At 48.1% G+C, this 57671-nt stretch carries 44 protein-coding genes (2 of these 44 cut by a window edge); 9 read left to right on the forward strand and 35 right to left on the reverse strand.

The window, feature by feature from the left end; translation table 11 throughout:
* Window positions 1–1583, reverse strand: the 5' portion of a protein-coding gene (gene bshC, locus FHW36_RS17440) for a bacillithiol biosynthesis cysteine-adding enzyme BshC (RefSeq protein WP_145670857.1). It extends 4 nt beyond the left edge of the window; 1583 of the gene's 1587 nt are visible here — the first part of the coding sequence; the start codon lies at window positions 1581–1583; its stop codon lies beyond the left edge, outside the window.
* Window positions 1584–1771: 188 nt separating this feature from the next.
* Between bshC and FHW36_RS17445 the strand changes: the two genes are divergently transcribed.
* On the forward strand, window positions 1772–2011 hold the full coding sequence (locus tag FHW36_RS17445) for a GlsB/YeaQ/YmgE family stress response membrane protein (RefSeq protein ID WP_145670858.1): 240 nt from the start codon (window positions 1772–1774) through the stop codon (window positions 2009–2011).
* Between the two features lie 133 nt (window positions 2012–2144).
* On the forward strand, window positions 2145–3146 hold the full coding sequence (locus FHW36_RS17450; protein ID WP_145670859.1) for a glycosyltransferase family 4 protein: 1002 nt from the start codon (window positions 2145–2147) through the stop codon (window positions 3144–3146).
* A 15-nt stretch (window positions 3147–3161) separates the two neighbouring features.
* Here the strand turns inward: FHW36_RS17450 and FHW36_RS17455 are convergent, their stop codons facing one another.
* Genes FHW36_RS17455 through FHW36_RS17465 form a run of 3 tightly spaced genes read right to left on the reverse strand, consistent with a single transcriptional unit; the run spans window position 3162 to window position 7386 of the window.
* Window positions 3162–4631, reverse strand: a complete 1470-nt coding sequence (locus FHW36_RS17455; RefSeq protein WP_145670860.1) for a glycoside hydrolase family 130 protein — start codon at window positions 4629–4631, stop codon at window positions 3162–3164.
* A 13-nt stretch (window positions 4632–4644) separates the two neighbouring features.
* Window positions 4645–5916 carry a glucose-1-phosphate adenylyltransferase gene (locus FHW36_RS17460; RefSeq protein WP_145670861.1) on the reverse strand — a complete coding sequence of 424 codons (1272 nt, stop codon included), beginning with the start codon at window positions 5914–5916 and terminating at the stop codon, window positions 4645–4647.
* A gap of 54 nt (window positions 5917–5970) precedes the next feature.
* The gene (locus tag FHW36_RS17465; RefSeq protein ID WP_145670862.1) at window positions 5971–7386 is read right to left on the reverse strand and encodes a glycogen synthase; all 1416 of its coding nucleotides are present in this window, start codon (window positions 7384–7386) and stop codon (window positions 5971–5973) included.
* Window positions 7387–7649: 263 nt separating this feature from the next.
* Here FHW36_RS17465 and FHW36_RS17470 point away from each other — a divergent pair, with 263 nt between their 5' ends.
* Together FHW36_RS17470 and FHW36_RS17475 are read left to right on the forward strand one after the other, a co-directional pair.
* Complete coding sequence (locus tag FHW36_RS17470; protein WP_145670863.1) at window positions 7650–8750, forward strand: DUF72 domain-containing protein; 1101 nt, start codon at window positions 7650–7652, stop codon at window positions 8748–8750.
* 102 nt (window positions 8751–8852) lie between these two features.
* Window positions 8853–11783, forward strand: a complete 2931-nt coding sequence (locus tag FHW36_RS17475; protein ID WP_246121176.1) for an FAD-binding and (Fe-S)-binding domain-containing protein — start codon at window positions 8853–8855, stop codon at window positions 11781–11783.
* Window positions 11784–11849: 66 nt separating this feature from the next.
* On the opposite strand, the gene FHW36_RS17480 is transcribed toward FHW36_RS17475, so the two are convergent.
* Genes FHW36_RS17480 through FHW36_RS17495 form a run of 4 tightly spaced genes read right to left on the reverse strand, consistent with a single transcriptional unit; the run spans window position 11850 to window position 18350 of the window.
* Window positions 11850–12611: a class I SAM-dependent methyltransferase gene (locus tag FHW36_RS17480; protein WP_145670864.1), complete on the reverse strand. Its 762-nt coding sequence runs from the start codon at window positions 12609–12611 to the stop codon at window positions 11850–11852.
* Window positions 12612–12621: 10 nt separating this feature from the next.
* The gene (locus tag FHW36_RS17485; protein WP_145670865.1) at window positions 12622–15795 is read right to left on the reverse strand and encodes an efflux RND transporter permease subunit; all 3174 of its coding nucleotides are present in this window, start codon (window positions 15793–15795) and stop codon (window positions 12622–12624) included.
* Window positions 15796–15815: 20 nt separating this feature from the next.
* Window positions 15816–16970: an efflux RND transporter periplasmic adaptor subunit gene (locus FHW36_RS17490; RefSeq protein WP_145670866.1), complete on the reverse strand. Its 1155-nt coding sequence runs from the start codon at window positions 16968–16970 to the stop codon at window positions 15816–15818.
* Window positions 16971–17003: 33 nt separating this feature from the next.
* The gene (locus FHW36_RS17495) at window positions 17004–18350 is read right to left on the reverse strand and encodes a TolC family protein (RefSeq protein WP_145670867.1); all 1347 of its coding nucleotides are present in this window, start codon (window positions 18348–18350) and stop codon (window positions 17004–17006) included.
* A 166-nt stretch (window positions 18351–18516) separates the two neighbouring features.
* Between FHW36_RS17495 and FHW36_RS17500 the strand changes: the two genes are divergently transcribed.
* Window positions 18517–19224: a TMEM175 family protein gene (locus FHW36_RS17500; protein ID WP_186452499.1), complete on the forward strand. Its 708-nt coding sequence runs from the start codon at window positions 18517–18519 to the stop codon at window positions 19222–19224.
* 11 nt (window positions 19225–19235) lie between these two features.
* A complete protein-coding gene (locus FHW36_RS17505; RefSeq protein WP_145670869.1) occupies window positions 19236–20264 on the forward strand; it encodes a hypothetical protein in 1029 nt (342 codons plus the stop codon).
* Between the two features lie 43 nt (window positions 20265–20307).
* On the opposite strand, the gene FHW36_RS17510 is transcribed toward FHW36_RS17505, so the two are convergent.
* Window positions 20308–21282, reverse strand: coding sequence for a terpene synthase family protein (locus FHW36_RS17510; RefSeq protein ID WP_145670870.1), 975 nt, complete (start codon window positions 21280–21282; stop codon window positions 20308–20310).
* Between the two features lie 199 nt (window positions 21283–21481).
* Window positions 21482–22009, reverse strand: coding sequence for an isopentenyl-diphosphate Delta-isomerase (gene idi, locus FHW36_RS17515; RefSeq protein WP_145670871.1), 528 nt, complete (start codon window positions 22007–22009; stop codon window positions 21482–21484).
* Between the two features lie 178 nt (window positions 22010–22187).
* On the opposite strand from idi, the gene FHW36_RS17520 reads away from it, so the two are divergent.
* Window positions 22188–22661, forward strand: a complete 474-nt coding sequence (locus FHW36_RS17520) for a GAF domain-containing protein (RefSeq protein WP_145670872.1) — start codon at window positions 22188–22190, stop codon at window positions 22659–22661.
* A gap of 37 nt (window positions 22662–22698) precedes the next feature.
* A complete protein-coding gene (locus tag FHW36_RS17525) occupies window positions 22699–23439 on the forward strand; it encodes a tyrosine-protein phosphatase (RefSeq protein WP_145670873.1) in 741 nt (246 codons plus the stop codon).
* Here the strand turns inward: FHW36_RS17525 and FHW36_RS17530 are convergent.
* The 25 genes from FHW36_RS17530 to FHW36_RS17650 form a co-directional block, all read right to left on the reverse strand.
* A complete protein-coding gene (locus FHW36_RS17530; RefSeq protein WP_145670874.1) occupies window positions 23429–25006 on the reverse strand; it encodes a T9SS type B sorting domain-containing protein in 1578 nt (525 codons plus the stop codon). The two genes, FHW36_RS17525 and FHW36_RS17530, sit on opposite strands and share 11 nt — an antisense overlap.
* A gap of 95 nt (window positions 25007–25101) precedes the next feature.
* The gene (locus FHW36_RS17535; RefSeq protein WP_145670875.1) at window positions 25102–26274 is read right to left on the reverse strand and encodes a DegT/DnrJ/EryC1/StrS family aminotransferase; all 1173 of its coding nucleotides are present in this window, start codon (window positions 26272–26274) and stop codon (window positions 25102–25104) included.
* An 18-nt stretch (window positions 26275–26292) separates the two neighbouring features.
* On the reverse strand, window positions 26293–26874 hold the full coding sequence (locus FHW36_RS17540; RefSeq protein WP_145670876.1) for an acetyltransferase: 582 nt from the start codon (window positions 26872–26874) through the stop codon (window positions 26293–26295).
* A gap of 19 nt (window positions 26875–26893) precedes the next feature.
* A complete protein-coding gene (locus tag FHW36_RS17545) occupies window positions 26894–27505 on the reverse strand; it encodes a sugar transferase (RefSeq protein ID WP_145670877.1) in 612 nt (203 codons plus the stop codon).
* Entirely contained in the window at window positions 27480–28757 is a 1278-nt protein-coding gene (locus FHW36_RS17550; protein ID WP_145670878.1) for a glycosyltransferase family 4 protein, read from the reverse strand. Before FHW36_RS17550 ends, FHW36_RS17545 begins: the two co-directional genes overlap by 26 nt.
* Before the next feature lie 6 nt (window positions 28758–28763).
* On the reverse strand, window positions 28764–30656 hold the full coding sequence (locus FHW36_RS17555; protein ID WP_145670879.1) for an alginate lyase family protein: 1893 nt from the start codon (window positions 30654–30656) through the stop codon (window positions 28764–28766).
* A complete protein-coding gene (wecB, locus tag FHW36_RS17560; RefSeq protein ID WP_145670880.1) occupies window positions 30653–31771 on the reverse strand; it encodes a non-hydrolyzing UDP-N-acetylglucosamine 2-epimerase in 1119 nt (372 codons plus the stop codon). Before wecB ends, FHW36_RS17555 begins: the two co-directional genes overlap by 4 nt.
* A gap of 85 nt (window positions 31772–31856) precedes the next feature.
* A complete protein-coding gene (locus tag FHW36_RS17565) occupies window positions 31857–34034 on the reverse strand; it encodes a bi-domain-containing oxidoreductase (RefSeq protein ID WP_145670881.1) in 2178 nt (725 codons plus the stop codon).
* 12 nt (window positions 34035–34046) lie between these two features.
* A complete protein-coding gene (locus FHW36_RS17570) occupies window positions 34047–35417 on the reverse strand; it encodes a phenylacetate--CoA ligase family protein (RefSeq protein WP_145670882.1) in 1371 nt (456 codons plus the stop codon).
* Window positions 35418–35421: 4 nt separating this feature from the next.
* Window positions 35422–36384 (reverse strand): glycosyltransferase family protein, encoded by a 963-nt coding sequence (locus tag FHW36_RS17575; protein ID WP_145670883.1) that lies wholly within the window; start codon window positions 36382–36384, stop codon window positions 35422–35424.
* Window positions 36385–36396: 12 nt separating this feature from the next.
* Window positions 36397–38529 (reverse strand): glycoside hydrolase domain-containing protein, encoded by a 2133-nt coding sequence (locus FHW36_RS17580; RefSeq protein WP_145670884.1) that lies wholly within the window; start codon window positions 38527–38529, stop codon window positions 36397–36399.
* A 6-nt stretch (window positions 38530–38535) separates the two neighbouring features.
* Window positions 38536–39909, reverse strand: a complete 1374-nt coding sequence (locus tag FHW36_RS17585) for a hypothetical protein (RefSeq protein ID WP_145670885.1) — start codon at window positions 39907–39909, stop codon at window positions 38536–38538.
* A gap of 4 nt (window positions 39910–39913) precedes the next feature.
* Window positions 39914–41062 carry a glycosyltransferase family 4 protein gene (locus FHW36_RS17590; RefSeq protein WP_186452500.1) on the reverse strand — a complete coding sequence of 383 codons (1149 nt, stop codon included), beginning with the start codon at window positions 41060–41062 and terminating at the stop codon, window positions 39914–39916.
* On the reverse strand, window positions 41062–41610 hold the full coding sequence (locus FHW36_RS17595) for a serine O-acetyltransferase (protein WP_145670887.1): 549 nt from the start codon (window positions 41608–41610) through the stop codon (window positions 41062–41064). The genes FHW36_RS17590 and FHW36_RS17595 overlap by 1 nt, the downstream gene beginning before the upstream one ends.
* Window positions 41611–41616: 6 nt before the next feature.
* The gene (locus tag FHW36_RS17600; protein ID WP_145670888.1) at window positions 41617–42711 is read right to left on the reverse strand and encodes a polysaccharide pyruvyl transferase family protein; all 1095 of its coding nucleotides are present in this window, start codon (window positions 42709–42711) and stop codon (window positions 41617–41619) included.
* Window positions 42711–44228: an oligosaccharide flippase family protein gene (locus FHW36_RS17605; protein WP_145670889.1), complete on the reverse strand. Its 1518-nt coding sequence runs from the start codon at window positions 44226–44228 to the stop codon at window positions 42711–42713. Before FHW36_RS17605 ends, FHW36_RS17600 begins: the two co-directional genes overlap by 1 nt.
* 48 nt (window positions 44229–44276) lie before the next feature.
* Window positions 44277–45590: a nucleotide sugar dehydrogenase gene (locus tag FHW36_RS17610; RefSeq protein ID WP_145670890.1), complete on the reverse strand. Its 1314-nt coding sequence runs from the start codon at window positions 45588–45590 to the stop codon at window positions 44277–44279.
* A gap of 50 nt (window positions 45591–45640) precedes the next feature.
* Window positions 45641–48031 carry a GumC family protein gene (locus FHW36_RS17615; RefSeq protein WP_186452501.1) on the reverse strand — a complete coding sequence of 797 codons (2391 nt, stop codon included), beginning with the start codon at window positions 48029–48031 and terminating at the stop codon, window positions 45641–45643.
* Window positions 48032–48048: 17 nt separating this feature from the next.
* Complete coding sequence (locus FHW36_RS17620; protein WP_145670892.1) at window positions 48049–48861, reverse strand: polysaccharide biosynthesis/export family protein; 813 nt, start codon at window positions 48859–48861, stop codon at window positions 48049–48051.
* Window positions 48862–48909: 48 nt separating this feature from the next.
* Window positions 48910–50721 carry a polysaccharide biosynthesis protein gene (locus tag FHW36_RS17625; protein ID WP_246121177.1) on the reverse strand — a complete coding sequence of 604 codons (1812 nt, stop codon included), beginning with the start codon at window positions 50719–50721 and terminating at the stop codon, window positions 48910–48912.
* A gap of 985 nt (window positions 50722–51706) precedes the next feature.
* Window positions 51707–52276, reverse strand: coding sequence for a LutC/YkgG family protein (locus tag FHW36_RS17630; RefSeq protein ID WP_145670893.1), 570 nt, complete (start codon window positions 52274–52276; stop codon window positions 51707–51709).
* Entirely contained in the window at window positions 52273–53652 is a 1380-nt protein-coding gene (locus FHW36_RS17635; RefSeq protein WP_145670894.1) for a lactate utilization protein B, read from the reverse strand. Before FHW36_RS17635 ends, FHW36_RS17630 begins: the two co-directional genes overlap by 4 nt.
* Complete coding sequence (locus tag FHW36_RS17640; RefSeq protein WP_145670895.1) at window positions 53633–54388, reverse strand: (Fe-S)-binding protein; 756 nt, start codon at window positions 54386–54388, stop codon at window positions 53633–53635. Before FHW36_RS17640 ends, FHW36_RS17635 begins: the two co-directional genes overlap by 20 nt.
* A 174-nt stretch (window positions 54389–54562) precedes the next feature.
* Window positions 54563–56803, reverse strand: a complete 2241-nt coding sequence (locus FHW36_RS31000) for a helix-turn-helix domain-containing protein (RefSeq protein ID WP_145670896.1) — start codon at window positions 56801–56803, stop codon at window positions 54563–54565.
* Window positions 56804–56993: 190 nt separating this feature from the next.
* Window positions 56994–57185: a cold-shock protein gene (locus FHW36_RS17650; protein ID WP_079472790.1), complete on the reverse strand. Its 192-nt coding sequence runs from the start codon at window positions 57183–57185 to the stop codon at window positions 56994–56996.
* A gap of 258 nt (window positions 57186–57443) precedes the next feature.
* On the opposite strand from FHW36_RS17650, the gene FHW36_RS17655 reads away from it, so the two are divergent.
* On the forward strand, window positions 57444–57671 hold the 5' portion of the coding sequence (locus tag FHW36_RS17655; RefSeq protein WP_145670897.1) for an MFS transporter. The gene runs 1056 nt beyond the window's last position; 228 of the gene's 1284 nt are visible here — the first part of the coding sequence; it begins with the start codon at window positions 57444–57446; its stop codon lies off the right edge, out of view.

A 57671-nucleotide genomic window follows, 5' to 3' on the forward strand; every position in this document is an offset into this window, starting at 1 on the left:
TCTTCTCCCAAAATTGTAAACTGGTCGGTTACCGGCGTTAATGCGGCCAGTATCCTGTCGAAGAAAGCAGGGCCTTCCTGTGCAAACCAGGGCATAAAGTTTTCCTTACGTTCCTGGAGGGAGCCGGCAGGGAACCACCTGTTTTTAACACCCCTGATCTGGTCGGTTTGCCAGGCAAACTTCTTCTTTTCTGCCCGCAGGAATTTATGCTCCAGTTTACCAATGGCTTTGAGCGCCCGCTTCCTTTCTGTAGCGGTAGTAGCCACCAGGGTTACATCAATATTACGTGCCTTGACTTCCAGGGCGTCGAATAAATGCTCCACCGCGGTATATTCATCTTTCAATACCAACGATGTATTGGTATGTTGTTTCACATAGTCGTTCACGATATCTTCCGTAGGCCTAAACAGCATGGTAGCATTGAGGCCCAGTTTAAGCATACGCTGCATCGACGGCTGGTCGGTGAGCAACAGGGAATTGCGCAACAGCAGCACCGGGTAAGGTACGCCGTAGTGAGCAAACAGCTGCTTCAGTTCCAGCCAGTAGGCGATTTCGCCTCCACCACCAACAAATGCGATGTTGGGCAGGATCGTTTCCTGGAACATACCGCGTAAAATAACATTGGGACTAAATTTTTCGGGGTGCGCTTCCAGTTCCGCTTCCAGTGAACTGGCGGTAAAAGTCAACGAGGTGTGTAATACTTTCCACTCCCCGCCTTCCTGTACAATACGTTCCCGGCTACCGTCCTGCAGATAGAACAGATTTATTTCACGGGGGTTGGCCTGTACTTTATAGTGTGCCGACAGCTTTTCCATCGTCTCATTTACGATTGCATGGGAAGCCTGGTGGAATAGTTCATCCTTCATAACGGGGATGTACAAACGCTTCAGGGCAGCATTATCGGGCACCAGTACAACCAGGCCAAAGCGGCCGAAAAGTGCGTGTACCAGGTATAAAGTAGCATCCTGGATATTGCGGTGTTCGAGGTAAGCCTTATTGAGCAGTTCCAGCAGCTCCGCACCATGGGGCGCATAGCCCAGCGATTGCTTGACTTCGGCGATCAGCGCTTCGAGTCCATCGGGATGCATACGCCCTACAGCGCCCTGCTGGCTGGTATTCCAGGTGAGGGTTTTACCATCGAGGTAGATGCTGCCCAGTTCTTCCAGGTCGGCATCTTCACTGCCCATATAATACACCGGCACAAAGTGGTGTTGCGGGTATTGCTGTTTCAGCTCCTGGCAAAGTTTGATCGTTTGCAGGATCTTATAGGCGAAATAAAGATAGCCGGTGAAAATGTTGGGTTGATGCGCGGTGCACACCGTAAACGTAGTGGGTTGTAACAGCGCCGTAACATTATCCTGTACGGCTTTTACCGGTTCGAGTGAGGCATATTGTTGTTCCAAAGCCTTTACCAGTTCGGCGCGCGGTGTATTAAATCCTTGCCTGGCCTGGATGGCTGCTCCAAAATCCGGATGCACGGGAGAATAGGTATAAAACGGTCTGATGTGCGAATGCTCGGCTAAAAAATCTGTTACCAGCTGGTTGAAATAACCAGTTTTCCCATAAGGAATATACTCCAGCATATTGAGTTGCGAATTACAAATGATCAATTATAGAACGATGCGTGCCAATACATCGAAATTTTTGAATGTACGAAGTTAGTTAAATAGTTAGAACGTGATCCAAAATTAATTCTCCGGTTCGCCATCCCCGATTTATTTATGTATTCAAATTTAGTAGTATATTCAATTTAGCACTAAATGCATTCATTATGATTTGGACTCTGATAATCGGCGGCATTGCAGGATGGCTGGCCGGTAAAATTATGCGTGGAGAGGGTTTCGGGATTATTATAGACATTGTTGTTGGCGTTATTGGCGGCTGGTTTGGCGGCTGGATATTTGGCCGGCTGGGCATTCACATGGGTAACAGCCTTATTGGCTCGTTGCTCACGGCTTTGCTGGGCTCTATTATCCTGATCTGGCTGATCAGGCTCATTAAACGGGGATAAGTAATTACCTGGTTACTACCGTAGTATGCAACACCTTTTCCCGGAGAGGTGTTGCATGTTTATTTCCCGCCCCTGACGACCGAATTGCTTTGGCCCCTGATTTGACTCATCTCTCTCCAAAAACACCCCATTCATGAAAATAGCCATACTGGCGCCGGTAGCCTGGCGTACGCCTCCCCGGCATTACGGCCCCTGGGAACAAATGGCCAGCAACCTGGCAGAAGGGCTGGTAGCTAAAGGTGTTGATGTAACCCTCTTTGCTACGGGCGATTCACACACCAGCGGACACCTCGCGGCGATCTGCCCCAAAGGATATGAAGAAGACCGGGACGCCGATGCCAAAGTAACAGAGTGTATGCATATCAGTTATTTTATGGAACAGGCCGGGAATTTTGATATCCTGCACAGCCATTTCGATTTCTTACCCCTCACCTATTCGCGGTTGGTAAAAACCCCCATGGTGACCACCATCCATGGTTTTTCTTCTCCTAAAATAATACCGGTATACCAACGGTACAATGATATAGGCCGATATGTATCTATCAGTAATGCCGATCGCCATCCGGCGTTGAAATATGCGGCAACTATTTATAACGGTATCAATACCGCTGATTTTCCCTATGAGCCGCAGGCCGACAGGTACCTGTTGTATTACGGGCGTATCCATCCCGACAAGGGTGCGCATGATGCTATCCAGGTGGCCCGGCATACCGGGCTACCGCTGGTAATAGCAGGTATTATACAAGATGAACAGTACTACCGGGAAAGAGTGCTGCCGTTTGTAGACCAGGAACAGATCAAATTTGTAGGCCCTGTTGGCGGCGCCCAGCGCAGTGCCTTGCTGGGTAAGGCCTTAGCGTTACTGCACCTGATTCATTTCGATGAACCGTTTGGACTGAGTGTAGCAGAGGCCATGCTTTGCGGTACCCCGGTGATCGCCTTTAACCGGGGAGCTATGCCGGAGCTGATCATAGACGGGCAAACCGGCTTCCTCGTTAATAACCTGCCCGAGGCCGTAGCCCGCGTAGCCGCCTTACAGTCCATCAGCCGTGAACAATGTCATGTGCACGCCAGGGAAAATTTCAGTACGGAAAAAATGGTAGCGCAATACCTGGCATTGTATGCCCGTATGTAGTTTTCGGGGAGAGATTTAAACGCCATCCGCTTTTATCTGTGCAAGCAATTTCTCCAGGTTTACGGTGGCAAATCCCGATGCGTAGTCGGATAAACCGTAGGGAATAATCAGTTCATCGTTATGTACCATGGAGCCGCAAGAGTACAACACGTTGGGTACGTATCCTTCCCGCTCGTCTTTATTGGGCATAAGCAGGGGCTCGCGCAGGCGGCCGATTTCCCTGCCTGGATCGTTGAGGTCGAGCAAACTGGCTCCTATACAGTAAGTACGCATAGAGCCAACGCCATGGGTAATTACCAGCCATCCTTCGGGCGTTTCTATCGGCGAGCCGCAGTTTCCTACCTGTACAAATTCCCACGCATATTTAGGGCGGTGTAACAGTTGTGGATTTTCCCAGATATTGATCTTATCGGAATACATGATGTAACCGTTGATACCATCAATACGGGAAATCATGACGTATTTGCCATTTATTTTACGGGGAAACAGGGCCAGGTTTTTGTTTTGGGCGCCTTCCCCGTAGAGCGGCATAATGTTGAAATCATAGAAGTCTTTCGTTTGCAGCAGTTTGGGCTGAATAGTAATACCATCGTATGCCGTGTAGGTGGCATAGTAGGTGACATTCCCGTTTTCGCTGGTATACTTCACAAAGCGGGCATCTTCTATCCCCCTGCTTTCAGCCTCTGAGTAGGGAAAAATAACCCGGTCGGACAAGTCAGTATCAAGTGAAAAATTCAGTTCATAGTAAGAGTCTGCCAGCCACAACATTCTTTCCAGGCCTTTTTTCAGGAGGTGGTCCACCTGGAATCGCTGCTGCATTTCCCGGATCACTTTTTTCAGGGCCAGGTATTCGAATTCATCGGGCAGGCTGTTTTGTATTTCCTGCATCACCGAGTCGGGCAGCCGGATGGATACAGCGTTTTGGAAGAAACTATGTTTGACGTACCTGGAGTTCCGGATAATTTCTGCTTCATCCACGTAGTTGCCCGGGGATATCAGGGAAATTTCGTTGTTTTTATTAATGATGCCGGAGCGGAAGGCAATGGAAGAAACGTGTCCTTCTCCCACGGCCCGGAAACTCATGATTACGCGTTTTTCGCCTTCTTCCAGGCCGCTCTGATCCACATCTTCGATGAGGGAGGGGTTGAAGAAAGCGGCGGATTCGATCGAATATTCGTTGGTGAAATAGGAGCCTGTCAACAACTTTCGTTTGTGTGACAGGCTATCATAATTTAGGTTGAGGCTGGGAAAGAGGTGCCGGAGCCTGTCGGCATGCCGTTCAAAAATGCGCGTAATATTTCTATGGCGACGGGAGAACTCTCTTAGTATAGGCATAATGGTTATGTCTACTTCCGCATCGTTCATAGCGGCTACCAATTGAATGATGGATTTAGCCCTGGCTTCTCCGTTGAAGAAAAATCTTGCTACAACCCGTTTCAGGTCAGGGTATATCTTGGTAGATTTCCGCTCTATTGACAGTCGCATGTTACTGGTTTTGTTAAATACTGAATCCGTCTTCCAGGATTACTCCTTTTTTAACAACTACAATGCCGTCTTTCACGGTATACTTTTCGAAATCGCCGTCGGCCAGGTGTTTACCTCCGTTGATATGTACACCGTTTCCGATGGCGCAATTTTTATCGATGATAGCATTGTTGATCACGCAATTTTCACCGATTCCCATAAACGGGCGTCCCTGGGCCTTGGCTTTTTCAATTTCATCGAGGGTTTGATAGTAATCGCTGCCCATGATATAGGCATTGCTGATTTCTGTGCCTTTGCCGATGCGGGTACGTATACCTACCACTACCCTTTCGAGGCGGTTCGCCATTATAATACAACCATCGGCGATCATTGTTTTCTCCATGGTACCGGAAATTTTTGAAGGTGGCAACATCCGGGCCCTGGAATAGATGGTTTGCGACTCATTGAAGAGGTTAAAAAGGGGAATTTCATCTGTGAGGCCGATATTAGCCTCAAAATACGACTGAATATTTCCGATATCGGTCCAGTATCCTTCATACTGGTAGCTGAAAATGCGGCGCTGGGCTTCTATGGCCTGCGGGATGATTTGCTTGCCGAAGTCGGTAGCATCGGGCTTATCATTGAGCATGTCGAACAGCACCTGCCGGTTGAAGATATAGATCCCCATGCTGGCCAGGTAGATGCGCCCTTCCTTCTGCATTTCTTCGCTTACTTCCGACGCCCATGGCGGCAGTACTGCCTGGGATGGTTTTTCGGTAAACGACACAATGGCGCCTTCTTCATTCTGCTTTAAAATACCAAAATCAGAAGCGTCCCTGGCGTTCACCGGGATAGTAGCGATGGAAATTTCCGCGCCGGTATCAATATGATGGCGGATCATCTTTTTAAAATCCATCTGGTACAGCTGGTCACCGGAGAGGATGAGTACATATTCGAACTCAAAATTTTCCATGTGGTGAATACACTGTCGTACGGCATCGGCTGTACCCTGGTACCAGGTGGGGTTATCGGGGGTTTGCTCCGCCGCGAGGATGTCCACAAATCCCTTGTCGAAATTGCTGAAGTGGTACGTGTTTTTGATGTGTTTGTTCAGGGAGGCCGAGTTGAACTGTGTTAGCACAAAGATGCGGTTCAGTTCAGCATTCAAACAATTGGAGATGGGAATATCCACCAATCTGTATTTACCGGCCAGGGGCACCGCGGGCTTTGAACGGCGGCGGGTAAGCGGATATAGGCGGGTGCCGGCCCCACCTCCGAGAATAATGGATATTACATCATTTGTCATAAATGGAATTGGTTTTAGAAGATCATCGTTCAAAATTTAATATGCAATGTCATATTACTTCATACTACTGTACATGCTGAGGTAACGCTGCGCGGAGCTTCCCCAGGAGTGGTCCCGTTTCATCCCTCTCAGACGGACTTCTTCGAGGTGTGCAGGATCGTGATACAGTTCAGTAGCCCGTTTTACGGAATAACAAACGTCCCAGACGCCCGCCTGGTTAAATCGTATACCTACGCCATCGTTGTCTCCAAAATCGATTACCGTGTCTTTTAATCCCCCCGTGCTGCGTACCATGGGTATGGTACCGTAGCGGAGCGCATACATCTGGTTAAGTCCGCAGGGCTCTACCCGGGAAGGCATTAACAGGAAATCGGCGCCGGCATAGATCAGGTGCGATAAGGATTCGTCGTATCCTATATGTACATTAAAACCATAGCTAACTGTTTGCCGGGTTTGCTGCAGCGACCACTCAATGTGCGGGTCGCCACTTCCCAGCACCAGGAAATTCACTTCCCCGGGGAGTTCGTGCAGGGAACGGCCGATAATTTCGGGGAGCAGATCTGCTCCCTTATCGCCCACCAGCCGGCCTATAAAGGCGATCAGCGGCAAAGTGGCATCCAGTCCGAACCGTTCACAGAGTTGTTCCTTGTTTTGGTGCTTGCCATCGTCCATTGTGTCAATATCATAGTTGGCGGGCAACATATGATCTGCTTCAGGATCCCATACCGCCGTATCAATCCCGTTCAATATCCCTACCATTTTATCTTTTTCCTGGCTGATGAGGCTCTCCAGGCCATTGGCATTATAAAATAACTCCTCCAGGTAACCTGGCGATACGGTGGTTACCCGCCAGGCGCATTTAATTGCTGCTGCCAGTGGGTTAATGGCCCCGCCCCAGTCGAGCAGGCCCGACTTCCACAGGTCAAAGGAAGGAATGAGGTACAGCTTATCCCATCCAAACTGGCCCTGGTATTGAGCGTTATGAATGGTGAGCACGGAAGGAATATCTTTCAGGCGGCCATACTTATACCCATAGTACATCAGGAATGGGATAAGTCCCGTATGATGATCATGAATATGAATCACATCCGGCTGGTGTTGCCATTCGTTGATCCAGTCCAGCACCGCCACCTGGAAAGCCAGGAAGCGTTCTGTATCATTTGGATAACCATACACGCCCGGCGTATCGAGCAAACCGGGAATATCTACCAGGTACAGGTCGAAGCCCAGTTCGTTACTTCTTTCTTTCAATACATTAAAGTGGTACCAGTCATGCCCCAGCCACATACCGGCCTGGTGTACCACATCAAATTCATGTGTATCATAATACTTTGTCCGGTAAGCGGGTACCACTACTTTGGCAAAATTTCCCAACTGGTGCTGATATTTGGGTAATGCCCCCACCACATCACCTAGTCCGCCTACTTTGGCTACCGGGTAACATTCCGCGCTGATGTGTAAAATTTCCATGCTAATTAATTGATAATCTTTATTAAGTTAACTTGTAAAAACAAGAAAACAAAGGAGCTGTAAAAAAATATTATTTTTTCACAAAAAGCGCCAGGTACAAAGTAAACAGCTAATTGACGCGAATAATCTTTGGAGATATTTAAAAGCGGTGTTACCATTTGCTATCATCGCTTTTTTGCTTTCGGCTTTCGGCTGTCTGCTTTATGCTTTCCCCTATCTTTGTATCGTCATGTGATTTCCTGCTCACCCTTAAATTCCCCTTTATGGATTTTGGTCGCGTTCCAGAAGCTATGTTATCAGATATCGATTTTAAACTACCTGCTGAACCGCTGTTTAATAAACAAGTGCTAAAAGGCCGTCCGGTAGCGCATCCGCTCACTTACCTGGGTTGCGCCAAGTGGGGAAGAAAAGAATGGATCGGGAAAATATATCCACAAGGCACCAAGGAAGCCAATTTCCTGGATGAATATGTAAAGCATTTCAACAGTATTGAACTGAATGCCACGCACTACCAGATCTATGGCCCTGCTACCATTGCCAAATGGGATGTTAAAGCGGCGGGCATGGATTTTAAATTTTGTCCTAAAGTGCCGCAAAGCATCAGCCATTTCAGTACGTTGATCAATGCCGGCGACAAAACTACCTCTTTCCTGGAGGGTGTACTGGCTTTTGGGGAGCATCTGGGGCCTATTTTCCTGCAACTGAGTGATAAGTTTGGCCCTGCGAAACGTGATAATTTATACCAATACCTGGCTTCCCTGCCGAAAGACCTCCAGTTTTTTGTGGAGTTGCGCCACCCGCAATGGTTTGAAGATGAAGCTGTGCGGATGGAACTCTTCAATAAGCTGCGGGAACTCAACGTAGGCGCTATTATTACCGATACAGCCGGCCGTAGAGACATTGCCCATATGCACTTAACCGTTCCCAAAATATTCATCCGGTTTGTGGGCAACAGCCTGCATCCCACAGATTATACCCGCATCGATGACTGGGCCAACCGTATTAAATACTGGCTGGATAAGGGTTTGGAAGAAGTATATTTTTTCATGCACATGCATGATGAGGCTACTTCACCGGAATTGGCGTTGTATATGACAGAAAAGTTTGAGGCGGTGTGCGGGATAACCGTAAAGAAGCCGGTGTTTGTTACCGGGGACGCGGCGGTGAAGGCGCCCGCAAAGGTGAAGAGCAGCAAAGCGGCTAAGAGCGGGCCTGCGAAAACACCCGCAAAGGCGCAGAGCAGCAAAGCAGCTAAGAGCGAACCAGCAAAAGCGCCCACAAAGGCAAAAAGCGGCAAAGCAGCTAAGAGCGAACCAGCGAAAGCGCCTGCCAAACTTAAAAGCAGCAAAGTGGCTAAAAAATAAACACCCTTTGCGTCTTTCCTCCTTTGCTTCTTTGCGTGAGAAAAAACCGAAAAAAAGCCGGACTGAAGTATTAATTTCGCCCTCTCAAAACCGGTACATACCATGATGCGCGACAAGCTAGAGCAATTGGCCCAGAAACTGGAAGGCACGCTTTATACAGACGATACCATGCGGACACTCTATGCCACCGACGCGTCGGCATACCGTGAAATGCCGCTGGCAGTAGCTATTCCGCAGCATATCGATGATCTGAAGACACTGATCCGTTTTGCGCGTGAAAATAAAACCTCCCTGATCCCCCGTACTGCCGGTACTTCGCTGGCCGGACAGGTGGTGGGCAATGGTATCATTACAGATGTATCCCGCAATTTCACCAAGATACTGGAACTGAATAAAGAAGAAGGCTGGGTACGTGTGCAGCCGGGCGTTATCCGTGATGAGCTGAACATGTTCCTGAAGCCGCATGGCTTTTATTTTGGCCCGGAAACCTCCACCGCCAACCGTGCTATGATTGGTGGTATGGTGGGCAACAACTCCTGTGGCTCCAACTCCGTGGTATATGGCAGTACCCGCGAACACCTCCTGGAAGTAAAAGCCCTGCTCAGCAACGGCGAAGAAGTGGTGTTTGGCAGCATGGATGCCGAGGCCTTCCACCGTAAATGTGAAGGCCCGGATACGCTGGAAACCGCCATCTACAAGCAAATCCGCACCAGCCTGAGTAATCATACTTTCCAGGATGAAATCCGGAGAGAATTTCCCAAGAAAAGCATTCCCCGCCGCAATACCGGCTACGCCGTAGATATGCTGCTGGATACCAACCCGTTCACCGCCGGTACGGAAGATTTCAACTTCTGTAAGCTGATTGCCGGATCGGAAGGTACACTGGCTTTCCTGACCGAAATAAAACTGCATATAGATCCGCTTCCCCCCAAAGAAACGGGCCTGCTCTGCATACATTTCAATACCATCGATGAATCACTGCGCGCCAACATCCTGGTGATGGAATACAAGCCCAGCGCCAGTGAGCTGATCGATCACTACATCCTGGAATGTACCAAAGACAACATCGAACAACGTAAAAACCGTTTCTTCGTACAAGGAGATCCCGGCGCTATCCTGGTGGTAGAGTTTTGCCGCAATACCCGGGAAGAGATCATCGAGATCACCGGCAAGCTGGAAGCAACGCTTCAGGCAGCAGGACTGGGTTATCATTTCCCCCTGCTCTTCGGAGAAGATACCAAGAAGATATGGGGCCTCCGCAAAGCCGGTCTGGGCCTGCTCAGCAACCTGCCTGGTGATGAAAAAGCGGTACCGGTAATTGAAGATACCGCTGTAGCCGTGGAAGACCTCCCCGATTTTATCCGCGATTTCAACAATATCCTGCACCAATATAACCTGCACGCAGTACACTACGCGCATGCCGGTAGCGGTGAAATACACCTTCGGCCTATCATCAACCTGAAAACGGAAGAAGGTAACCAGCTATTTCGCAAGATCGCCGAAGAAATTGCCACCCTGGTGAAAAAATACCATGGCTCCCTCAGCGGGGAGCACGGCGACGGCCGCCTCCGGGGCGAGTTTATTAAACAGATGGTGGGCGGCAAAAACTATGAACTGCTTCGCCAGATCAAATATACCTGGGACCCGGAGAATATCTTCAACCCCAATAAGATCGTAGACACACCGTCTATGAACAGTATGCTCCGGTACGAACCCGGGCAGAAAGCACCGGATATCAAAACAATCTTTCACTTCCCAGACCAAACCATGCTGCAACATGCGGAACAATGTAATGGCTCCGGCGACTGCCGTAAAACGCAGTTGAGCGGAGGCACCATGTGCCCCAGCTATATGGCCACCCGGAATGAAAAAGATACCACCCGTGCCCGAGCTAATATCCTGCGGGAATTCCTCACCCATAGCACCAAAGAAAACCGTTTCGACCATAAGGAAATTTACGAAGTGCTGGACCTCTGCCTGGCTTGTAAAGGCTGTAAGTCGGAATGCCCATCCAACGTGGATATGGCCAAACTGAAAATGGAATTCCTACAGCACTACTACGATGCCAACGGGGTACCGCTGCGTGCCAGGATGATTGGTAACTATTCAAAGTTATCCGGACTGGCAGCTATTGCGCCAGGTATGTACAATGCCGTGATCAACAATTCCTTTACCGGTGGCATCATCCGCAAGTTTTCCGGCTTTGCGTCCAAACGCTCCCTGCCTGGTTTACACACCATTACCCTGCGGAAATGGTTCAAAGAAAAATGGCCACTCGAAAAGCAGGGAACTGCAACTGGTCAGCGAAAAGTGTATCTCTTCTGCGACGAATTCACCAACTATAACGATACCACCATTGGTATTAAAGCGGTACAGCTGCTGCACCGGCTGGGTTACGACGTGCAAATGATTGAACACCCGGAAAGTGCCCGTGCTTATATGTCGAAGGGATTGTTGCGCCAGGCCCGCGAGTATGCCGAAAAGAATGTTCGTATATTCAGCGACGTTATCAATGAAAACATACCGCTATTGGGCATAGAACCCTCGGCTATCCTGAGCTTCCGGGATGAGTACCCCGATCTCGTCAGAGAAGAACTTCGCGCCACTGCGAAAACATTAGCCAAACACGTATTCCTGGTAGATGAATTCCTGGCAGCCGAAGCAGAGAAAGGACATATTAAGGCCGATCAGTTTACCGATGCTCCTCAACATATCAAATTACACGGGCATTGCCAGCAAAAAGCATTGTCATCTGCCCTTCATAGCAAGAAGATGTTGTCGCTGCCTAAAAATTATACCGTAGAAGTCATCCCTTCCGGTTGCTGTGGTATGGCGGGATCTTTCGGATATGAAACTGAACATTACGACCTGAGTATGCAGATTGGCGAGATGGTGTTGTTCCCCGCGGTACGTAATGCTGCCGCAGGCACGCTGATTGCGGCGCCAGGCACCAGTTGCCGCCACCAGGTTAAAGATGGTACAGGTGTAAAAGCGCTGCACCCGGTAGAGATATTGTATAACAGTCTCAGGTAATTACTGACAAAGCAACAGGCGAATAACTCCCGTTATCCGCCTGTTACTTTTTATATACGTCCTGCTTTATTTCTTCGATATCCTTCCCCAGTACAACTTCGTTTCGTAGTGAAACTTCACCATTCCCTGTTCCTGGTATTTCCAGAAAATATCTTCCAGATCCTTCATCATGGCGGGATAGGAAGGATGGTCCTTTTCAGGCACGTAGGAAGAAGAAAGCATACGCCCTTTCAGTGCGGCAAAATCGAAGATCTGGGCATTCTGAAACGACGTTTCATGAATGGCAGCGGGCGCAAAGAAGGAGGCTAACTGCGACGCACCTACGTTTCTGTGCTGCAACTCTTTATAATCGGTTCCATATTGGTGAAGCAGCTTTTCGTAGCTTTTCTCAAAGGGAAGTTCAGACTGCCGTACATTCCACATCAGCACAATTGCCGCATTATCTTTGCCGATACGCTGGAATTCAGCGGCGGTAGCGGATTGATCGAACCAGTGAAAGGCGGTACCTGCCAGGATGAGCTCTATCGAGTTGTTGGGTAAGGTGGTATTTTCTGCACTGCCGGCTACAGACTGGAAGCCCGGATACCGGTGCAGGAGTTTTTCCGCCATTTCCCGCATTTCCGTATTGGGTTCCACGGCATATACCTTATTGCCATTATCCAGGAATGGCTGTGCGGAAATGCCGGTACCGGCGCCGATGTCTGCCACCAGGGTGTCGCGGGTCAATCCTACTTCCTTCGCCAGGTAAGGAATGATGGCCGCCGGGTAATGCGGCCGGTATTTGACATAGTTTTCTACGCGTGTACTGAAACGTTCTGTATTTTTCATCCTGTTACGGTTATTCGCCTAAACCTTTGGGCTTTTTCTCTTCATTGCCGTGTGCTTCCAGATCGGCCAGTTTCTTCTTACCGTAGGCCAGTTTGGTAATCAGTACATATAATACTGGTACGGTGAAGATACCCAGCAACGTTGCTGCCAGCATCCCTCCTACTACGGTGAAGCCTATATTAACACGGGAAGCAGCACCAGCGCCCTTCGCCAGGCACAAGGGCAGCACCCCCAGGATGAATGCGAAGGAAGTCATCAGGATAGGGCGTAAACGCAATTTCACCGCCTCCAGCGTGGCTTCCAATAGGGGCATCCCCCTGTCTACACGCTCCTTACAAAACTCCACGATCAGGATGGCATTTTTAGCAGCCAGACCTATCAGGGTAATCAAGCCTATCTGCGAATATACGCTATTAGCCTGTTTGGTAAGGGATAATGCCAAGATAGACCCGAACAGGGCTACCGGCACGGCCAGCAGCACCGAAAATGGCACCGACCAGCTTTCATACAGGGCCGTGAGCAACAGGAATACAAAGAGAATAGACAGACCAAAGATCAGCAGGCTGCTATTCCCTGCCTCAATTTCCTGCAGGGAAACGTTAGCCCATTCGTAGCTGAAGTTTTCAGGTAGTACAGAAGCAGCCACCTCCTTCAGCGCGTTGATGGCATCGCCACTACTATAGCCGGTTTTGCTGTCCCCATCAATTTCTACGGAGCGGTACAGGTTAAAGTGGTTAATAACCGGTGCACCGGCAGATTTTTTGGTGGTAATCAATGCGCTGAGTGGCACCATTTGCCCGGTATTATTCCTTACATAATAAGTATTCAGGTTATTGATACTGGTGCGGTACAGCGAATCGGCCTGTAACACCACGCGAAAGCTGCGACTGAATTTGGTGAAGTCGTTGACATAAAGTCCGCCGAGGAAGGTTTGCAGCGCATTGAACACATCGCTTACGGCTACGCCAAGCTGTTTACATTTATCACGATCCACTTCCACATTGAACTGTGGCGTATTAGCGCTGAAGAAAGCGTACGCCCGCGCAATTTCCGGCCGTTGATTAGCGGCCATCAGGAACTGGCCCATCACCTGGAGGAATTGATTGATATCCGGGTTGCTCCGTTGTTCGAGAATAAAGGAGAACCCTCCGGAAGTACCCAGCCCGCGCAATGTAGGCGCCGGGATACAGATGACGTTGGCCCCGATAATGCGGCCGGCGGCACCCTGTATGCGCCCCAACACCGCATTGATATTATCGCCGTGGGCGTATCGTTCATCCCAGGGTTTGAGGCTCACGAAAAAGGTACCGGAGTTAGGTTTGGTGGCGTTGGCCACAAAGTTGATACCCGTGATGCCGAAGAAGTGGCTTACTGCGCTGTCTTTCGTGAGGATATTGCTGATTTCCGCCACCACCTCTTTGGTACGTTGGGTAGAGGAAGCTTCGGGCAATTCCAATGCAATAAACAGGGCGCCCATATCTTCCTGGGGTACAAAAGTGGTTGGCGTTTTCTTAAACAGGAAAGCGGCGATAGCAAACAACACGCCCAGGATGATCAGCACCACGGGCGTAAAACGGATAGAATGCTTTACGCCATTGCCATACCGGTTGGTAAACCGGGCAAACCATTCGTTGAATTTAAAGAAGAGTTTATTGAGTCCGTGTGATTGTTTGGTTAGGTGTGCGGGCCTCAGCAAAATGGCTGTCAGCGCCGGCGTGAGTGTCAAAGCCAGGAAGGCCGACAACAATACCGAGAAAGCGATGGTCAATGCAAACTGCTGGTACAACCTGCCGCTTACACCCGGAATAAAGGCCACTGGTACAAACACCGCCGCCAGGATCAGCGCAATGGCGATTACCGGGGCGCTCACTTCGGCCATGGCTTTGAATGTAGCTTCGCGGGGCGACATGAGGTCGGCATCAATATGGTGCTGCACTGCCTCCACCACCACAATGGCATCATCCACCACAATACCAATGGCCAGCACAAACCCGAAGAGGGTGAGCGTATTGATGGAGAAGCCCAGCAGCTGGAAAAAGATAAAGGTACCGATCAGGGAAATAGGGATTACCAGGATGGGAATCAGGGTAGCCCGCCAGTTCTGCAGGAACACAAACACCACAATTACCACGAGTACCAGGGCTTCGATAAATGTTTGTATTACTTCATCGATCGATATTTTTACGAAGGAGGTTGTTTCAAAGGGGATGAGCCAGTTCACATCATCGGGGAAGCTTTTGGCCATATCCTTCATTTTGGCGATCACCCGGTCGTTTACATCCAGGGCGTTGGCGCCGGGCGACAGGTAAATGGCCATCCCGCTACCGGTTTTACCGTCGGCTTTGGCTTCAATCGCATAGGTAAAGGAGCCCAGGTCAATGCGGGCTACGTCGCGGAGGCGTACCAGGCCGCCATTAGGGCTGGTAGCTACCACTACGTTACCGAATTCTTCCGAGGTGGCCAGGCGTCCTTTCACGCTCACGGTGTATTCAAATGCCTGGGACTTACCCATGGGGGGGGCGCCCACACTACCTGCCGGTACCTGTTGGTTTTGTTCTGTGATAGCACGGGAAATATCGCCGGCTGTCAGGCCCAGGGCGGCCATCTTATCCGGGTTGAGCCAGATACGCATACTATAGTCCTGGGAGAAGGCATTTACGTCGCCTACTCCGCTGATACGGGCCAGCTCCGGTTTCAGGTAAATATTCAGGTAGTTGTCGAGGAATTCGCGGCTATGCTTTCCTTTGGGAGAGTTGAGCGCGATTACCATTAACATATCATTGGAGCGCTTTTTAACGGTAACGCCCACACGCCTTACTTCATCAGGCGTACTGGGCAACGCCAGGCTCACCCTGTTTTGTACGTCGAGGGTGGAGATGTCGGGGTTGGTACCCAGCTTAAAAGTCACCGTGATACTCATAGATCCATCGTTGGCGCTTACCGACTGGATATACATGGCACCGGGGGTACCGTTTACCTGGTTTTCTATGGGGGTGGTCACTGTTTCCTCTACCGTGGTGGAGTTGGCGCCTACATAGTTGGCCCGTACATCCGTTACCGGTGGTGCGATATCCGGGAGCTGGGCAATGGGCAGGTTAAACATGCAGATGAGTCCTACAATCACGATGATGATGGCAATGACGATCGTAGTATTCTTGCGCTCTATAAATGTTTTTGAGATCATACCCTGAGAGTGATTTAGGATTAATGTTTACCAGCCCCGGGAGCTGCGCCAGGTGCGGTGCCGGGTCCGGCAATATTCACGGTGTCTCCGGGTTTTACCCGTTGCAACCCTTCCACTACTATCCTATCGCCGGCATTTAACCCGTTGGTGACCAGCAGCATGGTATCGGTAACCGGTCCGGGTATAATATCCCTTGCGGTGACCACATTATCTTTGCTGAGCGTATACACGCTGGTTTCAGAAAGATTCTGGATAATCGCTTTCGCAGGAATAGCCAGCTGGGTATCTGGTGTGCCATACTGCATCACAGCAACGATGCTCATGCCTGATTTCAGCATACCATCGCTATTCTGGAATACGAGCCGTACCCGGACAGTACCGGTTTGAGGATCTACAATATTATTGATGGCCTGTATTTTTCCTTCTTCCCCATAGCGGGTACCGTCGCCAAACTGGATATAGAATTTATGGTCGCCCTGTCCTTTCTGCATCCGCTGGAATTCCGGCAGGCGGGCCTGTGGAATATCCATATCGGCAAACATGGGGTGTTCGTTGACGATGGTGTTGATGAGTGTTTGGCCGGCGTTGACGATATCGCCGACTTTAATTTGTGCGATGCCTATTTTCCCGCTCACCGGCGCTTTTACCACCGCATGGCTCACGTCTGTACCGGCTTTTGCCACGGCTGCTTTGGCAGCTGTGAGATTGGCTTTGGCGGTGAGCATGGCCGTATTGGCCTGGTCTACCGTTTGTTTGGAGATGGCATCATGCTCCAGCAGGGATTTATATCTCTCATAATCCCTGGTTTTCTGCGCCAGGTCTGCTTCGGCCTGTTCCTGGGAAGCAGCTACCTGGCCATAGGCGGCGCTATAACGGCTTCTGTCAATATCATACAGAGACTGGCCCTTAGTTACGCTACTACCGTCTGGTACACGGATCGCTTCCAGGTAGCCGGTAACGTCGGGGCGAAGGGATACTACGTCGTGGGCCACCAGGGTGGCGGGAAATTTTTCGGCGACAGTATAGGAAGCAGGCGTTACTTCCACGGCTACTACCGTAGGTTTCATCTTCCCCATCATAGCAGCCTGCTGTTGTTGCTTTTTGCTGTTACCACAGGCCACACAGAGCATCATTCCTGCCACATAAAATGTCCGCTTGTAATTGACTGGATACATATGAGAAATTAATTGCGAATTACGAATAATAGCTTATTTGATCTTGCCCATGGCTTTGTCCAGGTCTGTTTTACTGGTCAGGGTATTCAGCAGTGCCTGCACATAATTCACCTGCGCCTGTTTGAGGTCATTTTCTGCTGAGGTAACATCCAGACTGGTAGCCACTCCCTGTTCAAATTTTAATACGATACGATCGTATATGCCCTGGGTTAAGTCCATATTGGTTTTCTGTGTTACATATCTTGCTTTGTTATTCTGGTACTGGGTATTGGCATTGGCCACATCCAGCTGTATCTGGTCCCCGATGTACCGGAGCGTATTTCTCGACTTCTCCAGGGTAATCCTGTTTTCCTGGATCTGGTGGTATCTTTCTGTTCCCGCAAAAATGGGCCATTTCAGGGTAAGTCCCAGCGCAGAGGCGCCGTAGCCGGTTTTATAGAGGTCGCCAAACTTGGTGGAGAAATAGTTAAACCCATAATTCACATAGGCGTTCAGTTGAGGAAGGATACCCAGCTTTTTACTTTTCAGGCTCAGCTCATCCAGGGCTATCTGGGTGGTTTGTATGCTGTATTCAATACGGTCCTGCACCTGGTAATCCACCGTATCTGCAATAAAAACGTCTGCATTGAGATCCTGTACCGTTTCGGTGAGGGTCAATTTATTGTCCTGTGGCATGCCCATCTGGAATTTCAATAACTGCATCGCATATACGAGATCCCGTATCTGGGTTTCAATATCTGTGACTACATTATTATAGGACACCTGGATACGGTCTACATCTACCCTTTCTGCCACACCCACATCATACCTGGCTTTAGTATCTGAGAGTGTTTTGGAAAGCTGGGTCATATTAGACTTTGCCAGCCGGATATTTTCTTCTGCCGCGAGAGCGGCGTAATAGGCTTTGGTAATGGCTACCCGGGTATCTATTTCTGTACGTTTGAGGGTCTTTTTAGAGAGATCCCCATACACCCGGGAAGCTTTAAGGCCCAGGAAGTAATCGCTGTTGAATATCACCTGGTCTACCTGTCCTGTGGCGGCAGATGCCCATTTGGTGCCAAATTGCACCGGTATTTTTTTGTCATAGTTTCCATTAGCTATATCGGGAATTAAGGAGGTCTGGAGTTTGAGGTTGTCGGTGAGACTACCGTTCACGTTCACATGGGGTAAAAATTTCCCGGTATACTCCTTAATTTGTTCCTGGGAGAAGTTTACATCCAGCCGGGCATTTACCACATCGTTCTGATGTGCGAGGCCGTATTGTATGCAATTGGCCAGGTTAAAGTCATAATTACCAGACCGTGAAGTATCCACCTGCCCGTAAGCGATAGTTGTTTGGGTCCATAAAAGAAGGGTGAATAGAATATAACGACAATGCATACTTATTACTTTGAAAGTATATGATGATTGATAGATACTTAACAATAAACATGTGAAAAAGTTGTGCGGGGATAAAAGGGATTATCCGGGCAGGTGGAAAGCACGATTACAGGCTGCTAAAAGCTATTTTCGTATCTTTCGGAAAAGTATATTGTTAACTATGTCTATGTCTGTTATCAAAGAACCCAAACCTTTACATCGTGTGTTTGAGCTGGAGCGACTTATTCTTTTCTGTGATATGGTGTTTGCCGTTGCTGTTGCGTTGCTGGTCATCGAAATCAAACTGCCCGTTCTTCCGGTTAAAATGCCTGTCGATCGTGACTATTGGGAATTAATGCGGCCTGCTGCCTATGAATTATTGGCTTTTGCAGTAAGTTTTATATTTATTGGTAATTTTTGGGTGCGGCACCTGCAATTATGCCGGTTGCTCCAAAATTACAACGAAGGATTGATACACCGGCATCTTTTCTTTTTGTTTTTTATTGTGTTATTTCCGTTTTCTACCTCCGCGCTCCTGCATACCAGCAGTCATTTTATGCTGCCATTCTTTATTTACCTGTGTAACCTCACGGGATGCCTGGCGGCGTTGTTCTGGATCAGTTACTTTATTTTCCAGAAAAACCCGGATTTAGCTATGGAGGGACATCATACAGAGAAAACATTGCTATACCAGCGCTTAAAATACGGGTTTCTTACCATGGCAACGGGTTTCACGGTGATTGCCATGACCTATTTCCTGTACCCCGACAATACGGCGTACCAACGTATCAGTTATATTGCCATTCCGGCGCTGGCTTTGTTTAACCATTTCCGGTTAAAGATAAAAAAACGTAATACGCTTCGGTTGGTACATAAAACAGGACCACACAGCTGAAAACATTGCCTATGTTAACACTAGATAAGCGGGAAGCCCAGGTACTGCAGCGGGCCATCCATCAATGGGAGCAGGAACAGTTGCTCACCCCCGAGCAGGTAGGCCGGTTGCAACAAAGTTATAAGGTGGTGAATACCGATTGGCAGACGCTCACCCTGTATATTTTTATTGCCGCCGTATCCTGTGCACTGATGGCCTTTGGGTCGCTGGTATTGGACGAGAAATGGATAGAGATTATCCGGAAGAAATTTTCGATGACGGATGGGGTCATCGCCCTGCTGTTTGGTGCAGGCAGTATCTTCCTTTGTTACGAAGGCTGGCGGCGTAACCGACACCAGCCGTTGTTCTCCTTTAACCGGGAGCTTTTCTGGCTCCTCCCTGTACTCAGTATAGGCGTGAGCGTGGTATACCTGGGAAAGAGCCTGCAATACCTGGATGGCAATTATGGGGTTTTCTGGTTGCTGGCTACCGTTTGTTATGGCGTACTGGGCATTGCCCTGCGTTCACGGCTGATGTGGATTGCTACGTTGTTGTGCCTGGTGCCGGCTTATGTAAAGCTCACCTACTACCTGACCGGCGATGCGGCTTTTTTCCTGGGTATGAACCTGCCCTGCCGCATGGCTTTACTGGGCGTTTTGCTGATAGGAATGGCGTGGGGATTGCGTCAACTCAAGGTATATCCCCCTATCAAAAACATCAGCTGGACCGGCGGATGGTTGTTGTTCATCATTTCCGGTTGGTTGATTTCCATCTTTGGCAACTGCGGCACCTGGGAAGAATGGCAACAGCTACGGCAGATCCACCTGTTGCAGTGGGTGATTGTGTACAGTCTTCAATGTGTGGGCATGATATGGCTGGGTATCCGCGTAAAAGATGATTTGTTGCGTGACCTGGGCGTGACCTTTCTCCTCTTAGATCTATATACCCGTTATTTCGAATATCTCTGGGACCACACCAATAAGGGACTATTCTTTGGTATCCTGGCGCTTTCTTTCTGGTGGGTGGGGCGGCTGATCGAAAAGCGCATGAAGCGTAATTAAAATAGCCCCCGGATATTTTGTAAAAATGCCGGGGGCCGTTGACTTATGCAGCGACGATTGCTTGCTGTTCCAGTCCATACCTGCCGGTATCCTTCACACTCCAGTCGAAATTGCCCACCATCCACGAGCGCAGGACGGCTACATACCGGAGCAATTCATAATCTGTTTCATCTCCTTTCAGGGGCAGCAGTTTTTCCAGGGCCACGAATATGGCTACTTCTTCATTGTGCATACGAGCGGCCTGGTCAACAGCTTCCTGCAGGGAAATCTGCCGCTGGTGTTGCAGTACCAGCACGAGATTGTGTACATCGCCCTGCCGGGATTCCTTGGTGCAGGAGAAAAGGTCGTTCGACCAACAAACGACGTTATTGCAGGCCTGGATCATGCGTTGCAACAGGGCTTGTTCCACTACCGGGCGGGGGAGATAGATTTTTTCGATGATTTCTATTGCTTCAATATCCGCCAGGAGTGCGCCGGTATAGGGACGCATGTGGATGTAATCATCCACGGAAGGTACCCTGCCTGCTTCCCGGTTTTCCGCTTCCCAGATGCAGGACATAAAGTAATCCTGCATACTGCGGATAAAGCGCATACGCCAGGCGGGCGAGCTGATGGCGCGCATACGGTCCCATATGCTGCTAAGGCCGGCGGCCAGTGGTCCGCCACTAGCCAGGGTAACTGTCTGGTTGGTTTGCAGGATATCCATCAGGCCGGCCATCACGCTTTTCAGGTAGTCGGCTTTGCGGCCAACGGCTGCCTCATCGCATTGATCATCTAAAATAAAGAGCCAGGTGTTGAAATCAGCGATAATGCATAATTCATGCAGCGCCGCATCGGGGAAGGCTCTTCCCGCCAGCCATGCGAAACGCGCTTTCTCAAAGCGTTTCAGGGCCGTGGCCGAAGTAATAAGTCCGTGGGTTTGTACCCAGCTGGTAATGTGTTGCTGGGCTTCATTTACATGGTGGTTTACGCCCGAAGTAAAGGGATAACTGATTGCTGGCATTTGAATGGTTGTCATGAGAGTTGCGTTTAAATAGTGAATTAATAGAGGGTTGAAAACGACATAGGGACAGCCATATGGGTATATGGCATAATATTGTTGTGACAGGCACGCAAAGGCAGGCCACGTAAAGCAGCAAAAGCAGGTAGGTGCGGTAATTTTATTTCCTTAAAACAATCCGGTTAACAGTAAATTGGCATAGCTAAATAAAATTTTATCAAACACTCGGGATCTTCATATGTTCCAATACCATAGGCAGTGCCTTATGGAACCAGGTAGTAAAGGTGTTCGGCTCGTTCTTTATTAATTCCAGGATCTGACCTGTGGGCAGGTAACGGTAGTCACATACTTCGGCAGCGTTGGGAGATATGTTGCCATTATAAACGCCCAGCAATACGTGATCAAATTCGTGTTCGGTTAATCCATTATCAAATTCCGATTTATACGTAAAAGCGAAGATTTCATGCAATTCGCAATCGAAGCCCATCTCCTCCTGTAAACGGCGGTGCGCTGCAGCGGCGGTGGTTTCACCGGGAAACTGGTGACTGCAGCAGGCGTTGGTCCATAATCCTGCAGAATGGTACTTTTCCAGCGCCCTGCGCTGCAATAGCAGTTCTCCTGCATCATTTATAATAAATACAGAAAAAGCACGATGCAACACCCCTTTCTGGTGCGCTTCCATCTTCTCCATAGTACCGATAGCCTCATCTTTTTCGTTCACTAAAATTACGTCCGATGATTTCATAGTATTAACAAAGATATTTTAATTAAGCTTTTGGCAGACGGAAAATAGGATGAACTGGCAAAAAACAATGCTTCATACAAATTTTACTGGTTGAATGGTTAACAATAAATACTTTAACGGTTATTCAGCTAATATAATATAAAATTTCCGGATTTTTGCGCTATTAACAGCAACGATTATGGCAGAAGACTTACATGTTGTACAGGGAAACAAAGAAGAACAATACCGCTCCCTGATCCCGCAAATCAAGGGATTACTCGACGGGGAACCTGACCTGGTGGCCAACCTGGCCAATGTAGCAGCAGCTTTGAAAGAGCAGTTCGGCTGGTTTTGGGTAGGTTTTTATCTCGTTAAAGGAGAAGAATTAGTACTAGGCCCCTTCCAGGGACCGATAGCGTGTACTCGTATCCGTAAGAACAAAGGCGTATGTGGCACCAGCTGGGCGCAAGCTACCACCCTGATTGTGCCTGATGTGGAAGCCTTCCCGGGACATATTGCCTGCAGCAGCTTATCCAAATCAGAAATCGTAGTACCACTGATCCGCAACAACGAAGTAAAAGCAGTATTGGACGTAGATAGCGAATCCTTATCTTATTTTGATGAAACAGATCAGCGATACCTCGAAGAAATTGTGGCACTGATTGTGATATAAGAGAGCGAAAAATTACTTCATCGCTTTAAAGACAAGTATGCTTTTTTTCCGAAAACGAAATACCGATCCGATAGTGCCTGCACAGCTGCTGGCATTTATGGGGACAGATATACATTCACATCTCATTCCGGGTATTGATGACGGAGTGCCGGATGTGGCTACAGCAATGGAGTTTATAGAACATTTACAACATATGGGGATTCAGAAAATTGTGACCACCCCACATATTATGATGGACCGTTATCCCAACTCCGCTGCTACCATTGCGGCACCCTACCAGGACGTAGTGGAAGCGCTGGCCCGGAAAAACAATATGATTTCCTTTCATTATGCAGCAGAGTACTATATGGATGAGGAGTTTGAAACACTGCTCCAACGGCCCCTGCTGACGCTGTCTGGCAATAAAGTACTGGTAGAAATTTCTTTCATCTCCCCTCCTTTGCAGCTGGCACAGTGGTTATTTGATATACAGGCCGCCGGGTATCAGCCGGTACTCGCGCATCCGGAAAGATATGCCTATTATCATGCTGACATCGCAAAATACGAGCAACTGAAAAAACAAGGCTGCCTGCTTCAGCTTAACCTGCTGTCGCTGACCGGGTATTATGGCAAGCATGTGCAACAAGCGGCGGAAAAGCTGATGGCAGCCGGTTTACCTGATCTTATTGGTACGGATCTGCACCATGAGAAACATCTTCATGCCATTGCCGGCATCGCTAAAAATAACAAGCTACGGAAGTTACTGGATACTTATCCTTTCGGAAACGCTACCTTATAAGCGTTACTGTTCCGGTTTGTTTACGTGCCTGCTGCTTACTATCGGTATACAATAACATCCATACATAACTTCCTCCCGGTAACGGATTACCTTTTAATGTGCCGTCCCACACCCCTTCCGGATCATTGGTGCTAAACACTGTCTGGCCCCATCGGCTGTATACCTCCAACCGGTAATCATGTACATCGTCGTGTACCTTTGCACGAAACAGGTCATTTAACCCGTCGCCATTGGGCGTAAATGCAGTGGGTACAAACACGGCACATTCGCGGTTATTGCGGATAATGTCTGCCTGCCCATCTGTTTCACAATCATGTGCGTCTTTGATCCTGAAATGGAAATTGCCGGCATCCAATCCCGACCAGCTGCTATCCGGCTGCCAAAGCCCGTTATCGAGGCTGTAGGTATAGGGAAGCGTACCACCGGTAACATCCAGCGATATCTTCCCGTCGAAGGTGGTAGCACAACTGATATCTTTCTTGCGTACTCCTGCAATCGCCAGCGCGGCAGGTTCCACTACGGCAATATTGTCAATCTGTTCCGCGCAGTTTTCTTCATCTTTTATCCGGATGCTGTAATTACCGGGAGATAGTTTTTCGAAAGAAGCGGTGTAGGTGCCGGTGGTGCTACCATTGATATAATAGCGGTAAGGTGGCGTACCACCTGTGGTTTCCAGTGCAATGGTATTGTTGTTCTGGCCATAACAGCGGGAGGGTGTTACCGTGATCTTGCTTTTCACCTCCCAGCCTATAATGGTAAAGTGCTGGGTAACGCTCACGCCATTGGGATGTGTTACCGTGACGTCGTAATCGCCGGGCTCCAAACCGGTGATATGCGAAGTGGTTTCACCTGCACGGCTCCAGCGGATAGTACAGGTGGCAGATACGCCTGTGATAATAACGCTGGCCTCCCCGGTATGTTCCCCTTTACAGGTATTTTTCAGCGACAGCGCGAGCTGAGGTGTTTCCAGCAAGGCAGCCGACAGGTTGTCCATCAGCACAGCAGAACCATATATACTTTTGTCACAGGGAATCGTGGCATCCGCCATAAAGATGATAAACTTATAACTACGGGAGGGATGGAAAGTAAAGGAGTATCGCTTCCAGTTAGTATGTGTAAATGCGCCTGAGCTCCATAATCTTTCTGCTGTATCAGTGGGGGAACTACCGCCATATACTGTCAGATTACCATAACAGGTAAGCGAAGAATATTTGATGGCATAAGCCAGGTCTAGCGCTATTGTATAGGTTTTGCCGCCGATCAGCGATACCTCCTGGCTGATGGCCTCCAGGTAGGTAGGACCACTGTGCATGCCTACGTAGGTGGCGCCGTTGGAAGGCGGTAGACTAATATCGAATGTACCCGGTTGCGTATCCGGTGTTTTTGTTGGTTTCCAGTAATCGGGGACATTATTCTGCCCCGGAGTTCCTTCCAGGGAAGGATTTTTCAGTAAAATATCCTGTGCGATAACGGGATGCAAGGCACTTATGATACAAAACAATACTGCTGTAAGGTGTTTACATACACCGGACAAAGCATCGGAATATTTCAGCAGCAGTGGTGTCATCGTTGTTCGGGTTTATAGGGTGGGATAACGGGAGAAGGTTACACCTATTTTATTTTCTTATTGGAACTAAAACAAGTGTAACCTCTTGTATCCATTTAGTCTTGTGACTGATACGTACGGGAAGCATTTACTTTTGCTGCTGTAAACAATCCCCTGATTGCATCCGTAACACGCCACAGATCGGCCGGAGTAAGATTGGACCCACTTGGCAGACATAGGCCGTTATCAAACAGCTTTTCAGAAACGCCGTTTACATAGGCCGGCATTTTTTCAAAAACGGGTTGCATATGCATGGGTTTCCAGAGTGGTCTTGATTCAATATTTTCTCTCTCCAACGCCAGGCGTATGGTTTCACGGGTAACACCGTTGCTCTGCGCCGGGTTTACCAGGATAGTGGAGAGCCAGCGATTGCTAAAGAAACCTACGGGCTCTGATACAAAAGTAACGCCTGGCAAATCGGATAACTGCGCCACGTAATGCCGGTAGTTTGCCCTGCGCTGCGCCACCCTTTCTTCCAGCACCAGCATCTGTCCACGGCCAATACCAGCGCAAACATTGCTCATACGGTAGTTGTAGCCAATATGGCTATGCTGATAGTGCGGAGCGGCATCGCGTGCCTGGGTGGCCAGGAAGCGGGAATGACTGATCAGCGCTTCTTCGTTACTTATCAGTGCACCTCCTCCACTGGTAGTAATGATTTTATTGCCATTGAAACTGAGAATACCCAGTTTACCGATGCTGCCACAGGCTTGTTCCCGGTACCAGGAACCCAGGGCTTCCGCCGCATCTTCAATAACGGGAATCTCGTAACGGTTGGCGATCGCCATAATCTCATTCATTTGTGCCGGCATGCCGTACAAATGAACCGGTATAATTGCCTTGGGCTTTTTGCCATTTTCGATGCGATCTATTACCGCCTGTTCCAGCAATACAGGATCCATATTCCAGGTAGACGTTTCACTGTCTACAAAAACGGGCGTGGCGCCCAGGTAGGCTATTGGATTGGCGGAAGCAGAGAAGGTCATGCTCTGGCAGATCACTTCGTCACCCGGCCCTACCCCCACTGCGATCAATGCCAGGTGCAGGGCTGCTGTACCTGACGACAATGCCGCCACATGAGCAGCACCGGTGTAAGTTGACAAATCTCTTTCAAAGCCATCCACATGAGGTCCTAATGGCGCAATCCAGTTAGTATCAAATGCGTCTTTTATGAATTCTAACTCCTTTGTTCCCATATGTGGGGAGGATAACCATATTTTCTTATTCATCATGGTAATTTTTTAAGTTTATCTTTTACGTGCAGGGTTTCCTACTGCTACGCTATGATCTGGAATGTCTTTAGTAACAACGGCGCCTGCGCCGATAACGGCCCATTTGCCAATAGTAATACCGGGAATTACCACGGCGCCTGCACCGACGTGGGCACCCTCTCCTACTTTTACATTGCCACATAGTGCGGCGTTAGGAGAAATATGCACAAAATCTTCCAGCACGCAATCGTGGTCAACCGAAGCGTTGGTATTAATAATGCAGTGCCTTCCAATCAGCACATCCGCGTTGACAGTAGCACCTGCCATCACCACTGTTCCTTCAGCAATCATTGCAGACGGAGAGATATTCGCTCTTTCATGCAGTGCAGTACCAAAAGGAACAGCTAGTTGCTCCGCGATATTTTTCCGGACAGCATTTTTTCCAATGGCTATAATGATCGCTGCAACGGGCATTTCAGGCGAATAAGTTATCACCGGGTATTGCCAAACCTGCTTTATATCAGGATTGCCGTCAAATAACGCCTCCACAGGAATCTTCCTGGATTGCAGTATTTCGATAATCACTTTTGCATGCCCACCGGCGCCAAATAAATACATACCTTATTATTTAATGCTGTCATCCATTTCCCATAAAACGCTCCATGGTAGCAACGCCTGCCGCATTGATCCCTTCCGACTTCACCACTTTCTGTATCGTCATCCGGATTATCTTCAGGTCCAGGGCAACACTGATATTGTTTACGTACCATACGTCATAGGCAAACTTCTGTTCCCAGCTGATGGCGTTACGGCCATTCACCTGCGCCCAGCCGGTAATACCGGGCCGTACTTCATGACGGCGATGCTGCGTATCGTTGTACAACGGGAGATAATCTACCAGTAAAGGACGGGGACCGACCAGGCTCATATCTCCTTTTAATACATTGATCAGCTGGGGAATTTCATCCAGCGATGTTTTCCTGACGAATTTCCCCACTGGTGTCAGTCTCACTTCATCCGGCAGTAACCGGCCATTTGCATCCTTCCGGTCGTTCATCGTTTTGAACTTAATGACGCGGAATATCCGTCCATTTTTTCCCGGGCGGGGCTGCAAAAAGAAGGGACGGCCATTGTTAGCAATGGCCAATAGCAGTACCAGTACCAACATCACGGGCGACAATATCACCAATGCCACCAGTGCTGCCGTAATATCCATCAGCGGTTTAAACAGGTTCCTGTACCAGTGCATTGTTTGTTTTTATTTCTTTAATGATCTTTTTCCTGATGAAATCCAGGTAGCGGGATGCCAACACCTGGCGGTCGAAATTCTGCTTCGCGTAACGGAAGCCGCTGTCGCCTTCGGTTTGCAGGCGCTGCGGATCTTGCAGGTACTCCCGGATAATGGTGTTATACGCCGCTGTATTTTCAGGCTCCACGTAACAACCTGCTCCTGCTGTTTCCACCAGCTCCCTCGACACACCGTCGATCGCCATGAGGATAGGCTTACGGCAAGCCATATAGTCGAATGTTTTATTGGAGTACACCGTTTTAAAGGTGTCTACTTTCTTCAATATAGAAGCGCCCATTTCAGAAGCCAGGATATACTTAAATACATCTGCCTTGGGAACAGCATCCAGGAAGCGCACATTCTTCACACCTTTTTCTCCTGCGAGCTGCTGTAACCGGGGTTTTTCCATTCCCTGCCCTATCAGCAGGAACAATACGGGCGTATCTTCCAGCGCTTTGCCCGCATCCAGCACCTGCTCCAGGTGGTTGGCCACGCCATGCGCGCCTACATAAGTGATCACAAATTTGTCGCTCAACTGATGCTCACGACGGAAGCTATCCCGGTCGAATGATTCCAGCAGGTGATCCGACAGGGAGAAATCTGCCGCATTGGGAATGAAGATGAGTTTTTGCTCCGGTACGTTCTTTTTGTCGCGCAGGGTATTATAAAATGCCGGCGTCAATACATTGATCATGGCTGCCTTACGATAAATAAAATCTTCTACCCAATAAGCCAGTTTGATCACGAATTTGTTCTTCAACACCCCAGTATCGATGGCCGACTCCGGCCAGAGATCGCGTACTTCAAATACCAATGGCATCCGTTTCAGCCTGGACAACAGGTATCCTGAAAAGCCTACGAATAAAGGCGGAGAGGTAACTACCACTACGTCAAACTTACCTTTTACCTTAAAGAGGCCTGCCCAGAGGGAAGAGAACATGAAAGAGAAATATCCCCACAGCCTGCCGAGAAAATTGGCATTGTAAGATTCCGACACATGGCAGCGCCACACGGTGACGGCGCCCTGTTGCTTCTTCACAAAGTATTTCCCTTTGTACTCTTCTCTTTTAGCGGAGCCGTTGTAGTGCATCATGCCGCCTAGCACCGTTACTTCGGCGCCTTGCTCAGTCCAGGATTTGGTAATCTCATTCCATCGGGAACCTCCGGGATCATCTTCTTCCAAAAAGTATTGATGTACTAATAAAATTTTCATGGATAATTATATTATGATCTCAGTAATAATAGTATCGGCAGTGGTCGTAAAAACGATACTGCTGTTTGCTTCTTTTACCCCATACAGAGATGAATACATGCCCGGCTCATAAGTGGGCTGCAAAATGGCGCCACTGTTGTCTTCCGACCTGGTATTCAATTTCTCCGGCGTACAGGTGTGCCACAACTGTTGCATAGACAGGTGGCCAGGTTTATGTTGGATATGGTCTTTTATGATCCACTCCGCCGCATTCTTCTTCTTCCGCACCTGGCGGATATGAACAATGTCGGCGCCTACCTGCTGAAAGCCGCTGATAGCGCCTTCCCAGATATATTCATCCGGTGTTTCGTATAATCTTGCCCGTGAGCACTGCGTCCAGTTATACCAGATAAAACGGGGTCCTTTCAGCATCTGGTCGTAATGACCCAGCATCACGGTGTTGTGTGAGGCGGTGCCCATGAAATAACGCAAAGTGGCTTCATCGGTATTATACTTATAGCTGCCTGCATCCATCAGCAGGTTTTCGCCTTTATGCCAGATATCGAGGTGCAGGTTATCCGCCTGGGACGGCCTGTCTTTGTGATTGCCACAACGGAGGAAGGTCAGCGTTTCCGTCTCTCTACAAACAAAATACCCTCCCTCCGGGAATGAATACAGTACTTTGTCTTTTTCCAACACCGTGTCGTTGCCAATCACTGGTTGTAAGCCGTACCAGTAAAGGTCTTCGTTGGTTTCCGGGAACCCGCCATCCATTTGCAGCAGCACTGCCAACGCCTCCAACTGCGGGCGATAATCGCGGTAGTGCTGATCGTTGAGGCGGAAGAATAAGGCCCCGTCATTGGCGCCATAGTTCGGCAGCCAGCCGTTGCTATCGTTCATGCATACCCGGAGGAAACGCAATGATTTAACTGCTTTTTCTTTCACATGCCGCGCAAAGGATTCACCGTTGAGCTCCGACAACCGCAATGCCCAGGTAAACAACTGGATCACCACGCGGTGGTAGTTCATGGAAAACTGTAAAAAGGTGCCATCATCGTACACCTGGTAAGCAATTTCTTCTTCAAACCATTTCTTACCCTGCTCTTTCCAAGTGGCAGCACCGGGCAGGGAAGGGAACAACAGTCCGCCGAGATATAACGCCAGCGTTTCCGTGATAGCATGATTATTACGTACGGCGATACGGGAAAAATTGATGTTATGAAATACATGGTGCAGCTGCCAGTAAATAGCATACTGTACCTGGTCAAAAATTTCTTCCGTCAATGCCGGAGCATGCCGATAGAAGTACAAAGCAAACGTCCAGTTGAGTACCCTCAGGCTGATCTCCTGGCTGCATTTGTAGTGCGGGCCGCTGTTTACCTTGTTAGCGCTGATCCAGGAAAGGATGTCGTTAAACACCAGTGTGGCATTATCCTTTTCAAAGTGGTGGTCATATCGGATAATGTCATACAGGTAGGCAAAACGCGCTTTTTCCCACACATATTTGATATCCCCTGCCTCCAGTGAATAGTCGTTTACTTCGGTCCAGTGCTGTTCTCCATCATATAAAAATCCCGAATCGGGATTTTTCATCCAGGAAAAATCTTTCCCGAGTGATAAAGAAGCGCCATTGAAGAAAGTGAGCTTTCCTTCTTTGATTTGTTTAAACCGCGCGGCCAGCGCCGGTGTTGGCTTCCGCGCGGCAGTTACTTCTTCCCGGCTTTGGAAGAAAAACACCACTGGCTGTTGCTTCCACTCATCCAATGACAAGTAATGCTGAAACGCAGGCGCCTGGGGGAAACGCTTTTTAAGGCGCCCGGTCCTGCGGTTCAACTCATGAACTGAACGGAATGCCACATACCGCCAACCCATGTTCCGCACTACTTTCAGTCCATTTATTACTGTGTTCAAGCTACTCATACTACTGCTGTCTCCTGCTGTTTTACAGCAAATATTTTTGTCAGGTGTTCTACAATTCTTTCTGAGGTTTTGCCATCCCATAGGGCGGGGACAGCTCCTTTCTTCCATTGCCCCGCAAATAATTTCTGCATAGCGGGCGCCAGTGCTTTGGGATCTGTGCCTAGTAATTCGTTGGTGCCGGTGATGCAGGTTTCAGGACGCTCGGTAGAATCCCGCAGCGTCATGCAGGGTACACCCATGACGGTGGTTTCTTCTGTAATGCCACCCGAGTCGGTGATTACCGCTTTTGCATTTTCTACCAGGTAGTTAAATTCCAGGTAACCCAGCGGTTCTACCAGGTGTAAGTGGGGATGCGCTACCGCAATTTTTTCCAGGTTTTTGGCCGTACGTGGGTGTACCGGGAAAATGACCGGCAATTGCTGGCTATTGTTCATAATTTCATTGATCAGCAGCGCCAGGTTATCTTCCTCATCCACGTTCGCGGGGCGATGGAGGGTCATTACCAGGTATTGTTGCGGTTGCAGGCCGGCCTTTTCCCAAATGGGCGGCGGCGTAAAACGACTCCGTTGTTTCAGGAGGGTATCAATCATGGTATTGCCTACAAAAAGAATCTGTTCTGCGGTTTTCCCTTCCTTTTGCAGGTTGGTATTGGCAATAACAGAGGTGGTAAAGAAATAGTCGGTGATGGCATCCGTTACCAGGCGGTTAATTTCTTCGGGCATGGTAATATCACCGGAACGGATACCGGCTTCCACATGTGCTACCTTGATCTTCATTTTCTTGGCCACAATGGCGCAGGCCAATGTGGAAGTTACATCTCCTACCACCAGCAACAAATCGCAGGGATGCGCCGTCAGTTCCTTTTCAAAGCGGACCATGATATTGGCTGTTTGTTCCGCTTGCGTACCACCGCCTGATTCCAGGTTAGCATCCGGCTCAGGTATTCCCAGCTGTTCAAAAAATGACTGACTCATGTTTTTGTCGTAATGCTGGCCGGTATGCACCAGTCTATAACTGATGTTGTACCCGTCCTGGCGCTTTTCCTGGACGGCGGCAATAATAGGAGCTATTTTCATGAAATTAGGGCGCGCCCCCGCGATGATGGTTAACTTCATATCGATATGGTTTTTAAATATGATTAATGGTTTTTCGGCTATGGCTATTGCTACATGGTTCTTCAGATATATACTACAGACGAATCTATACAACTGCTAAGGGCCGCTCTTCTGCTTTCTCCGAACGGGTTTTGGCGGTAGCACCTATGGGTGCTACTGCTACCCAGCCACCTTGCTTCAAGCTATCAATTGCGGCGAAGCTGGCCAGAGTAGTATTGATGATTTCGTCAAAAGGAATGAGTGCGGCGCCGCCATTTTTGATGCGTTCCGTCAACAGCCCGAACTGGGCCTTGTGTCCTTTATCAATGCCTGTCTTCAATTTGGTGAACCCTTTAAACCCGTATCCTTCGGTAACCCGGTAGTTGTCGATGACCGCTGTCCGTTCCTGTGAATACACTTCTATCCTTTCCTTTGCGTATGTTTTGGATCCATTGGAGAAATAGTTGATTACGCCGGTGGAACCGTTTTCATATTGCAGTAAGATGGAGGCGTTGTCTGTATTTTCCGCCGGGTTAGTACCCATGGCATTCATGCAAACGGCCTTCACTTTACTACCGGTCAGGTAAGTGATCAGGTCTATAAAGTGGCAGGCTTCCCCGATGATACGGCCGCCGCCTACTTTCATGTCATGCACCCAAACGTTGGCCGGGATAGCGCCGGCATTCATCGTGGCAATGATATTCATGGGCGTGTTGCCTACCAGTTGCTTTACTTTCTGTACATGCGGCGAAAAACGGCGGTTAAATCCTACGGTGAGTGTAACCGATCCGTTGTACGCCGCCACAATTCGCTCCAGCTCTTCCCGGTTGAGCGCCAGCGGTTTTTCTACGAATACGTGTTTGCCGGCTTGCAGGGCTTTTGTTACCATACCCGCATGTGCGTTATGACGAGTGGTGATTAACACAACGTCGGTATCCGCATCGCGTAGCAGCTCCTGGTAATCGGTGGTGCTGTAGGCGATCTTATGTTTTTTTGCGAGGGCAGTACCAGTAACGCCGCCAGCGCTGGCAATGTATTTAATGTTGGCGCCTACTTTTTCCAGGGCAGGCAGCATGGTCATCTTGGTAAAATTGCCCGCTCCCACGATGCCAAAAACACCTTTCGAGCCTTTGAAGGAGGCACCGGGAATTACCTGTACTACCCGCTCTGCCGTGGCCTGTTCGGGATATACCAGGATGGAGGCAATGGCATTGCTATGTCCTATATCTCCGTATATTTTCTGGTATTCTGCCAATGGCACCCGTTCTGTGATCAAAGAAGCTACATCCAGCTTCCGGGCGCTGATGGCCTGGAGTATGGCTTCGAAATTTCTTTTCTCTGTCCATCTCACAAAGGGCAATGGATAATCCTGGCCACGTTGCTCGTAATTTTCGTCATAACGGCCAGGCCCATACGAACACGATACCTGGAAGGTGAGCTCTTTTTCATAAAACTCTGCCCGGCTAATGTTGAGTCCGATTACACCTACCAGCACAATCCTCCCGCGCTTACGACTCATCTGGGCAGCCTGGGAAATGATATCATCTGTTTTGGCAGAGGCGGTGATAATAACGCCGTCGGTCCCAATACCGCCAGTAAGGTCCATCACGGCTTTTACCACGTCTGTTCCTTCCCGGGGATTAATGCCGATGATACCTTTTTCACGCGCCAATGCTATTTTCTTTGCATCAAGATCTACGCCTATGACCCGGCAACCATTGGCTGCCAGCAAGCCTGCTGTCATCAAACCGATGAGGCCCAGCCCTACCACCACCACTGTTTCACCGAGAGTAGGATTGCATAACCGGATACCTTGCAGACCGATAGAGCCAATCACGGTAAACGCCGCTTCTTCATCAGATACATTATCGGGGATGGCTGCCACCAGGTTTTGCGGTACGCATACAAACTCCGCATGTTGGCCATTGGAGGCCACACGGTCGCCTATTTTAAAGTCATGTACCTCTTCTCCTACTGCGATCACTTTTCCCACATTACAATATCCTAACGGGAGCGGTTGCCCCAGTTTATTAAAAACAGCTTCCAGGGTAGGCATCAAACCTTCCGTTTTCACTTTATCCAATACCTGCTTTACCTTATCGGGTTGCTGCCGTGCTTTCTGGATCAGGTTGGCTTTCCCGAACTCCACGAGCATGCGCTCTGTTCCCAGCGACACCAGGCTACGGGTAGTTTGGATCAGCACACAGCCCCGGCTGATACCTGGCGCAGGTACATCCTCCAATATGGTTTCTCCTGTTTTGAAAGACTGGATCAATTGTTTCATTGCTTCAATAGTTTATTTGTTTGTTATTTCAGCATGGTTCACCAACAGGTTTACCTTTCCTGAAACGGTTTTAATAGGACGATCAATTAACTTAAACTCAAATCGTATATCCACATTACTGCTATCAAATAATTTTTCCGGGTGTTGTAATTCGGAGATGCTGTCAGACAGTACATACAGGATAGTGGCTTCTCCCGGCTGCCGTTGCGCAATCTGGAGGTGTGAGCACATATCAAATAACCGGTGGTGACGTCCAAAAATGAGCCCTGTCAAAGGAATCCTTTTGTTTTTTGCATCCAGTACAAATTCGCCAGCCCTGCCCCCCGCGATGGAAAATGACTGCAATACGCCATGGTGTAACTTTGCATCATTGATTTCATCGTAGGTATCATACCTGATTAAGGGAGAAGCCATATTGTAGAAGCCTGTACCCACCAGGTTTTGTGTACCGTTGTTAGCTTTATTATCTAACGCTTCCGTATATCCGTAAGTCTGGAAAGGCGTATATACAAACTTCTCCGTTTCGTAGGCCAATACGCATCTTTCTGTATGCCCGTACCAGGAAATAGTAGATATACCAAATACCTTCTCCAGCGTATCTCTGAATAAGGGCATCGGGTATTCTGAACTCAGGAAAGCCCCTTTCAGGTTCTTTTTCAGGAGCCCGATCAATTCATGGTCATGATCCCGGCAATACAAACTGAATTCATACAGCGCACTGGGGTAACCATGCAGGTACTCAATCCGCTGCCTTTTCAGAATTTTCTTCAGCTCTGCCGCGCACAGCTTCAGGTCTTCATAAATATTTACGCCGTAGCTATGACGCAGGGCATCATATTCCACGCAGTTCTTCTTAAACTCACTTCTGCCCGCAAAGGTCAGCTTCAGGCTGCTCGGCTTATATCCTAGCCGTTCCCAGATACGGTGCATATGCGCCCACTCGTTGGCAATCATTTTCGATGATACATAAAACGAAAGCGGGTTGCCGGAAGATCCGCCGGTATTGGCGATGTACTTATCTTTTATATCAGCCGTTCTTTCTTCCACCGCGTATCGCTTCAGTATTTCCTTGTTGATCACGGGCACCCGTTGTATGTCGTCAAAAGATTGTACCTCCTTCGGAGAAAATCCTTTTTCGCCGTAGTAGGATTTATAAAACGGTACCTGTTCGTAAGCATAGTTTAATATGTGACGAAAGCGCTGCAATATAAATGCCCGCTGTCCTTCTATATCCAATGCCTCATAGCTCGCAATATCTGACCGCCTGCGCTGGTATACGTTTCCCACGCCGGGTCTGCTTTCAAAGGGAATGAGCGACAACGCCTTCCCGATCAAAGGACTATTTATATTCAGATTCTTTTTAACAAAAACGATTAAACTCATACAGCTAATTGATTACTTCCTGGTACAGCTCCAATAACTCGGCGGCTGCATTCTTTAATTGAACTCCTGGTATATTATTATCTCCTTTTTTCAGTTGGCGGATCGCCTGCTCTATGGCTTGCTCGTTGAGCGGTACCAGCTGCACGCCGGCAGGGCGGTTTACCACATCTGTTGCCAGCACCTGCTTTTTCAGGTACAGCGCTTCTTTCACCGACAAAGAATCACCATCTGTAGTAGTGATCCGTAAAAACACATCCGACATTTTCAGCACTTCAAAAAAACTATGCGGCTGGTCAATGAGGATGATATTGTCCGACAGCGGCTCTCCTGTTTCGGCAAAATACCGTTGATAGCTGCCCGACGGATCGGAAATGATCAGACACCCTTCCGGCCATGCTTTAAATATTTTCACCAACAACGACACCTGGTAGATTTCACGCCCCTGCTTATCCCTCGACACGCTGGACGCATTGGTAGCGCAAACCAGGCGGGTGTGTTGTTGTAATACTGCTTCCTTTACAGCCACCGGCAGCACTTCTTCCTGTCCTGGTGGAATAAATGCCGGGATAAACCGGGTACGTTTATTCATCTTGCTGCCCAGGTCCATACTTTTCTGGTTTAGCACAATGGGCTGATACGCCAGGCGGAACGACCAGCTATCTGCCAGGTTCTTCATGGCGTTATATTGCCCTACATTTCCATGGTAAGTAAATACCACTTTCTTTCCCAGCAGGGTACTGACTGTTACCAGCGCACATCTCAGCAAGGGATTGGATACATGGAAATGAACAAACCGGTGCCGCCAGATACTTTTCAGCGTATCGGCAGGTTTGGCTCTCCTGATATCTGAAAACGTATAGTCGTATCCATTACCATCCAGGAACTGCCGGAGCCGCTTGATGTGCATCGTGATTCCGCCAATGGGAGGCGGCATGGTAGCCAATATCAATAGTGCCGGTTTCCTCATCTTTTATTCGTCTTAATTTTCCAGTGCTTTAATCATTTTATTCCTGGCATCCTCCGCCGCGGCGGCTTGTCCTTCGTTGGACAGCACATTGCGGCATAAGTCCATCGCTGCCTGCTGCCCTGCTTTCCGGGCGTAGGCCGATAGCAGCATATAATCTTCCACGCCTGCTTTAAAAGCTTCCCATCTTCTGCTGGACAATACCTTATTGCTATCATCGTAGATCACCGCAAAATCGGCCGACTTACCATCAAAATCATCCCATACCGAGGTGGCGTTGGCTTCATGCCCTACATCCGCATATTGCCAGAAGCCGATCCCGGTAATGCCCGATGCATATGCTTTCCAGGCCATTAACCGGTAATAGCTGTAGGGAGATAAAGACTTGGTAGGTTTCTTAATATCGTATAGCCAGTTTTTGCCACGAGGTGCATAGTTTTGCTGCTTCTCCCGGAGAATATTAGGACTGCAAAACAGCTGGCAGATATCCAGGTTGTTGCCAATAGACTTTAAAGTGCCGGCATTGGAAATAGTGGCAAAAATGCGGGCGTCTTTCCGGGCAGATTTAATCCAGTCGGCAAACTGCTGGAAAGTATTGAGCTGTGCAGGTTTCACTTCATCAAACGGGTACAGGTATACGTTATTTGCGGATATACCGGCGCTCACAATAGCTTTCATCAACGCATCGTACCAGGTAAGGAAGGATTGCTTCCAGGCATCAGACAGGAAACCGGATTTCGCATTCACGGAAAAATCAAGGTAAAGCAATACCTTATCAAATCCTTTTATGTACTGGAGGTAAGCCTGTAGTTTCTGGTTACTGGCCACCGGTACATTGGGCAGCAATATGCCAGGCGGAATCACAAAAGTATTTACATAGTGATTCAGTAAATCCTGCCGTGCGCTGGCTTCCCGGCCCTGGAGCAGGGGATCGCTGAAATAGGCCCATACATTTACATCGGGGCGAAGGTTCATATAGCCCGACAAAGAGGCATTACCGGCATTAACAGTCAGCTCGCTGCTGGCTGTATGGCGCGGGTCCTTTATGCTCAGTATTACCTTGCTATTCCCCGCGCTTTTAGCCAGGGTTTTCATTAAGATAAGGCGGTTTTCCCGCGGCGCCAGTTCAATCGAAGCGCCGCTTTGCAGTTCCATCAGGGCATCGGGGATCACTTTAAAATCGCGGCTCTTCACCGGTTTGGCCCAATACACATTTACGCCCAGGTCGGCGGCGCTGCTGGTATACGACAACGTAACAGTGGCGTTTTGATTACCGGGGTTAGCAATCAGCCATCCACTGTAGGACGACAGTCCCTTAAATGTTTCCACCGGAACAGGGCTGTTTACCGCCTGCAAGTCGGGCGAAAACGGGGATGCCAGCGGTACCAGGGTAACGCCCGACTGGCCGGAAGTGGTGGCCGACATTACCGACAGCGGTGCGCTTTTGGCTACCGCTGCACTGCTTGCCTCATTTGAAAAACGCTTGCCAATAGCCGCATCCCGGCAGGTTTTAATAAAGCCGGGGAGATCGTTGTCACTCACGGTTTTATAGGTGCTTGCTTTACCTGCATTATCTTTACCCGCTATAATTTGTATTTCATCTGTAAAAAAGTAGCTACCATTGGGAATGGCGAGTACCCGCACATATTTGCCGTTAGCCTGAAGTCCCTTCAATGACAGCGGGATAATTTTATAATATTCATCTTTGGCGCCAGACTGCTCTGTCATATCGCCCAGGAACTGCCATTGCTGCTGATCATTACTGATAAATACCAACACGCTGAGTGGCATACTCACTTCCGCTTTCTGCCCGGTAACCGTATTCAGGTTAACGCGGGATACCGGCACTGGTTTATCAAAAGAGAAGTCGATGGTCACCTGCTTCACATTCTGCCACCCCAGCGCCGCAGGATCCTTCCAAAAGGAAAGTACGCTGGCGTACCTGCCGTCTGTCAGCATTTCTTTCTGGCTCTTGTCTTTCGTTAATGTATAGTTGGGCGCCGGCGTAACAGCAATCGCCGCCTTATCTGCAATATTCTGAGAAAACGTGTCTGCACAGGAAGTCATGAGGCAGCCCGCGATGATGATAAACATCTTCGCGTATCGGGTATTGCCGGAGCATACTATGTTAAACAATTTGCGCATCATCGTTCTTTATTTTATTAAGGCGTAGGCAAAAATCAGGGTGAAATAAAACAACAATCCCCGGGCAACGAGTTGCTTTCTCTTTGCTTTAGCCAGTGATAAAATTCCCCCTGAAAACATGACAAAGACCACGGGGTATACCGACATAATTCTTCGTGTATCCGCATTTGCGCTGGCCCCCAGGATTAAGAGGATGGCAATCGCAAATAAAATATTCAATTCTTTAAACTGGAAGAACGGGTTCCTCGGCTTTACCAGGCTCGTATAAATAATCACTACCCATACCACAAACCAGAATACCGCGGCCACCGACCAGGGTATAAAAAAGAGATTCTCCTCCCATACCGAGTAGAATGGGAATGGCAGCGTTTGGGAAAACAAGCCCACCGCAATATGTCTCACCCCAAAAGGCAGGCGAAGCAACATGCTGCCAAAAGAGCCCAACCCTGCGCTGGAGGACGAAAAATCACGGTAGCTATCGCTCGTGTTCTGTATCGTATTGAGCCCTTCCTGTAGCACCGCAATCTGCGTCAGCGCAGGCAATGCCAGCATAATCAGGATAGGAATCTTAAATTTATTGGCGGTTACATTATTCTTGTCTGTTACCAGCAAATAGATGTAAGCAAACAGGAAAGACACGGAGAAATAACCGTGCTCGGGCCGGAAGAAAAAAATGACCACAGTAAGCAAAAGGCCGTAAAAGATACCAGCAAACCCTTTCCGGAAAATGATCAACAGGAAATAAAGCCCAAAGAACAAACCTATATGCACATCCCGCAGATAAATGGCAGAATAAAAGAAATTATAGGAAAGGAAGCCGTATATAACGGTCATCCGCACACTGTATTCGTCTGTGATATAGTTGGCCAGCAGGTTATAGAGGATGACCAGTATAGCGCTGGAACAGGCCACAATCTGTAGTTTCTGTAGCAGCAAAGAGTTAATATCGATGCTTTTTGCAATGAATGCCACCACGGTAGAGAAATAGGCAAATCCTTTCCAGTCATTTGCGAAAAAGTCGTTCCGGTAGTAAGTCCCGATTTCGCCGATGCTGCCTGCGCCTGATACTTTGTCGACGTACGTATAGAAGGTCACCGAATCCTTTGCATAGAAGATATCCTTGAATGGGTCCTGTACAAAGAGCTCGTTGGTAATCATCATATAAGTACCATACACCAGGAAAAAAGACAGGAAGATCGTGTAGGACGACTGTCGCTTCACGGCGTCTTTGGCCATCAGGTGAATACAGCCCATGCCAAACAGCACCAGCAATACGTTAAACAGGAAAGTAGCCAGGCTAACGGATACGATGCCGGCTACTCCTGCAAAAACGAAGTTCAGCAAGCATAAAATATTAATATGGGCGCTTCGGTTCCTCATCATCCAATCAAAAATTTATTATTCGCTCCGCCATGCGCATATTTGAAAATTCGGCGGTCGCTCTTTTCAGGGCGTTAGTTTGCAAACGTTCTCTCAGCGGCTTATTTTGTAATACGTTGATCACTTTATCTGCAATCGCTTCTCTCGACAATGGATCTACCAGGTAGCCGGTTACGTCGTTTACCACCGCTTCATTGGTACCTCCCCGGTTGCCCGCAATGGCTGCTTTACCACAAGCCGCAGCTTCCAGGTATACCAGTCCGAATGACTCATAAAACTGGCTGGGCAAAATAAACAGGTCGCAAACGGCGAGGTAGGTAGACAATACATCCCTGGAAACGCCACCTGCGAAAACCACGTGCTTTTGTAATCCGCGCGCGGCCACCATCTGCTCCAGTTGTGGTAAATGATCGCCGTTGCCAACGATCACAAAGAGTAAATCGGGTACCGACTGCAATATTTTATCCAGGCTTTCCAACACCACTTCCTGTCCTTTTTCTTTCACGATCCTGGAAGCGCTGAGGAGTACAGGTCTTTCCTTATCGATACCCAGCTGTGCTTTCAGCACGGTTACTTCTGCCGTTGTTCTTGGCTGAAAGATATCGGTGTCGATACCATGCCTGATTAAGTGCAATTGATTTTTCAGCGGCGTTTGCTGCCATATGCTGAGCTCTGCCTCACTCACCACAATGATCTTCTTTTGTTGCAGGAAGAAATTCAGCATTCTTTTCTGCATGCCAAACAATCTCAGTGCCAGGGAAGGTTTTTCGAAGAAACTATTTTTCTCGTTGCCGTGAAGAATAGAAACCGACCGTCCCAGGATACCTTTTAGCGAAGACTGAAACAGGGCGCCCATCTTCTTCGAGCGGCCATCGCTAAAGATGATGGTATCGAATGATGCCTGTTTCAGTATCTCCTTAAATTTTAGGTAAAGCAGGTAAAAGTGTATAATTTTTCTGGCGGGAATCGTATAGCAGGCAACCTGGTATTTTTTTCCAAAATCGGCCAGGAATTGCCGGTTGTTGGGGGTGCTGTAGGTTAACAGGCTTACCTTATGCCCATTTTTTACCAGCCCTATCGCCAGGTCATGTGCATATACGCCCGCTCCACCAATGATGGGTGGAAATTCATAAGATATGATTAATACGTTTTTCATCATCTGCATTCATTCAAAATATAACCTTCTACGCCTTTCCCTGGTGAAACCACCCCCGGATTACCCATTACCAGCGAGCCGGCGGGAACATCCATGGTTACATAAGCCCCAGGCGCAATCAGTACTTCATCACCGATCGTAATATTTCCTACAATCACAGCATTGGAACCTATCCATACTTTATTGCCTATCGTAGGTACTCCTTTTAACCGTCCTCTGCTCACCTGCCCGATAATAACTCCCGGCGAAATATTTACATTATCGCCAATGCTGGCGTTCCCGTTGATCACCACCGTACCAAAATGCCCGATATAAAAACCTTTTCCTATGCGGGTGGTGTGTGGTATCTGGAATCCGTACTTATAAGCATAATGCCGGATAAACAGGCGCCACCAGAGCCGGATTAGGCCAGTACTGCCGGCACATAACCGGAAAAAAAACATATACCGGAATCCCTCTATCAGGAAAAATCCTTTCAGTAAATCTTTTACACCGGTTCTTCCATGGTATCGGTACAAATCTGACTTTATCAGCTTCCAGGCACTCATGCTATCCTATAGTTTAATATTATCAATCATCAGGTCGTTGAAGGTGCCCCGGATCTTCTTGCTGTATTCAATCGTCTGCGTACCGGAAGAAATATATTCCTCGTTAAAGGATTTCAGTTTCTGCGAAATCAGGTAGGCTTTTACCTTGCACTGGTGCTTCATGGCCAGTATCAGGGCGTGCATTCTCCCGGAATACACATCGGATGCCGACTTATACAACTGTTTCAAATCTTCGATAGATGCCAGTTTAGCGACGGGAATCTCTACATTGTATTTACTGCGTATATAATCCCGGAAGGCAATGGTTTCCGCCGCGTCAGTAATGGTGGTGTAAAACAGTTCCACCGTTAGCCCTTCCCGCAGGTAATTATTTATCTCTGCATACCACTCTTCGTAATAAGCCTCACTGGATTTTGCCAGCTTGTTATACTTCGAAAAAACTTCTTTGTAGTTGGTGATGCCGATCAGCGCTTTCCGGTTGGGGTTTGCTTCCTCCATCCTGTTTTTACCGCTGTAGAAGGCAATATCCGGCGTTACAATGGCCTTATGGCCAAATTGTTCCTGCAGGCGTATTTTGGAAAACTGGTCCCGTACCCACATTAGGTCTACCCTGGATAAGGCTTTGGCAAACAGGCTTTTTTCTTTTGCATTAAACGTTGTGCCAACGCCCACCCCGATAATATAGATCTTAGCCTGGCTGAATTTTTTAATCAAATAGGTCCACCAGTATAAAGCAATAGAAAACCTGCTGGGATAATCTTTACCAGATGATTCTATCAATTGTCCACCTCCTATGACGATCACATCATATTCGCCTTCTGATAATTTTTTCCGGATAGCGTTATAGTTGATGCCGATCCAATAATAGAAAGCCAATTTCAATCTTACCCTACTACTGAACGACATAGGCGCTATGACATTGCCGGTAGCCGCGGCGGCCAGGTAATCATATTCGGGCAACCGCGCCAGCCGCGGATTAGTAAAATAGGCGAACTCCGTACTAAAGTCACTATCCCGCAATAAGCTGGTCATACTCTCCCTGATAGCCTGATCGCCCAGGTTATTAGAAAATCCCTCATTAATTATCAGTGCCTTCTTCATTACCTTCTCCTTATAAGTTTTTCAATTAATAATCGCTGGTCTTTATTCAGTGTTACAAACCAGGCGAAGGGTATGCTTGCCAGTCCAATGAGTACGCACGATACACACATGGCCGCCCAGGAACCGGGTACCAGGAAATGCCTGCACCCCCACGACATCAGCAATACCCATACAAATAATGCCATTCCTCTGCCTATGCTGGGATAATAAAACCAAAAACGTTGTTCTAATATCTTAGCAGCATAAGTTGGGGAAAAAATCAGGTTCTTTAAAGTCAACAGTATAGCAGATGCTATGGCTACGCTGTAAATACCCAGATCGAAATATTTGATGATCAATATACCCAGTACCAGGTTAAGCCCGCCGCAGAAAAAAGAGGTGAGCCCCGGTACTTTTACTTTGTTGTATACGGCGTTGATCGACAGTATTGGCAGCACCGACAGGTTAAATATTAAATGGCCTGTCAGCAGGATCATCAACGGGTAAAAATGAACAAACCGTTCGCCAATCCAGAGTTTCAGTATCACGTCGGAATACGCCACAATGATACCTATCGGAATCGCCAACACCACTCCCATTGCTACTACAGAATACCTGGAAAATTTCAGCAGGTTATTAAAATCTTTTTCTGCGTAATACTTGTATACCACCGGTGTAAAGATGGCCACAAACACCCCTGCAAAAGAGCGCAACAGGGTATGCCATTGCGCTACTGTACTGAATTCCCCGGTCGCCGTAGGTCCATAATAATGATTCAGTAAGATGATATCAATATTAATAAAGAGCAATGTACCGATCTGGTTAATGACCAGCCAGAAGCTCATAGAGCCTACGTACTTCACGATCTGTTTATCAAAGCTGGATGCCCGTAGTTTCAGGAACGGAAACTTCCGGACAATCCAGATCAGGGCGGCCACAAATGATACCAGCGATGCCAGGAAAAAGGCCACACCGATCAGGCTTAGCTGGGCCGAAGCATTGAGTAATAAATACACCAACGCCGTTCTGACCACTATTTCCAGGATGGCGATAATGCGCTGAATGTATATTTTATTCGACGCAAAAGCCGGAACCAGGAAGAGCCCGCGGATAAAGGTGAGTACGAAAGAGGTAATGATAGCAACAAACACCCACCTCATTTCATTCACGGTATGCCCGTGATAGCTCACCAGGCTGTCTATTTTATACAGGAACCAACCGATCAGCGGCAGGATGGCAACAATCAACAGCAAGGCTGAGATAATAGAGGATGAATAGATGGCGTTGGAAGACGCATGATCATCCTTTCTCATTGCCAACGTAAAGTTCCTGCCCACCGACGCGTCGATAGCAATCGTAATAATAGACAGGTATGAACTGAAAGAAGTAGCCAACGCTATAATACCATAGCCATCTACACCAATCTTAGCTATATAGAACGGTACCACTACCAGTCCTAATAGAATATTTAAAACCAAAGCTAAAAAGTTCGTCCCCAGGTTTAACGACATCTCATAGCTCACTCCTTTCATTGACATCAACTATCAATTTACAATTTACTTATACCTATATGTTGGTTACCGGTTCTACAGCCTGGCATCCACCAGGCTTCTGTCTACACAAGATTTGGTATCAAAAATGACCCCGTTGTTACGCCTGTATTTCAGGTAATCAAAGGTTAAAAACTCTTTATGGGCAACCGCTACCACAATGGCATCATATACCGCTGCTTTATCTATAGCATTTAATATTTTTACACCGTATTCTTCTTCTACCTCTGCCGGATCCGCCCAGGGATCATAGATATCTACATTCAGGCCAAACTGCTGCAGTTCATGGTAGATGTCTACTACGCGGGTATTACGTACGTCGGGGCAATTTTCCTTGAAGGTAATGCCCATGATGAGCGCCCTGGATCCCTTGATCTTATGATCTTTGTCGATCATCAGCTTCACTACTTTATTGGCTACAAAGTGACCGATATGATCATTTACCCGGCGGCCGGAAAGGATTACCTGCGGATGATAGCCTACAGATTCTGCTTTATGTGCGAGGTAGTAAGGATCCACGCCAATGCAATGACCGCCTACCAATCCTGGCTTATATTTCAGGAAGTTCCATTTGGTGCCGGCGGCATCAATCACATCGTTGGTATCAATACCTATTTTATCAAAGATCAGCGCCAGTTCATTCACAAATGAAATGTTTACATCGCGCTGGGCGTTTTCAATTGCTTTGGAAGCTTCAGCCACTTTGAGACTAGGCGCCTTATGGGTACCTGCTTCAATGATAGAACCATACAGGGCATCTACCTTGTCGGCAATTTCCGGGGTAGAGCCACTGGTTACTTTCCGGATCTTTGTGAGCGTATTTACTTTGTCGCCCGGATTAATCCTTTCCGGGGAGTAGCCTACAAAGAAATCAGTGTTGTATTTCAGTCCGGATACTTTTTCCAGTACCGGCACACAATCTTCTTCCGTGCAACCGGGGTATACGGTTGATTCATAAATAACCAGGTCGCCTTTCTTCAGGATACTTCCCAGCATTTCAGAGGCTTTGATCAGCGGGCCCAGGTCTGGCGCCTTAAACTCATCTATGGGCGTAGGCACGGTAACGATAAAAGTGTTATATTTTTTTAGCTCAGCAGTATTGGAAGAAAAAGCGAGGCCGATGTCAGATTTCTTATCGGCCTTGAGTGCTATCACCGCATTCAGGTCTTCCACGTTAGCTTCCCTGGTACGGTCAATGCTGGCCGCCAATTCCTGTACCCTTTCCTTGTTGATATCAAATCCCAATACATCGTATTTTTTGCCAAATTCTATCGCTAACGGCAAACCAACATAGCCAAGGCCTATAACGGCCAGGTGGATATTCTCAACGCTGTTGTTAATCTTCACCATAAAATATTTATTCCTCTTTTATTTTTTTAGGTCTTGTGATACTGTTTTATTTACTTTCCATCCAGCACCGCCCTCTTTTTCCGTTTTCCGAGGAGACCCTTACGTTGGTTGTCTTCCCCATATCCGTAGCCGTAGCCATACCCATAACCATATCCGTAGGCACTATTATTTTTCACATCGTTGATCACGATATTGATCCTTGGCAGCTTACGCTGCAGGTACAGATCTTTGGAGATCTGCAGCTGTTGCTTGAAAGTAAAGCCATGACGTACCAGGTACAATGTAGCATCTGCATAACGGCCCAGGATCTGTGCATCAGTTACCAATCCTATCGGTGCAGAGTCGATGACGATATAATCGAAACGTTCATTCAGTTCTTTAAACAACTCTTCCGTTCTTGCCTGCAGGAACAATTCCGTAGGATTGGGCGGAATAGGTCCGGAACTGATGATCCAACAGTTATCATGAATACCCGATGGCTTGATCAAGGCATCGATTGAAGTTTTGCCGATGGCGTAGGTACTAAAACCTTCATGATTCGGCAATCCCAGTCGTTCTGCAATCCGGGGCTTGCGTAAATCCATTTCCATCAGCACCACCTTTTTCCCGGAAAGGGCCAGCACGGCCGCCAGGTTGGTAGATACGAAAGATTTTCCCTCGCCTCCCATACTGGAAGTAACGATCACCGATTTATTACTGATGTCGGACAGCACAAACTGGAGGTTGGTCCTTAATGCGCGGAATTGTTCTGCCACCGGCGTGCGGGAATCCGTTTTGGTGATGATCAGATTGCTGGCACTGTGACCAATTTCTGCCAGCACCGGAACCGGGGTGTTGCCTGTTACATCCTGTTTATTCTTCACCCTTCTGCTCAGCAGTTCTTTCATATAGAGGTAGACAGCAGGCAGCGTTAAGCCAAGCACTACCCCTACCAGGAACATGAGTAAGCGTTTGGGCTTATAAGGTAGGGCATCGCTTTTGGCATCGTCAATAATGCGGGCGATGGCGAGGTTAGACGTTTTGGAGATCGCTGACTCCTCTCTTTTTTTCAGGAGAAAGAGGTACAGTTCCTGTTTGATAGATTGTTGGCGGGAGATATCCAGGAATATTCTTTCCTTCGCCGGCACTTGCCGGATCTTTTGATCGAGGGCGCCGGCATTCTTTTGTTGCTCAGCAATGCCTACTTCTATTCCTTTCTTCAGGGAAGCCAGGTTGCTCAGCATATCTGCCCGGAGACCGGCCAGCTGCTGATCCATTGTCACGATTACCGGGTTGGTAGGCGTGCTGGACATCAGTTGCCGTTCCCTGTCCAGCTGCAGGGTATTGTACCGCTGTACGAGCCCTACGAAGGTGGGGTCCTGCACAATCAGGGAAGAAGGTACTACCCTTTTACTGTTTTCCGTATCGTGCATATATTGCTCCAGCGATTCTACGACGTTCAGCTGTACCTGTTGATCCAGCAATTGTTTGCGGGCATCGCCGGTACCCTGTACCAGTAATTTTGACTGGGCTTCGATATCGGCCAGTTCATTGGCCTGTTTAAATTGTTGAATGTTTTTTTCCACGCCCGACAACTCCTGGGTCACGATTACCAGTCGGTTATCGATAAAGGCGATGGTACTGTCTGCAATACGGTTTTTATCTTCCACACTTGCTTTCAGGTAGCTTGTCAGCAATTCATTCAGCACTTTCTCTCCTTTTTCAGGGACTCTTGCATTGAGGGTGAGGTCGATGGTGCTTACCTGTTTATTCGGAATACGTACATCCAGCTGGGCCTGGTAATTCGCCGTTGTTTCATCTACAGACGCTACTTTCACAGTATATGCGGGCCTGGTAAAGGGTATCCCGGTGAGCACAAATTTGGCGACGCCCTCGTGGAGATGAAGGGTATCATTCCAGGAAGCAGTACGGGTGCCTTTTTCGCCCGACAGTTCAAACTTGTCTTTTCCTATTGGCGATACCACATAGGAGGTTTTCATAATGGTATCTTTGAGGGAAAGCCATTGCAGTGCAAAAGGGAGGTTACCATATTGCTCGGTTTCCTTTACCCTTCCTTCTACAAAGTAAGAAGTATTTAGTTGCAGATTGTTGACCACTTTCTGCATGAGTGTACGTGATGACAATATCTCTACTTCATTGTCGACACTGCTCTTATTGGAAAACACTTCCAGCTGCTGGAGTATTTCCTGGCCGGGGATATCGCCCCCTTTCTGGTCATCTTTCACCAATACTTTGGCGCTGATCTTATAGCCTGGTGTAGCATAGCGGAGATAAAGCCATGCACCGCCCACTCCCATGATCACAAAGATGACAAACAGGTACCAATGCCGCATGAGGGTATCGAGTATATAACGGGGATTGATACCATTGTCTTTCTCCGGCTCCCTGGCCTCGTGCCCATTTAAATGGGCGCCCTGATTTTTAAAAATGTGCTCTGGCATGTTTTCCATTTAAAGATTTAAAATTTGACTCTCGACACCACTACGATCAACAGTGATAGAACAGATGCCATGATAGAAATGCGTTTTACCTGCGCCAGGTCTGTGCTGGATACTTTGGCCTTATTAGGCTCCACATATATCACATCTCCCTGTCTCAGGAAAAAGTAAGGAGAGGAAAAGATATTGCTCTGGTTCAGGTTCATCCTGATAAATTCCTTTTTGCCGTTGTTATCCCTGATCAGCAGCACGTTTTCCCTTTTTCCGTAGATGGTCAGATCGCCTGCGGCGCCCAGTGCATCCAGTAAGGTTACCTTCTCATTGGGCATCACATAGGTAGATGGCCTGTTTACCTCTCCCAATACCGTTATTTTAAAATTGGCAAAGCGTACGTTCACTACCGGGTCTTTATAATAGGTAGCGGCTACAGCTTTGATATTTTCTCTTACGCTGTCGGTGGTTTTACCCTGTACCATTATTTTACCTATCAGAGGCAATACGATATACCCGTCTTTATCTACCAGGTAACCACTTACCGCAGCGGGGGCTGCAGCGGTGTTATTCCCACCTACCGGTACGGAGCCGCTGGATTGATTCAGCATCGCTGTAGCGGTAGGATCCAATGTCTGGACAGTCACCTGTAAGATGTCATCCACCTGGATCAAAGGCGTTGAATAGGCCGCCTGTTGTATTTCATGTTGCCTGACGGTATCCGGTACATCCTTGAAATAAGTTATATTTTTAGGCGCCGAACAGGAGCTGACCAATAACGTGATAACTCCTGATAATAAAACAATAATTCCTTTGAAATCTCTGATAGATCGCTCACACATATTATAAATACTCTAGTTGCTGGTTTAGTAATGAATAAGGGGGCGTGATTAGATAATCATTTTTCCCTTATCAAGTTCTTCGTAGGCAGAGTTTTTACTGATGAACTCTGGTACCAATTGCTTCATCCTGGCCACTGTTGGCGTGAGATAATGCTTCCTGGCGGATTCTATAAGTTGATTCACCTGCTCGTTCACTTCTGTAAAATCGGATGCTCTTACTTTGGCGATCATGATTTTTTCGTGATAAGTAGGCAACGTATTTTCTGCATTATTCAGCAATTCTTCATAGAGCTTCTCTCCCGGGCGCAGGCCGGTATAGATGATCTGGACATCTCTTCCGGGTTCTTTACCGGTCATCCGGATCATTTTACGCGCCAGCTCTGCAATCTTCATCGGCTGGCCCATGTCGAAAACGAATATCTCTCCGCCCTGTCCCATAGAACCTGCTTCCAGCACCAGCTGGCAAGCTTCAGGAATGGTCATAAAATAGCGGGTGATTTCCGGATGCGTAACGGTTAACGGACCGCCTTTTTCCAGTTGTTGTTTAAACCGGGGAATCACTGAACCATTTGAGCCCAATACGTTTCCGAAGCGGGTGGTGATAAAACGGGTAGGTGGTGCGCCAAAAATGGGGCCCATCTTCTGGTATTTTTCGCTGAGACAGTTATTGAAAGATTGCGTGAAGATTTCTGCAATACGTTTGGAGGCCCCCATCACGTTGGTAGGGTTTACCGCCTTGTCGGTGGATACCATCACAAATTTTTCTACACCATAGTCAACCGATAACTCTGCCACTATCTTCGTGCCCAATACATTATTCATCACGGCGATAGATGGATTTTTCTCCATCATCGGTACATGCTTGTAAGCAGCGGCATGGTACACTACGGCAGGTGCATAGATATCAAACAATTGCTGCATCCTGACCCGGTCGCATACATTACCGATATAAGGAATTACCTGGATGCCTCCCGATTTCTCCGCAATTTCCAGCTCCAGCTCATGCAGGGGCGATTCGGCTTTATCGCAGAGGACTATGACAGATGGTTTATAATTCAGTAGTTGTCTTACTATTTCGCTGCCGATAGATCCTGCGGCGCCGGTTACCAATATGCTCTTCCCTTTCAGATCTTTATTAAGCTGTTCATTCTTGATATTGATCACAGACCTTTCGAGCAGGTCTTCAATATTGATGTCTTTCAGCTCGATGCTGTTGCTGGTGCCTTCAGTCCACTGGCTCACGGGAATAATTTTTTGCACCCGGATGTTTAATGCCATGCACTCTTCTACCAGGTCGTTCAGGTGAGCTGGGTCCAGGTGATCGTTAGGAATAAGCAGTAAGGAGATGTTTCCTTCCTTTACCATTTTAAACAGTTGCCCTTTCCGGGAGGCATATACAGGAAGTCCTTCTATGGATTTGCCTGCATGTGAGTTGGTAGCTGCCAGGAATGCGGTGATCTGCATATCGGCAGCCGGGTCATCGCTGATAGCTTTACGCAGCATCATGCTGGAATGCCCTGTATAGTAAATAGCTGCGCGGGTACGGTTGCGCCGCGGAGTTTTTTTATAATACCGGAATATCCATTTCGCCAGTAACCGGTAAGACAATAACAGGAAGGAGCTAACAAAGAAATTAATCAGGATCACGGATATCGGAAAGATATTCATTTCCATATCCGGTAAGCGGCTGTAACCTATCGTAAACAATATCAGGCAACTGGTAATATTCAATCCGGCAATACGGCCAATATCCGCCAGGCTGGTATATCTTACAATACCGCGATAAGTCCGTAACAAGAGCGACAAGCACAGGTTTACACCTAACACAATCGCGGCGGTTTTCACCGTTGCATATGCCATTAAGGCCTCAAGATCAAAGTTAAGCCGGAGGAGGAATGCGATATTAATTGCGATAACGGAACACCCGAGGTCTAACAAAAGAATTAGCCATGAGGGGGTAATCCACGATGAACTACGCACCATAGGTTCAATAATAAGATATGGTTATTAAATATAAATATGCTCGGCTGACTAACTACATTCGCGCAGGTTTTTCAAGGTTTTCATAAGGGCGCTTTCAGTTAATGTCAGAACGAAAATAAATAATTACAAACTATCGGTTTTCAAAGTTATCACAAAGTAACTACTAAATTTGATAACTTCTGTTATCAAAAGGTAAAGTGTGAAAAAAAATTTTCAACACCTCTATCTTTTGATAAAACGACAGTGCATAAGGAATCCGAACCGGCTTTGACAAGCGATTATGACAACACCGTAACGGAAGGATTATTCGTTCAAACACTTCCTGTACGCACAATACAGAAAATAACCCTGACGTATACACGAATACAGATCAGATCAGCAACATCTGCTATTCATATGACCTATAACTACAGAAATTTCACCCGGCTTGTTGTTCTGGTGGCGGAGCAACAGCTGCTGCTTTTTTGATAATTTGCTTCTCGGTGATTGCTCTAAAGTGTTTGCAAAGTGATGATACATGGTCTTTCAATTTTCTGGTTAACGCAGTTACTAAAAATATGGCTATACGATATGGTCAAAAAAATCTGCGTCAATGACTACTTACAATGCACGCACAAGAAACAAACACCATACCAACTTTGACAATTTATTTATTTTTATGATCTAAAGTTAATGAACTATTTAAACAAATAACGCTGTCTTTAAAAATTTACTAAAATATTTATATTATACATCCATCAGGACACCTCACTAACAGCACGGCCCCACCGCTTAAACGGTGAGGCCGTGCTATATCCTGTTAACGCGGAAGAGCATACGTAATTTATCTGATGGTACTTCTTAGGTGCAGCGCCTACGTAATTTATCCGATGACAAATACCACCAGGCTTTTAGCGCCATGTGCACCCAATACCAGGGATTGCTCTATATCGGCGGTTTTGGAAGGTCCGGCAATAAAGACGCCAAAACCGGACTGAGGGGCTCCTATCTGTTCGTAGGCTTCGTGCATGGTAGGCAATAGCCGTTCACGTGGTAATACGATAGCCAGGTGCTGACAAATAAAGGGCAATACCCGCACATGTATATCCTCCTCAGTAATCCAGATGGCGCCATTTTCTGCCACACCCCATTGCCCAGGTACAATAGCCATATCCACATCTTCCAGGAGATGAGGATCTTCGTTGGCCCATGTCCGTTGTATATCGCTGGCAGCAATCACCCGTTGTAAACCAGGGTACTGTTGCGCCAGTATAGCGGGTATTTCGCTTTCGGCTTTTATTTCAAACAGCACACCGCCTAATCCTTCCAGCACTTTACGGTAAGCCTCCAATGTGCCAGGCATATTACCGGACAAACCGGTCAGCGAAGGTAGAGCGGACGCTTCCGGCTGATGTTGTTTTATGGCGGCTAATATTTTTTCCCTGCTGCTCATGTTGACTTTTTATTTTTCTTATACCATTCAGAAAATGATTGTGCCGGCGGCACTGGCATTTCCCGTTGTTTATACCAGGGATTCATCCGGTTGTTTACCATTCCCGGAAAAGCGCGCATTACCCAGCGGCCCATTTTACCGGCTGCTTTATATACACCAGGAGCAGATAATACCCCTGTCATTACTTTCATGCCGGCGGTTTTAGCCGTACTGGTATAACCTTCTTTTACCAATACCTGCCGCCACTTATACAACTGCTGGTGAATATCTATTTTCACGGGACATACATTGGAACAGGACCCACAAAGCGTTGACGCAAAAGGCAGGTCGGCATAATCCTTCATATCCAGGTTAGGCGCCAGGATAGCACCTATAGGACCCGCTACCGCATTGTGATAGCTATGGCCGCCGCTGCGCCGGTATACAGGGCAGGTATTCATACAGGCGCCACAACGAATACATTTGAGCGAGTTCCGGAAGTCTTCCCGGCCCAGTTGCCGGGAACGGCCGTTATCCACCAGCACAATATGCAGCTCCTGCCCTTCCCGGGGCTTCCGGAAATGGCTGGAATAGGTGGTAATGGGCTGCCCGGTGGCGCTACGTGCCAGCAAGCGCAGGAAAACGCCCAGGTGCTTACGCTGCGGGATTATCTTTTCTATGCCCATACAGGCAATATGTACATTGGCCAGGTGTGCGCCCATATCTGCATTGCCTTCATTGGTGCATACCACCATCTCTCCCGTTTCTGCTACGGCAAAGTTCACACCGGTAATAGCAGCATCGGCCAGGAGGAATTCTTTTCGAAGATGCAGGCGGGCGGCCGCTGTCAGGAATTGCGGATCAGCATTGCCGGCGGGAGTACCCAGGTGTTCATGAAACAACTCGCCGATTTCTTCTTTCTTTTTATGAATACAGGGCAATACGATATGGCTGGGTGGTTCCTTGGCGAGCTGCACAATCCTTTCGCCCAGGTCTGTATCAATCACTTCAATACCGTTGGCTTCCAGGTGCGGATTCAGGTGGCATTCCTCGGTAAGCATGGATTTACTCTTCACCATACGCTTCACCCCATGTTTTTGGAGGATCTCCGTTACAATACGGTTATGCTCTGCCGCATCCGCCGCCCAGTGTACGATAGCGCCGTTCTGCTGTGCCTGTTGTTCAAACTGCAGCAGGTAATCATGCAGATTGCCCAGCGCATTCAGCTTAATGCTGGAAGCGGTATCTCTTAACTGCTCCCATTCCGGGATAGTCCATGCTATGCGATCGCGCTTGGCACGTACCCACCACAGGGTCTGGTCATGCCAGTTTACCCGGGGTTCGTCCTCGTTGAACTTGTCGGCCAGTGTGGCGTGATCAGCTGTTTGCCTGTTCATCTGTATATTGATTGAGTATTTCAGCAATATGCATCACTTTTACGCCGGCATGCTGCCGGCGTAAAATACCTTCCATGTGCATAAGACAACTAACATCGGTACCGGTAATGACTTCTGCGCCGTGTTTAACGTGGTCGGCTACACGATCTTTCCCCATTTTTACGGATACCGCTTCTTCGGCTACGCAGAAAGTACCCCCAAAACCGCAGCACTCATCCGCTCTATCCAACGGTACCAGCTCCACTCCTTCCACCATGCGCAGCAACTGCTCAGGTTTGGAGAAAGGTGCGGCCACCAGCTCGCTCATCTGCGCCAGTCCGAGGCCACGCTGCCCATGGCAGCTCTGGTGCAATCCCACTTTGCAAGGGAACCTGGCCGGCAACGAAGTTACCTTCAATACATCGGTCAGGAATTCGGTGAGTTCGTATATACGTTGGCGTATTTTCTCTGCCTGCGGTTCCGCCGCCGGGTCGTGCAAGTGATCCTTGATATGGAGCACACAACTGCCGGAAGGACCTACAATATAATCGTAGTCAGCAAAGTTTTTGATGAACAGGCTATTGCACTGGTGCGTCAGGTGCTCATATCCTGAATTGGCCATGGGTTGTCCGCAACAGGTTTGTCCCTGTGGGAATTCCACTTCACATCCCAGTTTCTGTAACAACTGCAGGGTGGCAATACCTACCTGCGGGTAGAACTGGTCAATATAACATGGTATAAATAATCCTACTTTCACGGGTAAAGTAATTTAAATGATCATTGCTGACCCTGCAAATTTAGCGGGCAACGTAATAGTAATCCTACCTCTTTTTTACCGGTTACTGGCTTATTTTTCACTGGTACAAAATAAAGAACCGGATTGGTGTTACCAACCCGGTCCATCCTGTATCTGTTCAAACGATATTTGTGCTTATCCGTTCATGATTTGTTCTTCCTGCTTTTTCTTGAGATACCACTGCACCACGCGGATCTCTGCGAAGCTGGCGGCATCTCCCACCCTTTCCTTGATGGGACCGGCGGCCGTTGCGCCCAGCTCTCCGATATGTTTCAGGATAAGCCGCATCGTTTTTTCCGATACGAAGCGACCGATCTCCATTTCCCCCGCTTCGATGCATTGGGCCAGGTGGCTTTCGATGGTGCCGATAGCCAATTGCCGGGCAACGGCAATATCCGCGATCGACTTTCCCGCCAGGTAGAGTTCCAGCGTACCCCGGCGACTACTTCCTTTCTCCACTTTGCCTTTGGCGGCCTTTTCTTTGGCAGCGGTGATAGGCGCCGCAGCCGCGGCTGCCTCAGCATCGCGCAGGCGGGTATAATCTTTCAACCCGTCGGTAAATACCAGGTCGGCGTAAGATACTTCCCAGACATGGCGCAGTTTATTCCAGCAATCGGCTTCCAGGGCCATCAGTTGCAGCAGGTATTTCTTGGATTTCGCCTTTTTAACAGCGGTGATATGCGCCTGTAGCGGCACTATCAGGTCTTCATAAATACTCTGGGTGAAATACCCGATAGCTTTATTGACCCGCTGCTGCAGCTGTTCCATTTCCCCGGTTTGCACAGCGGTATCGAGCAGCTGGTGCAGTTGCAGCACAAATTTGGCGGCCACTTCCTGTTGCTGATCCACTTTCACGGAGAGCTGCCGGCTCAGGGTAATAGCGGCATCAAAGTCGGGCACCTTTTTATCCTGGATCCATACGGCATGGGTGCGTACTGTTGCCTGCATGCGATACCAGTCAAATAGCTGGAGCAGGGAGGTAGCCTGGAATTTCTTGCGCTCCATTTCCAGCAGTACCACCAGTTCATTGGGCTCATTTTCCTTTTCGGCAAACTCGATCACCTGGCGGTCTGTTTTGATGCTACCATGCCCGATACGGGAATGCAGTACCAGTCCATCCAGTGAGGTACAGCGGCTCAGGGCCACATATACCTGCCCTGGTGCAAAGGCATAGCCCGCGTCGATAATGGCCCGTTCGAAGGTAAGTCCCTGGCTTTTATGGATGGTAATGGCCCAGGCCAGGCGGATGGGAAATTGGGTGAAGCTGCCTATTTCTTCTTCCTCGATGCTATTTTCTTCCGCATTGTAGGAATAACGGATATTTCTCCAGGTTTCTTTGCCCAGTTTAAGTTCTTCGTGGGAACCTGCCAGTACCAATACGATTTCTTCGTCGTCAATTTCCTTTACGGTGGCTATTTTCCCGTTGTAATAGCGGCGAGGCTGTGCAAGGTCGTTTTTCAGGAACATTACCTGGGCTCCTACCTTTAGTTGCAGCAATAGCTCCGTGGGCAAGGCTTTATCACTGAAATCGCCTTCTATTTTGCCTTCGAAGCGGTAAACTTTTCCCGGCATGTCGGCCAGACGCCTGGCATTGATTTCATCGGCCTTCCTGTTATGGGTGGTGAGGACGATATATTCTTCATCTTCTCCCGTAAAATGTGGCTGATAGCGTTCATTCAACAACTGCAGGTCTTCGTGTAGTACTTCGTTATTACGTACCCGGTTGAGCACATCAATAAAGACCTGCTCATTTTGCCGGTATATTTTCTTCAGTTCTATATAAAGTGGCGGCGCCTGTTCAATTACCTTGGAGGCAAAGAAAAAGGTACTGTTATAGTATTCCGAGAGAAGCCGCCATTCTGCATCGGGTACCACCGGGGGGAGCTGATACAGGTCGCCGATAAACAATACCTGTACGCCTCCGAAAGGCAACAGGGGCTTATTGCGAAAATGACGGAGTATTACGTCTATGGCATCCAGCATATCGCAGCGCACCATACTCACCTCATCGATGATGAGCAATTCCATTTCCTGCAGCAGTACTTTCTTATCGTTGGTAAAACGGATATTACGAAACAGGCTATGTTTGTCGGTGCTGCTGATTTCATCCATACCAAATCCCCTTTTCGTGCCGGGGATAAATGGTCCGAAAGGCAGCTGGAAGAAGGAATGCATGGTAACACCGCCGGCGTTGATGGCAGCTACTCCTGTGGGCGCCACTACTACTGTATTCTTGCGGGTATGTTCTTTAATATACTTGAGAAACGTAGTTTTCCCTGTTCCGGCTTTACCGGTCAGGAAGATATGGCGGTGAGTATGGTTTATGAAATCTGCCGCCAGGTGAAAGATGGTATTTGTATGATCCGGTTGGGGCATTTCTGTTTAAATTGAAAAGGCAAATGTACAGAAAATCCGGCGAAAAGCGCGTTAAATGAACGGTGGGGGACCAGACCATTCATTTCTCAAATAAATATTAACGGTAATGTATAAACGAAAAAAGTAAAAGCGCATAAAAAAACCGTCCAGGCAAAGCCTGGACGGTCCACAAAAACTATTATAAAATAAATTATGCCAGTCTTACGTTAACAGCATTCGGGCCTTTTCTGCCTTCTTCCACGTCGAATACTACGCGGTCATTTTCGCCGATGCTTTCTTTGATACCAGATACGTGAACAAAAATTTCTTGTCCTGAACCTTCGATTTTAATGAATCCAAAACCTTTAGCTTCATTAAAAAATTTTACTACACCTGTTTGCATTATATTTAATATTTAATTGTGAACGTGTTCTCGCCATTTACTTTACAGCAGGCGGCTACCTGGGCGACTAGAAGAAAAACTGTAAAAAAAAGCTGAATGTGAGAGGTGATCTACCAACAGAATTGAAATACATTATCTTTAAGAAGCGGAACGAAGATAGGTGTTTTATTGAATACAACCCTAATTTATTTTAAAGTTTCTCTTCTTACATGGGCTGCCGGCGCAGATTCCACATTAAAGTATATTTTTGCATTATATATGAAACATCCTGACGCTTGGCGCATAAAAGCCATCTTAACCGGGTCGGCGGGCAACCTGGTAGAATGGTACGACTGGTACATTTACGCCACTTTTTCTCTTTATTTCGCGCCTGTTTTCTTTCCCAAGGGCAATTACACGGCCCAGTTGCTGAATACAGCGGCTATTTTTGCGGTGGGTTTCCTGATGCGCCCCATAGGCGGCTGGCTATTTGGCCGGATAGCCGAT

It is taken from the genome of Chitinophaga polysaccharea (assembly GCF_007829335.1).
Taxonomy (GTDB): domain Bacteria; phylum Bacteroidota; class Bacteroidia; order Chitinophagales; family Chitinophagaceae; genus Chitinophaga; species Chitinophaga polysaccharea_B.

What these genes read in the sequence shown, in the direction of transcription:
- FHW36_RS17565 (WP_145670881.1), bottom strand. Translation starts at nt 34,034, where the DNA reads ATGAAACAATTGATCCAGTCTTTCAAAACAGGAGAAACCATATTGGAG.
- idi (WP_145670871.1), bottom strand. Translation starts at nt 22,009, where the DNA reads ATGAAATCATCGGACGTAATTTTAGTGAACGAAAAAGATGAGGCTATC.
- FHW36_RS17510 (WP_145670870.1), bottom strand. Translation starts at nt 21,282, where the DNA reads ATGACAACCATTCAAATGCCAGCAATCAGTTATCCCTTTACTTCGGGC.
- FHW36_RS17590 (WP_186452500.1), bottom strand. Translation starts at nt 41,062, where the DNA reads ATGAAAAACGTATTAATCATATCTTATGAATTTCCACCCATCATTGGT.
- FHW36_RS17455 (WP_145670860.1), bottom strand. Translation starts at nt 4,631, where the DNA reads ATGCGACTGTCAATAGAGCGGAAATCTACCAAGATATACCCTGACCTG.
- FHW36_RS17475 (WP_246121176.1), top strand. Translation starts at nt 8,853, where the DNA reads ATGATGCGCGACAAGCTAGAGCAATTGGCCCAGAAACTGGAAGGCACG.
- FHW36_RS17520 (WP_145670872.1), top strand. Translation starts at nt 22,188, where the DNA reads ATGGCAGAAGACTTACATGTTGTACAGGGAAACAAAGAAGAACAATAC.
- FHW36_RS17585 (WP_145670885.1), bottom strand. Translation starts at nt 39,909, where the DNA reads ATGATGAGGAACCGAAGCGCCCATATTAATATTTTATGCTTGCTGAAC.
- FHW36_RS17500 (WP_186452499.1), top strand. Translation starts at nt 18,517, where the DNA reads ATGTCTGTTATCAAAGAACCCAAACCTTTACATCGTGTGTTTGAGCTG.
- wecB (WP_145670880.1), bottom strand. Translation starts at nt 31,771, where the DNA reads ATGAAGTTAACCATCATCGCGGGGGCGCGCCCTAATTTCATGAAAATA.
- FHW36_RS17535 (WP_145670875.1), bottom strand. Translation starts at nt 26,274, where the DNA reads ATGAATAAGAAAATATGGTTATCCTCCCCACATATGGGAACAAAGGAG.
- FHW36_RS17525 (WP_145670873.1), top strand. Translation starts at nt 22,699, where the DNA reads ATGCTTTTTTTCCGAAAACGAAATACCGATCCGATAGTGCCTGCACAG.
- FHW36_RS17505 (WP_145670869.1), top strand. Translation starts at nt 19,236, where the DNA reads ATGTTAACACTAGATAAGCGGGAAGCCCAGGTACTGCAGCGGGCCATC.
- FHW36_RS17495 (WP_145670867.1), bottom strand. Translation starts at nt 18,350, where the DNA reads ATGCATTGTCGTTATATTCTATTCACCCTTCTTTTATGGACCCAAACA.
- FHW36_RS17480 (WP_145670864.1), bottom strand. Translation starts at nt 12,611, where the DNA reads ATGAAAAATACAGAACGTTTCAGTACACGCGTAGAAAACTATGTCAAA.
- FHW36_RS17605 (WP_145670889.1), bottom strand. Translation starts at nt 44,228, where the DNA reads ATGTCAATGAAAGGAGTGAGCTATGAGATGTCGTTAAACCTGGGGACG.
- FHW36_RS17630 (WP_145670893.1), bottom strand. Translation starts at nt 52,276, where the DNA reads ATGAGCAGCAGGGAAAAAATATTAGCCGCCATAAAACAACATCAGCCG.
- FHW36_RS17485 (WP_145670865.1), bottom strand. Translation starts at nt 15,795, where the DNA reads ATGATCTCAAAAACATTTATAGAGCGCAAGAATACTACGATCGTCATT.
- FHW36_RS17530 (WP_145670874.1), bottom strand. Translation starts at nt 25,006, where the DNA reads ATGACACCACTGCTGCTGAAATATTCCGATGCTTTGTCCGGTGTATGT.
- FHW36_RS17635 (WP_145670894.1), bottom strand. Translation starts at nt 53,652, where the DNA reads ATGAACAGGCAAACAGCTGATCACGCCACACTGGCCGACAAGTTCAAC.
- FHW36_RS17470 (WP_145670863.1), top strand. Translation starts at nt 7,650, where the DNA reads ATGGATTTTGGTCGCGTTCCAGAAGCTATGTTATCAGATATCGATTTT.
- FHW36_RS31000 (WP_145670896.1), bottom strand. Translation starts at nt 56,803, where the DNA reads ATGCCCCAACCGGATCATACAAATACCATCTTTCACCTGGCGGCAGAT.
- FHW36_RS17465 (WP_145670862.1), bottom strand. Translation starts at nt 7,386, where the DNA reads ATGGAAATTTTACACATCAGCGCGGAATGTTACCCGGTAGCCAAAGTA.
- FHW36_RS17555 (WP_145670879.1), bottom strand. Translation starts at nt 30,656, where the DNA reads ATGAGTAGCTTGAACACAGTAATAAATGGACTGAAAGTAGTGCGGAAC.
- FHW36_RS17595 (WP_145670887.1), bottom strand. Translation starts at nt 41,610, where the DNA reads ATGAGTGCCTGGAAGCTGATAAAGTCAGATTTGTACCGATACCATGGA.
- FHW36_RS17490 (WP_145670866.1), bottom strand. Translation starts at nt 16,970, where the DNA reads ATGTATCCAGTCAATTACAAGCGGACATTTTATGTGGCAGGAATGATG.
- FHW36_RS17620 (WP_145670892.1), bottom strand. Translation starts at nt 48,861, where the DNA reads ATGTGTGAGCGATCTATCAGAGATTTCAAAGGAATTATTGTTTTATTA.
- FHW36_RS17545 (WP_145670877.1), bottom strand. Translation starts at nt 27,505, where the DNA reads ATGCACTGGTACAGGAACCTGTTTAAACCGCTGATGGATATTACGGCA.
- FHW36_RS17600 (WP_145670888.1), bottom strand. Translation starts at nt 42,711, where the DNA reads ATGAAGAAGGCACTGATAATTAATGAGGGATTTTCTAATAACCTGGGC.
- FHW36_RS17450 (WP_145670859.1), top strand. Translation starts at nt 2,145, where the DNA reads ATGAAAATAGCCATACTGGCGCCGGTAGCCTGGCGTACGCCTCCCCGG.
- FHW36_RS17580 (WP_145670884.1), bottom strand. Translation starts at nt 38,529, where the DNA reads ATGATGCGCAAATTGTTTAACATAGTATGCTCCGGCAATACCCGATAC.
- FHW36_RS17570 (WP_145670882.1), bottom strand. Translation starts at nt 35,417, where the DNA reads ATGAGTTTAATCGTTTTTGTTAAAAAGAATCTGAATATAAATAGTCCT.
- FHW36_RS17540 (WP_145670876.1), bottom strand. Translation starts at nt 26,874, where the DNA reads ATGTATTTATTTGGCGCCGGTGGGCATGCAAAAGTGATTATCGAAATA.
- FHW36_RS17445 (WP_145670858.1), top strand. Translation starts at nt 1,772, where the DNA reads ATGATTTGGACTCTGATAATCGGCGGCATTGCAGGATGGCTGGCCGGT.
- FHW36_RS17550 (WP_145670878.1), bottom strand. Translation starts at nt 28,757, where the DNA reads ATGAAAATTTTATTAGTACATCAATACTTTTTGGAAGAAGATGATCCC.
- FHW36_RS17460 (WP_145670861.1), bottom strand. Translation starts at nt 5,916, where the DNA reads ATGACAAATGATGTAATATCCATTATTCTCGGAGGTGGGGCCGGCACC.
- FHW36_RS17625 (WP_246121177.1), bottom strand. Translation starts at nt 50,721, where the DNA reads ATGGCATATGCAACGGTGAAAACCGCCGCGATTGTGTTAGGTGTAAAC.
- FHW36_RS17610 (WP_145670890.1), bottom strand. Translation starts at nt 45,590, where the DNA reads ATGGTGAAGATTAACAACAGCGTTGAGAATATCCACCTGGCCGTTATA.
- FHW36_RS17615 (WP_186452501.1), bottom strand. Translation starts at nt 48,031, where the DNA reads ATGCCAGAGCACATTTTTAAAAATCAGGGCGCCCATTTAAATGGGCAC.
- FHW36_RS17575 (WP_145670883.1), bottom strand. Translation starts at nt 36,384, where the DNA reads ATGAGGAAACCGGCACTATTGATATTGGCTACCATGCCGCCTCCCATT.
- FHW36_RS17650 (WP_079472790.1), bottom strand. Translation starts at nt 57,185, where the DNA reads ATGCAAACAGGTGTAGTAAAATTTTTTAATGAAGCTAAAGGTTTTGGA.